42 protein-coding genes (1 of these 42 cut by a window edge) are annotated in these 53,640 nt (G+C 65.4%); 17 read left to right on the top strand and 25 right to left on the bottom strand.

Features of this window, described 5'->3' with window-relative positions; translation table 11 throughout:
• On the top strand, positions 1-1,810 hold a 1,810-nt coding region (locus WNB94_RS10680), incomplete at its 5' end, for a beta strand repeat-containing protein (protein WP_341390375.1).
• A gap of 50 nt (positions 1,811-1,860) precedes the next feature.
• Positions 1,861-3,600, top strand: coding sequence for a ShlB/FhaC/HecB family hemolysin secretion/activation protein (locus WNB94_RS10675; protein ID WP_341390374.1), 1,740 nt, complete (start codon positions 1,861-1,863; stop codon positions 3,598-3,600).
• A 73-nt stretch (positions 3,601-3,673) separates the two neighbouring features.
• Here the strand turns inward: WNB94_RS10675 and WNB94_RS10670 are convergent, their stop codons facing one another.
• Positions 3,674-4,357 carry a PEP-CTERM sorting domain-containing protein gene (locus WNB94_RS10670; protein ID WP_341390373.1) on the bottom strand — a complete coding sequence of 228 codons (684 nt, stop codon included), beginning with the start codon at positions 4,355-4,357 and terminating at the stop codon, positions 3,674-3,676.
• A gap of 186 nt (positions 4,358-4,543) precedes the next feature.
• On the opposite strand from WNB94_RS10670, the gene lpxC reads away from it, so the two are divergent.
• The 3 genes from lpxC to WNB94_RS10655 all read left to right on the top strand — a co-directional run bounded on the left by lpxC (position 4,544) and on the right by WNB94_RS10655 (position 7,718).
• Positions 4,544-5,479, top strand: a complete 936-nt coding sequence (lpxC, locus tag WNB94_RS10665; RefSeq protein WP_341390372.1) for a UDP-3-O-acyl-N-acetylglucosamine deacetylase — start codon at positions 4,544-4,546, stop codon at positions 5,477-5,479.
• A 9-nt stretch (positions 5,480-5,488) separates the two neighbouring features.
• A complete protein-coding gene (locus WNB94_RS10660) occupies positions 5,489-5,671 on the top strand; it encodes a hypothetical protein (RefSeq protein WP_341390371.1) in 183 nt (60 codons plus the stop codon).
• A 148-nt stretch (positions 5,672-5,819) separates the two neighbouring features.
• Complete coding sequence (locus WNB94_RS10655) at positions 5,820-7,718, top strand: propionate--CoA ligase (protein WP_341390370.1); 1,899 nt, start codon at positions 5,820-5,822, stop codon at positions 7,716-7,718.
• An 11-nt stretch (positions 7,719-7,729) separates the two neighbouring features.
• Here the strand turns inward: WNB94_RS10655 and WNB94_RS10650 are convergent, their stop codons facing one another.
• Entirely contained in the window at positions 7,730-8,980 is a 1,251-nt protein-coding gene (locus tag WNB94_RS10650; RefSeq protein WP_341390369.1) for a polyhydroxyalkanoate depolymerase, read from the bottom strand.
• Positions 8,981-9,231: 251 nt separating this feature from the next.
• Between WNB94_RS10650 and WNB94_RS10645 the strand changes: the two genes are divergently transcribed.
• From WNB94_RS10645 to WNB94_RS10630, 4 genes are all read left to right on the top strand, one after another.
• On the top strand, positions 9,232-9,894 hold the full coding sequence (locus WNB94_RS10645; RefSeq protein ID WP_341390570.1) for a glutathione S-transferase family protein: 663 nt from the start codon (positions 9,232-9,234) through the stop codon (positions 9,892-9,894).
• Positions 9,895-10,005: 111 nt separating this feature from the next.
• On the top strand, positions 10,006-10,725 hold the full coding sequence (locus WNB94_RS10640; RefSeq protein WP_341390368.1) for a UPF0149 family protein: 720 nt from the start codon (positions 10,006-10,008) through the stop codon (positions 10,723-10,725).
• A 22-nt stretch (positions 10,726-10,747) separates the two neighbouring features.
• Positions 10,748-11,614 carry a metallophosphoesterase gene (locus tag WNB94_RS10635; protein WP_341390367.1) on the top strand — a complete coding sequence of 289 codons (867 nt, stop codon included), beginning with the start codon at positions 10,748-10,750 and terminating at the stop codon, positions 11,612-11,614.
• 29 nt (positions 11,615-11,643) lie between these two features.
• Positions 11,644-12,066, top strand: a complete 423-nt coding sequence (locus WNB94_RS10630; protein ID WP_341390366.1) for a universal stress protein — start codon at positions 11,644-11,646, stop codon at positions 12,064-12,066.
• A gap of 15 nt (positions 12,067-12,081) precedes the next feature.
• Here WNB94_RS10630 and WNB94_RS10625 read toward each other — a convergent pair whose 3' ends face one another.
• Together WNB94_RS10625 and WNB94_RS10620 are read right to left on the bottom strand one after the other, a co-directional pair.
• Complete coding sequence (locus WNB94_RS10625) at positions 12,082-14,013, bottom strand: methyl-accepting chemotaxis protein (protein ID WP_341390365.1); 1,932 nt, start codon at positions 14,011-14,013, stop codon at positions 12,082-12,084.
• Between the two features lie 185 nt (positions 14,014-14,198).
• Entirely contained in the window at positions 14,199-14,660 is a 462-nt protein-coding gene (locus WNB94_RS10620) for a hypothetical protein (RefSeq protein WP_341390364.1), read from the bottom strand.
• Between the two features lie 182 nt (positions 14,661-14,842).
• On the opposite strand from WNB94_RS10620, the gene uvrA reads away from it, so the two are divergent.
• Both uvrA and WNB94_RS10610 read left to right on the top strand, forming a co-directional pair.
• The gene (uvrA, locus tag WNB94_RS10615; RefSeq protein WP_341390363.1) at positions 14,843-20,731 is read left to right on the top strand and encodes an excinuclease ABC subunit UvrA; all 5,889 of its coding nucleotides are present in this window, start codon (positions 14,843-14,845) and stop codon (positions 20,729-20,731) included.
• Between the two features lie 178 nt (positions 20,732-20,909).
• Positions 20,910-22,460, top strand: coding sequence for a methyl-accepting chemotaxis protein (locus WNB94_RS10610; protein WP_341390362.1), 1,551 nt, complete (start codon positions 20,910-20,912; stop codon positions 22,458-22,460).
• Here WNB94_RS10610 and WNB94_RS10605 read toward each other — a convergent pair.
• The 6 genes from WNB94_RS10605 to WNB94_RS10580 all read right to left on the bottom strand — a co-directional run bounded on the left by WNB94_RS10605 (position 22,447) and on the right by WNB94_RS10580 (position 30,502).
• Positions 22,447-23,403, bottom strand: coding sequence for an AEC family transporter (locus WNB94_RS10605; RefSeq protein ID WP_341390361.1), 957 nt, complete (start codon positions 23,401-23,403; stop codon positions 22,447-22,449). The two genes, WNB94_RS10610 and WNB94_RS10605, sit on opposite strands and share 14 nt — an antisense overlap.
• Positions 23,400-24,413: an AraC family transcriptional regulator gene (locus WNB94_RS10600; protein WP_341390360.1), complete on the bottom strand. Its 1,014-nt coding sequence runs from the start codon at positions 24,411-24,413 to the stop codon at positions 23,400-23,402. Before WNB94_RS10600 ends, WNB94_RS10605 begins: the two co-directional genes overlap by 4 nt.
• Positions 24,414-24,555: 142 nt before the next feature.
• A complete protein-coding gene (locus tag WNB94_RS10595) occupies positions 24,556-25,866 on the bottom strand; it encodes a pectin acetylesterase-family hydrolase (protein WP_341390359.1) in 1,311 nt (436 codons plus the stop codon).
• Between the two features lie 201 nt (positions 25,867-26,067).
• On the bottom strand, positions 26,068-26,691 hold the full coding sequence (gene msrQ / locus WNB94_RS10590) for a protein-methionine-sulfoxide reductase heme-binding subunit MsrQ (RefSeq protein WP_341390358.1): 624 nt from the start codon (positions 26,689-26,691) through the stop codon (positions 26,068-26,070).
• 13 nt (positions 26,692-26,704) lie between these two features.
• Positions 26,705-27,733, bottom strand: coding sequence for a protein-methionine-sulfoxide reductase catalytic subunit MsrP (msrP, locus tag WNB94_RS10585; protein WP_341390357.1), 1,029 nt, complete (start codon positions 27,731-27,733; stop codon positions 26,705-26,707).
• A gap of 123 nt (positions 27,734-27,856) precedes the next feature.
• Positions 27,857-30,502, bottom strand: coding sequence for a DNA topoisomerase III (locus tag WNB94_RS10580; protein WP_341390356.1), 2,646 nt, complete (start codon positions 30,500-30,502; stop codon positions 27,857-27,859).
• Positions 30,503-30,646: 144 nt separating this feature from the next.
• Between WNB94_RS10580 and WNB94_RS10575 the strand changes: the two genes are divergently transcribed.
• The 3 genes from WNB94_RS10575 to WNB94_RS10565 are packed head-to-tail and all read left to right on the top strand — an operon-like array spanning position 30,647 to position 32,847.
• Positions 30,647-31,168: an SET domain-containing protein gene (locus WNB94_RS10575; protein ID WP_341390355.1), complete on the top strand. Its 522-nt coding sequence runs from the start codon at positions 30,647-30,649 to the stop codon at positions 31,166-31,168.
• Between the two features lie 11 nt (positions 31,169-31,179).
• Positions 31,180-32,073, top strand: a complete 894-nt coding sequence (locus WNB94_RS10570; protein ID WP_341390354.1) for a biotin--[acetyl-CoA-carboxylase] ligase — start codon at positions 31,180-31,182, stop codon at positions 32,071-32,073.
• 18 nt (positions 32,074-32,091) lie between these two features.
• Positions 32,092-32,847 carry a hypothetical protein gene (locus tag WNB94_RS10565; RefSeq protein WP_341390353.1) on the top strand — a complete coding sequence of 252 codons (756 nt, stop codon included), beginning with the start codon at positions 32,092-32,094 and terminating at the stop codon, positions 32,845-32,847.
• On the opposite strand, the gene WNB94_RS10560 is transcribed toward WNB94_RS10565, so the two are convergent.
• The 15 genes from WNB94_RS10560 to recA form a co-directional block, all read right to left on the bottom strand.
• A complete protein-coding gene (locus WNB94_RS10560; RefSeq protein WP_341390352.1) occupies positions 32,820-34,580 on the bottom strand; it encodes a S8 family serine peptidase in 1,761 nt (586 codons plus the stop codon). The genes WNB94_RS10565 and WNB94_RS10560 overlap by 28 nt on opposite strands.
• A 291-nt stretch (positions 34,581-34,871) precedes the next feature.
• Complete coding sequence (gap, locus tag WNB94_RS10555) at positions 34,872-35,873, bottom strand: type I glyceraldehyde-3-phosphate dehydrogenase (RefSeq protein WP_341390351.1); 1,002 nt, start codon at positions 35,871-35,873, stop codon at positions 34,872-34,874.
• A gap of 90 nt (positions 35,874-35,963) precedes the next feature.
• Complete coding sequence (gene tkt, locus WNB94_RS10550; protein WP_341390350.1) at positions 35,964-38,009, bottom strand: transketolase; 2,046 nt, start codon at positions 38,007-38,009, stop codon at positions 35,964-35,966.
• A gap of 161 nt (positions 38,010-38,170) precedes the next feature.
• Positions 38,171-38,605, bottom strand: coding sequence for a pilin (locus tag WNB94_RS10545; RefSeq protein ID WP_341390349.1), 435 nt, complete (start codon positions 38,603-38,605; stop codon positions 38,171-38,173).
• Between the two features lie 37 nt (positions 38,606-38,642).
• On the bottom strand, positions 38,643-39,641 hold the full coding sequence (locus WNB94_RS10540) for an acyltransferase family protein (RefSeq protein ID WP_341390348.1): 999 nt from the start codon (positions 39,639-39,641) through the stop codon (positions 38,643-38,645).
• A gap of 9 nt (positions 39,642-39,650) precedes the next feature.
• A complete protein-coding gene (locus tag WNB94_RS10535; RefSeq protein WP_341390347.1) occupies positions 39,651-40,853 on the bottom strand; it encodes a serine hydrolase domain-containing protein in 1,203 nt (400 codons plus the stop codon).
• 134 nt (positions 40,854-40,987) lie between these two features.
• Positions 40,988-41,485: a pilin gene (locus WNB94_RS10530; protein ID WP_445819055.1), complete on the bottom strand. Its 498-nt coding sequence runs from the start codon at positions 41,483-41,485 to the stop codon at positions 40,988-40,990.
• A gap of 229 nt (positions 41,486-41,714) precedes the next feature.
• Positions 41,715-42,527, bottom strand: coding sequence for an MBL fold metallo-hydrolase (locus WNB94_RS10525; protein WP_341390345.1), 813 nt, complete (start codon positions 42,525-42,527; stop codon positions 41,715-41,717).
• Between the two features lie 19 nt (positions 42,528-42,546).
• Positions 42,547-43,260: an FHA domain-containing protein gene (locus WNB94_RS10520; protein ID WP_341390344.1), complete on the bottom strand. Its 714-nt coding sequence runs from the start codon at positions 43,258-43,260 to the stop codon at positions 42,547-42,549.
• Between the two features lie 44 nt (positions 43,261-43,304).
• Positions 43,305-44,102: a Stp1/IreP family PP2C-type Ser/Thr phosphatase gene (locus tag WNB94_RS10515; protein ID WP_341390343.1), complete on the bottom strand. Its 798-nt coding sequence runs from the start codon at positions 44,100-44,102 to the stop codon at positions 43,305-43,307.
• Positions 44,103-44,153: 51 nt separating this feature from the next.
• Positions 44,154-45,632, bottom strand: a complete 1,479-nt coding sequence (locus WNB94_RS10510) for a serine/threonine-protein kinase (protein WP_341390342.1) — start codon at positions 45,630-45,632, stop codon at positions 44,154-44,156.
• A gap of 123 nt (positions 45,633-45,755) precedes the next feature.
• Entirely contained in the window at positions 45,756-46,649 is an 894-nt protein-coding gene (sucD, locus tag WNB94_RS10505; RefSeq protein ID WP_341390341.1) for a succinate--CoA ligase subunit alpha, read from the bottom strand.
• A 17-nt stretch (positions 46,650-46,666) separates the two neighbouring features.
• Positions 46,667-47,827, bottom strand: coding sequence for an ADP-forming succinate--CoA ligase subunit beta (sucC, locus tag WNB94_RS10500; RefSeq protein ID WP_341390340.1), 1,161 nt, complete (start codon positions 47,825-47,827; stop codon positions 46,667-46,669).
• Positions 47,828-47,950: 123 nt separating this feature from the next.
• Positions 47,951-48,430 (bottom strand): recombination regulator RecX, encoded by a 480-nt coding sequence (recX, locus tag WNB94_RS10495; protein ID WP_445819054.1) that lies wholly within the window; start codon positions 48,428-48,430, stop codon positions 47,951-47,953.
• Positions 48,427-49,500 carry a recombinase RecA gene (recA, locus tag WNB94_RS10490; protein ID WP_341390338.1) on the bottom strand — a complete coding sequence of 358 codons (1,074 nt, stop codon included), beginning with the start codon at positions 49,498-49,500 and terminating at the stop codon, positions 48,427-48,429. The genes recX and recA overlap by 4 nt, the downstream gene beginning before the upstream one ends.
• A gap of 236 nt (positions 49,501-49,736) precedes the next feature.
• Here recA and WNB94_RS10485 point away from each other — a divergent pair, with 236 nt between their 5' ends.
• The 3 genes from WNB94_RS10485 to WNB94_RS10475 all read left to right on the top strand — a co-directional run.
• Positions 49,737-49,979, top strand: coding sequence for an HP1242/YdcH family protein (locus WNB94_RS10485; RefSeq protein WP_341390337.1), 243 nt, complete (start codon positions 49,737-49,739; stop codon positions 49,977-49,979).
• Between the two features lie 118 nt (positions 49,980-50,097).
• Positions 50,098-52,902, top strand: coding sequence for a methionine synthase (gene metH, locus WNB94_RS10480; RefSeq protein WP_341390335.1), 2,805 nt, complete (start codon positions 50,098-50,100; stop codon positions 52,900-52,902).
• A 181-nt stretch (positions 52,903-53,083) separates the two neighbouring features.
• A protein-coding gene (locus WNB94_RS10475) for a DUF1800 domain-containing protein (RefSeq protein WP_341390334.1) crosses the window boundary here: on the top strand, positions 53,084-53,640 show its 5' end (the start). 1,261 nt of this gene lie beyond the right edge of the window; 557 of the gene's 1,818 nt are visible here — the first part of the coding sequence; it begins with the start codon at positions 53,084-53,086; its stop codon lies off the right edge, out of view.

Raw genomic sequence — 53,640 nt, 5'->3', positions numbered from 1 at the left:
AGCCTTGACCACCACGGCCACAGGCGTGTTTGCGGACAAGAACGCAGGCACCGGTAAAACCGTGAACCTCACGGCCACCACCAGCGCAGGCGCCAACACCAGCTTGGCCAACTACACCGTGACGGAGCAAGCCACCACCACGGCTGACATTGCCAAGAAGGCCGTGACGGTGAGCGGCATCACCGCTGCGGGCAAGGCTTACGATGGCACCACCAGCGCCACCGTGAGCACCGCCAATGTGGTCTACGCAGGCTTGGTTGAAGGCGAAGCCTTGACCACCACGGCCACAGGCGTGTTTGCGGACAAGAACGCAGGCACCGGTAAAACCGTGAACCTCACGGCCACCACCAGCGCAGGCGCCAACACCAGCTTGGCCAACTACACCGTGGCGGAGCAAACCACCACCACGGCTGACATCACCCCCAAGGCCGTGACCATCAGCGGCATCACAGCCGCCAACAAGGTCTACGACGGCAACACCGCCGCTGTGGTGGACGGCAGCGGCATGATCGCCACTGGCCTGGTGGGCGACGAGCGCATCACCCTGGGCGAGTTCATGGGCACCTTTGCCGACAAGAACGTCGGCACCGGCAAAACGGTGACGTTCATCGGCGGCTACAGCGCCGGGCCCGACACCGACCTGAACAACTACGCCATCACCGGGCAAGCCAGCACCACGGCCAACATCACGCCCAAGGCCTTGACCATCAGCGGCAGCAGCGTGGCCAACAAAACCTACGACGGCAGCACCACGGCCAGTGTGACCGTGGGCACCCTGAGCGGTTTGGTGGAAGGTGAAACCCTGGGCGCCACCAGCGCCACCGGTGCCTTTGCCGACAAAAATGCCGGTGCCAACAAAGACGTGTCGGTGACCTACACACTCACCGATGGTGCGGCCAGTATCACGGCAGGTGCACCGATCTTTGACGGCAGCGGCAACATCATCGGCAGCGCGCCCTTGGTGCTGCCCGGCGCCAAGGCCAGCAACTACAGCCTGGCGGCCCAAACGCTCAAGGCCGACATTGCCCAGAAGGCATTGACCGTGAGCGGCTTTGCCGCCAGCGGCAAAACCTACGACGGCACCACAGCCGCCACCATCACCAACGCCGGCAGCTTGGTGGGTGTGGTGCAAGCCGATGCCACCAAGGTGACCTTGGACAACACCGGCGCGACCTTTGCTGACAAAAACGTCGGCACAGCCAAGACCGTGACCTTGAACGGCACCGGCCTGAGCGGTGCAGAAGCCGCCAACTACAGTCTGGCCGAAGCAGCCGTGACCACGACAGCGGACATCACCCCCGCCACCTTGACCTACGTGGCCACGCCGGTGTCGGTGATCCTGGGGCAGCCCTACACCCTGAGCGGTGAGGTCACGGGCTGGAAGGGCGATGACACCCAGGCCAGCGACACCAGCGGCACCGCACAATGGCTGGCCCAGGGCAACACCCAGGCACCCGGCACGCTGGCCGTGCAGGGCAGCGGTTTGACAGCACAAAACTATGTGTTCACCCAGGCGGCGGGCAATGCCCAGGCCTTGGTGCTCAAGCCTGGATCTCCGCCCGTGGTGGTGAGCAATGCTGCAGCGGGCATCGTGCAAGATGGCCCGCTGGCGGGCAGCACGCTGTCAAGCAACAACCGCCTGGGTCAGAGCACCTTCAACGCGGACGGTCGGGGCCAAAGCGGCAATGGCAGCACGGATGGCAGCGCCACACCCGGCGTGGCTGTCAACACCAGCACCCAGCCTTTCGGGCAAGGCACCTTGAGTGTGGTGAACGAGGGCGTGCGCTTGCCGCCCGCCTTGATCAATTGAGGCCCGCAGGCCACTCGCTCCACCACCCCCCCCAAGCACCATCTTCAGCCATGACCAACTCGCACCACTCTTTGCGCCCCCGCATTGCCAGCGCCACCCTGGTGGCTCAAGCCTGCCTGATCAGCCTGGCCCTGCAGGCCTGGGCCGTCCAGGCCGCCGAAGCGCCCACACCCAACGCCGGCAGCCTGCTCAATGAGGTCCGCCCCGTGCAACCGGCTGCACCAGCGGCCACGCCACGCATCCTCACGCCCGATGCGACCGCCGCTGACGGCGCCGACAGTGCCCAGCAGGGCGCCCGCTTCTTGCTCAAGCGCCTGGTGTTCACCGGCAATCAGGCCCTGAGCACAGCGCAGTTGCAAGCCCACCTCCAGGCCACGTTTGGCACACTGGAGGGCAGCACCGTGAGCATGGGCCAGGTGCGCCAGATGGCCGCCAGCCTGACGGCCCTGTACCGCAGCCAAGGCTACCCCTTCAGCCGTGTGGTGGTGCCCCAGCAGGACGTGACCGATGGCAGCCTGACCCTTCAGGCCGTCGAGGCCCGCCTGGGCAAGCTGCAAATCAACAACCAAGGCCGCATCGGCGACGCCACCCTGGCCCAGTTGGGCGGCGCCATGCAGCCCGGTGCGGACATCACCCAAGACAGCCTGGACCGCACCTTGCTGCTGATGTCTGACCTGCCCGGCGCGCAGGTGCAGGCCACCATCCAGCCTGGGACCGAGACGGGCACGTCCGATTTGGTGGTGACCCACACCACCCTGCCCTTGTTCAATGCCCGCGCCACACTGGACAACCACGGCAACCGCAACATCTCTCGCGCTCGCGCCGGGCTGGCCCTGACCTGGTTGAACTTCAGCCCGGTGGGCGATAAAGCCAGCCTGGACGTCATCACCTCGGGCGGTGGCCTGGCGTATGCACGCGGCGCCTACGAGCGCTGGTTGACGGGCTCGGGCTTGATCGGCGGCGTGCAAGCCTCCCACCTGAACTACCGGCTGGGCGAGGAGCTGAGCGCCTTGGAGGCCAATGGCAAGGCCGACACGGCAGGCCTGTGGCTGCGCTACCCTCTGCAGCGCACGCAGCGAGGCAGCGTCTTTGTGCAGGCCGGGGCGGAGCACCTGAGCCTGAAGGATCTGGTTGACAGCGCATCTGTGCGCAATGCGCGCACCATCACACGGGCCAATGTCAGCATCAACGCAGACCGCCGTGGTCTGCTGGGTGGGGCGGGCCAAACCAGCGGCTCGGTTCAGATCACCCACGGGCAGGTGTCGTTCAACGATGATTTGGCCCAGGCATCGGATGCTGCCACGGCGCAAACCAAGGGCAGCTTCTCCAAGCTGGAGTGGGCCGTGAGCCACCGACAGGCGTTCAGCCCCGTTGACGAGCTGCTGCTGTCCATCACCGGTCAGCAAGCCAGCAAGAACCTGGACAGCTCACAGAAGTGGGTGATCGGCGGCCCCGGCAGTGTGCGCGCCTTTGACAACAGCGTGGCCTCTGGCGACAGTGGCTACACGGCCACGGCCGAATGGCGCCGTCAGGTGGGGGCCTTTCACGGCCCCATCACGGCCAGCGTGTTCTATGACTTGGGCCATGTGCGCTTCAACCACAAGCGCTGGGCTGCGGTCACCGGTGGCCATGACGTGACCATCGCCGGCCTGGGCGTGGGCTTGAGTTGGACGGGGCGCAACAGCGCTGTCGCCCTCAGCCTGGCCACCCCCACCACCGGGCGCCGCGACCCGGCCATGCAGGGCGCTCGCACGGGTGTGCTGTGGGTCAGTGCGGTGTTTCAGTTCTGACCGCCCTCAATGCTTTGGCAATCTGCGTAAACGTGCCCGGGCCAGCACCGCTCACCCGGGCACCTGAACGATGTCAGGCCTGCACGCGACGGCGACGAGCCGCCCAGGCGGTCACGCCCAGGCCGGCCAACACCAAGGCATAGGCCGAGGGCTCTGGCACCGGCGTCACAGCCACAGGAGTACTCAGGGCACCCGCTGCAATCGAGCGGCCCGAATCCTCGAAGCCCCATGACTTGACCTGCAGAAACTCATTGCCCGCCCGGCCGACACGACCTCCGTCCAGGTTGACGGTGACCCAGCCGTAATAGGTGTAAGGCTCACCGGTCACCCGCGTACCGTCGTAGCCGGCAGAAAACGCCAAGGGATAGCTCTTTTGAAACTGCACCGCATAGGTCTGATCACCGGAGTAGTAGGTGTCATAGAACGACACGCTCGATACGCTCCATTTGGGCGGCGCAAAGGTGGCCGCGTCAATGATGGTGCCGGGGACCACCGTGCCCCAAGTCAGCAGCGTGGGGCTCGTTCTCTCCGGCGAGCGGGTCAGCGCAGAAAACCCAGCGTAACCACCGAACCACATGTCGTATGTCCAGGCGTTAGTGACCGTCAGCTCCATGATCGAGAGCCCGTCAATGTCGAGTGGGTTGTTGGCACTGGACACCACGGCGGCTTGGGCTTGAGGCGCCAGTGCGGCAGAGGTCATCACCACGGCGGCGGCCATGGCGCGCAGGTTGAAGGGCAAGGATGCGGATGCATGCATGTCGGGGTACTCCAAAAAAATCAAACAGACAATTGACTGCGCTGGAGTGTAGGAACGCCGACCCGAGAGGATTCATCGCAATTCTGTGAGCTGCCCCCCGCGTTCAAGCGCCCGATGTTGTGGGTGAGCTGCCTGGTATGCGGGCCTTGGCGTGCAGCTTGCGGGCATACCCGCGATAATCGCCAGATGCTGCAACAACGCACCCTCAAATCCCTGACCCGTGCCGTGGGCGTGGGCCTGCACAGCGGCCAGCGCGTCGAGCTGACGCTGCGCCCTGCGCCGCCCGACACCGGCATCGTCTTTCGGCGGGTGGACCTGGCCCAGCCGGCCGACATCCCCGTGCGGCCGGATTCGGTGTGCGACACGCGCATGGCCACCACGATTTCGCCCGGCGGCGACCCGGGGGCACCCAAGGTCAACACCATCGAGCACCTGATGTCGGCCTGCGCCGGCCTGGGCCTGGACAACCTGTACGTGGACATCACGGCCGAAGAGGTGCCCATCCTGGACGGCTCGTCGGCGGCGTTTGTGTACCTGCTGCAAAGCGCCGGCATCGAGTTGCAAAAGGCGCCCAAGAAGTTCTTGCGCGTGAAGAAGCCCGTGGAAGTGCGCGAGGGCGAGGGCCGCCACCTGAAGTGGGCCCGGCTGGAGCCCCACCATGGCTACAAGCTGGCCTTCGAGATCGACTTTGACCACCCGGCGGTGGACATGACCGGCCAGCGCGTCGAATTTGACTTTGCCAGCGGCCAGTACAAGCGCGACATCGCCCGGGCCCGCACCTTTGGCTTCACCAAGGACGTGGAGATGATGCGCTCGCGCGGCCTGGGCCTGGGGGCCAGCATGGACAACGCCATCGTGGTGGACGACCACCGCGTGCTGAACGCCGACGGCCTGCGCTATGACGACGAGTTCGTGAAGCACAAGATCCTGGACGCCATCGGCGACCTGTACGTGGCGGGCCACCCGCTGCTGGCCTCGTACACGGCCTACAAATCGGGCCACGCGCTCAACAACCAGTTGTTGCGCGCCCTGCTGGCCCAGCCCGACGCCTACGAGATCGCCACCTTTGCCGACGAGCGCCAGGCCCCACGCGGCCTGGCCGAGCTGGCCCCTGCCTGGTAAGACCCCACCATGCTGCTGTTGCGCACCATTGGCTTGCTGATCGTTCTGGGCTTTCTGGTGTGCATGGTGTTGCACAAGCTGACCGGCAACCCCGTGTGGCGTGAGCGCGCGATGGTGCCCGTCAAGTGGGGCGTGGTGGGGTTGATGGCCTTCGCGGCGGTGTGGGTGCTGCGGCGCGCCGCCCTGTTCTGATTCAGCGACACATTCGCTTCCATCCACGCGGCACACTGTCGGCCACCTGACATTCCCGGGGTTCCCCCCTGTCCAAGGGGGGACGCCCGCTTTTAATATGGGACCCATACAAAACCAGCCTGCACGCACCGGCTGATGGGAGTCTCACATGTCTTACCCCGAGGTGTACCGTCGATCCATCGACGAGCCTGAGGCGTTCTGGCGCGATCAGGCGCAGCGCATCCACTGGCACCGGCCCTTTGAACAGGTCTGCGATGCCAGCAACCCGCCGTTCGCGCACTGGTTTGTGGGCGGCGAAACCAACCTGTGTCACAACGCGGTAGACCGGCACGTGCCGCTGCGGCCCGACCAGCCGGCACTGATCCACGTCTCGACCGAAACCCACACCGAATCCAGCCTGAGCTACGGGCAACTGTACGTCGAGGTGCAGCGCATGGCCGCCGTGTTGCAGGGCCTGGGCGTGCGGGCCGGCCACCGCGTGCTGCTGTACATGCCGATGATCCCGGAGGCGGTGATTGCCATGCTGGCCACCGTGCGGCTGGGGGCCATTCACTCGGTGGTGTTCGGGGGGTTTGCCAGCCATGCCCTGGCCACGCGCATCGACGATGCCCGCCCCACCGTGATCGTCACGGCCGATGCCGGCTCGCGCGGGGGCAAGGTGATTGCCTACAAGCCGCTGCTGGACGACGCCCTGCGCCTGGCCCACCACGCCGTGCCGCACGTGCTGCTGGTGAACCGCAAGCTGGCCCCGGGCGACTTCATTCGCGGCCGCGATCATTGTTACCACGCGCTGCGCCGCGAGGTGCTGGACGCGCAGGTGCCGTGCACCTGGGTGCCCTCCGAGCACCCCAGCTACACGCTCTACACCAGCGGCACCACGGGCAAGCCCAAGGGGGTGCAGCGCGACACCGGCGGTCACGCCGTGGCCCTGGCCATGTCCATGGACCTCATCTTCAACGGTCAGCCCGGTGAAACCTTCTTGTGCACCAGCGACATCGGCTGGGTGGTGGGCCACAGCTACATCGTCTACGGCCCATTGCTGGCGGGCATGACCACCATCCTGTACGAGGGCCTGCCCACGCGGCCGGATGCCGCCGTCTGGTGGTCGCTGGTCGAGAAGCACCAGGCCTCGGTGATGTTCTCGTCGCCCACGGCCATCCGTGTGCTCAAGAAGCAAGACCCGGACTGCCTCAAGCGCCACGACCTGTCCAGCCTCAAGCACCTGTTTCTGGCCGGCGAGCCGCTGGACGAGCCCACCGCCCACTGGATCGGCGAGGCCATCGGCAAGCCCATCATCGACAACTACTGGCAAACCGAAACAGGCTGGCCCATCCTCAGCCTGGCGCGCGGGGTGGACACCACCACCGCGCCCAAGCTGGGCTCACCCGGCGTGCCCATGCCGGGCTACCGCGTGGTGCTGCGCGACGACACCACGGGCGAGCCACTGACCCGCCCGGGCCAAAAGGGCGTGCTGACACTGAGCCACCCGCTGCCGCCAGGCTGCCTGCAAACCGTCTGGGGTGACAACCAACGCTTCGTGAACACCTACTGGTCCAGCTTTCCTGGTGAGACGGCGTACAACACCTTCGACTGGGCCACGTGCGATGACGACGGCCACTACGTCATCCTGGGTCGCACGGACGACGTGATCAATGTGGCGGGCCACCGCCTGGGCACGCGCGAGATCGAAGAGGCCGTGAGCGCCCACAACGCGGTGGCCGAGGTGGCCGTGGTGGGGGTGAGCGACGACCTCAAGGGCCAGGTGGCACAGGCTTTTGTGGTGCTCAAGATCCCAGCCACCGCCGACGACGACGCGGCCCGCGAGGCCCTGCAGGCCGACATCCTGCGCACGGTGGAGCAGCACCTGGGTGCGGTGGCGCGCCCCGCGCGCGTGCACTTTGTCAGTGCCTTGCCCAAAACCCGCTCGGGCAAGTTGCTCAGGCGGGCCATACAGGCGGTGTGCGAGGGCCGCGCCACCGGCGACCTGAGCACCATGGAAGACCCGAGCGCACTGGAGCAATTGCAGGCCGCGATGGCGCCGCACTGAGGCTGGCGCGATCAGGTGCTGGTCTGGTGGATCAGGTCACGCACGCGGGGGTAGATCTCGTTTTGCCAGCGCCGGCCGCTGAACACGCCGTAATGGCCCACACCGGTCTGCACATGGTGCTGGCGCCAATACGGACGCACGGCCGTGCACAGGTCTTGCGCCGCCACCGTCTGCCCGATGGCGCAGATGTCGTCGCGCTCGCCCTCCACCGTGAACAAGGCCGTGCGCCGGATGGCAGACGGGTCCACGCGGGTGCCCCGCCACATCAGCTCGCCGCGCGCCAGGTCGTAGCGCTGAAACACCTTGTGCACGGTCTCCAGGTAGAACTCGCCCGGCAGATCGGCCACGGCAAAGTACTCTTCGTAAAAGGCCTTGGCATGGGCCACCTTGTCGGGCTCACCGGCCGCGATGGCCTGGTACATGTCCATGAAGGCCTGCTCATGCCGCTCGCGGTTCATGCTCATGAAGGCCGTGAGCTGCACAAAGCCTGGGTAGACCTTGCGGCCTGCGCCCTTCTGGGGCCAGGGCACGGTGTGGATCATGTTGCCCTCAAACCAGCTCAGGGGGCGCTCGGTGGCCAGCTCATTGACCCGTGTGGGGTTGACACGGCAGTCGATGGGGCCGGCCATCAGCGTCAGGGACCGGGGCTGCGCAGGGTGGCCATCCTGGGCCATCAGGGCCACGGCGGCCAGCGACGGCACACAGGGCTGACAGATGGCCATGAGGTGGGCGCCGGGCCCCATGCGGTCAAGGAAGCGGATCAGGTGCTCGATGTAGTCGTCCAGCCCGAACGGGCCATGCTTGAGGGGCACGTCACGGGCGTTGTGCCAGTCGGTGATGTAGACATCGTGGTCTTGCAGCAAGGTGCGCACGGTGTCGCGCAGCAGCGTGGCAAAGTGGCCTGACATGGGCGCCACCAGCAGCACGCGGGGCTGCTCGGGCGCGCCTTCTTTCTTGAAACGCAGCAGGGTGCCAAAGGGGGTGCGCATCACCGCCTCTTCATGAACGGGGTAGGTCTGCCCCAGGCTCACGACCTCGTCGATGCCGTACTCGGGACGGTGATGGGTGGTGCGCAGACGGGCAAACACCTCGTTGGCCGCCGCCCACGAACGTGCCAGTGCGCCGCCTGCCAGCAGTTCATTCAGGCTGGACTGGGCTGGCCCCTCGGGCAGCAGCCGGTGCAAGCCATCGGCCACCCCCTGGGCCAGATCACGCCAGGGATCCAGCAAGGTTTGTTGTGCCTGGAAGCTCGAGTACAGCATGCGCGGTCCTTGTGATGAGCACGGAAGTGCCTGATCTGGATCAGAGCAAGTTGCGAGCCACCCCGACATGGCATGGCGCTTGCTGCACCCTGCAGTGCACCACACCGCCACAAGCCACCGAGGAGACACCCATGGCTGTCACTGCCAAGGCACCGGGCAAGGCGCCCACCACAGCGCCCGCCAAGGCCGCCAAAAAGGCGCCCACCAAGATGCCTGCCAAGGCCTCCACCAAGGCGCCCACCCAGGCGCCCATGCTGGCCAGCACCGCCACGCTGACGATCACCAGCAAGAATTACTCCTCGTGGTCTTTGCGGGGGTGGTTGCTGGCGCGTTTTGCGGGCCTGCCCTTCGAAGAAGACGTGCTGCCGCCCGATGACCCGTCCACACGCGCGGAAATCCTGCTGTTGTCCTCGTCCATCCTGGTGCCCTGTCTGGTGCACAACGGCATCCGCGTGTGGGACACGCTGGCCATTGGCGAATACCTGCACGAAGCCTTCCCGCAGGCCGGCTTGCTGCCCGCCGACATGAAGGCACGCGCCCACTGCCGCGCCATCTGCGGCGAGATGCACTCGGGGTTTTCTGCGCTGCGCTCGGCCCTGCCCATGAACCTGCGCTCGCACTTTCCGAAATTCAAGGTGTGGTCGCGTGCGCAGGCCGACATCGACCGCATCACGGCGATCTGGCGCGAGTGCCTCGACACCTATGGTGGCCCCTACCTGTTCGGCGCCCAGCGCACCATGGCCGATGCCATGTACGCCCCGGTGTGCACGCGCTTTGCCACCTACGACGTGAAGCTGGACCCGGTCTGCCGGGCCTACAGCGACCTGATGCTGGGACAGCCCGAAATGAAGGAGTGGATCAAGGCCGCCAAGGCCGAGCCCAACGACATTGACGAGCTGGATGTGGAGTTCTGAGGCCGGGCGCCATGCACCAGGGGTGTGCGCCTGTGCAGGCGGCGGTGCACCAGCACTGATTTCACCGGCATTCACCGGCACAATGGGGCTTTTGATGCCCGCCCCACTGCCATGAACGCCAAGACCGCCCTCAGCGACGAAGACATTCACGAGATCGACATGCTGCTGGCCGCCGTGCCGGCCCCGTTTGAAACCGTGGACGCGGTCATTCTGGATGGTTACCTGGCCGGCATCATCGTGCAGCCCGTGGACATCCCGCCCGAAGACTGGATTGGCCCGATCTTCGGCACCGAAGGTGCCCCCGAACCCGACATCCCTGGCTGGACGCAGGCCCAGCACGACCGCCTGCTGGAGTTGATCTTCCGGCGCAAGGCCGAAATGCAGCGCGACATCCTGGAGGATGGCTGGTTCGACCCCATCATCCCCATGATCGAAGACGATGATGGCCAGGCCGTCGAGGGCGAAGAGGCCCTGCAGGGCCTGGGCTACTGGGCCGCGGGTTTCGAGTGGGCGATGGCCAACTTCCCGCACCTGGAAGAAGCCGGACTGGCGGGCGTGCCCGACCTGCTGGATTCGATCTGGCGCCACCTGCCCGAGCAGGACGAGACGCAACAGGCCATCACCAAGGCGCTGAACGAAGACCATCCGCTCAAGGGCCTGGACGAGGCCATCGAGGCCCTGGTGTTCGACGTGGTGGACCTGACCGAGATCGGCATGGCCGAGCGCCTGAAGGTGGAGACCGTGGTGCGTGACCAGCCCAAGGTGGGCCGCAACGACCCCTGCCCCTGCGGCAGTGGGCGCAAGTACAAGCAGTGCCACGGGGCCAACTGAGCCCCCACGTCAACGTGGTGCCATGAAGCTGCAACTGGTCTCTGATCTGCACCTGGAGCGTTACCCGGACTACACGCCCGAGCCCGCCCCGGAGGCCGACGTGCTCATCCTGGCGGGCGACATCGGCTCGTACCAGCGCGGCTCGTTGCTGGCGCAGCGGGGGGATCAGGATTTTGGCCTGGGGCGGTTTTCACCCCTGAGGGCCGACGCCCCCTGGAAGCGCGTGATCTTCGTGCCCGGCAACCACGAGTACGACGGCCTGGAATACGACGAGGCGGGGCCGCGATTGCGTGAGGTGTGCGAGCGCCTGGGCCTGATCTGGCTGGACCGCGAGGTGGTGCTGATCGACGATGTGCGCTTTGTGGGCACCACGCTGTGGAGCGACTTCGAATCGCTGGCGCACCGCGAAGCCAGCCCGGTGCGTCAGCAGGAGATGCTGAAGAAATCGCTGCGCGCGGCCAACTTCTACCTCAGCAAGAACAGCACGCTGCGCGGCGGGCAGCACCTGCTGGCCGAAGACATCCAGCCCATGGGCCGTGACTGCCAGCGCTGGTTGCGCGAGGCGCTGATCAAGCCGCACGACGGCCCCACCGTGGTGGTCACCCACTTCGCGCCCACCTTGCACAGCAACGACCCGCGTTACGGCCTGAACCCGGGCACGGCCGGCTTTTGCAACCACCTGGACGACCTGCTCTTCCACGTGGACCTGTGGGTGCACGGCCACCTGCACTGCCCCAACGACCACACGGTGCGTGGCATCGAGAGCGCCATTCCCTGGGAGTGCCGCATCGTTTCGAACCCGCGTGGCTACGCCGTCAAGGGCGAGCAAGACAGCTTTTGCGAGCGCATGGTGGTGGATGTGCCCCGCCGCCCTGAACGCTACTACTGACCCGCGTCATCACCCCTGGAGGACACCCCATGAAGATCCTGTTGCCTGTAGACGGAAGCACGTACACCAAGCGCATGCTGGCCTGGCTGGCCACCCACGACGAGTGGACGGCAGGCGATCACCACTTCACCGTGTTGACCGTGGTGCCCCTGATCCCGCCGCACGCGGCCGCCATGTTCCCGGCCGATCAGCTCAAGAGCTATTACGAGGACACGGCCGAGGCGGTGTTCAAGCCCATTCGCAAGTTCACCGCCAAGCACGACATGGCCACCAGCTATGTGGGCAAGACCGGCACCCCCGCCGAGGTGATCGCCAAGATGGCCGACAAGGGCAAGTTCGACCTGGTGATCATGGGCTCGCACGGGCACGGCAACTTCATGAACCTGGTGATGGGCTCGGTGGCCAACCAGGTGCTGGCGCGCTGCAAGGCGCCCGTGATGCTGGTGCGCTGAGGCACCCCCACCCCGTCAGGCCAGCCTGAAACCAGCCACCGACTGCTGCAGGCGGATCGCCTGGTCGTTGAGGCTGGTGGCGGCCGCGCTGGACTGTTCCACCAGGGCAGCGTTTTGCTGCGTGGTTTCGTCCAGGGTCGAGACCGCCTGGTTGACCTGCTGGATGCCCAGGTTCTGCTGCTCGCTGGCCGACGCGATCTCGCTCATCAGCACGTTGACCTGCTGCACCTGCTGGATGAGGCGATCGACCGACTCGCCGCTGCGACTGGCCAGCTCGTAGCCCTGCTCCACGCTGTCCACGCTGCTGCTGATCAGCGACTTGATCTCGCGTGCGGCCTGGGCGCTGCGCTGCGCCAGGGTGCGCACCTCGCCCGCGACCACGGCGAACCCGCGCCCTTGCTCACCAGCGCGGGCGGCTTCCACAGCCGCATTCAGGGCCAGGATGTTGGTCTGGAAGGCGATGCCATCGATCACGCTGTTGATCTCGGCGATGCGGGCGCTGGTCTGGCGGATTTCGCCCATCTTGCCCACCACCTGTGCAAACACCTGCCCGCTGTGCTGCGCCTCTTGCGAGGCACTGTGGGCCAGCTGGCTGGCCTGGGTGGCCGTGGCGGCGTTGTGCTGCACCGTGCCGGACATCTCTTCCATGGACGAGGCGGTCTCCTCCAGCGACGAGGCCTGGTGCTCGGTGCGGGCACTGAGATCCTGGTTGCCCTGGGCGATCTGGCTGGCGGCCGTGGCCACCGATTCACTGGCGGCGCGCACGCCATGCAAGGTGTGGCGCAACGTGGCCGTGGCTTCGCCCAGCGCCTTGACCATCTGGCCGATTTCATCGTGGGCCACGTGTTGCAACTGCACGGTCAGGTCGCCACGGGCCAGGGCCTGCGCCAGCTGCATGCCTTGGGCCACGGCGGCGGTGGTGGTGCGCATCACGGCCCACGCCACATACCCCCCCATGGCCACGGCCAGCAACACCACAGCGACCATGCCGGCCAATTGCATCTGCAGGTGGCGCTCGCGCTGGGCCAGCAAGGCCTCCAGCCGTTGCATGGCCACCTCACCCAGCTTGAACTGGGCCAGGATGACATCGGTGGTGGCCGCAAAGTAGCCGGTGGCCGTGAGCTCGGCCACGTCGTGCTGTTTGACCAGGCGATCGATCAGGGCCACGCCACGGGTCATGGCCTCGGTGGCCTGCACCAGGGCCTGATTCAGCGCCTCCGCCTGCTCATGGCGGGGGCGTGCGTGTTCGGCACGCTGCAGGTTGCGCCGGGCATCGCCAGCATGGGTCTGGGCCAGGCGAGACAGGCCGGTCAGGGCCTGGCGCGAGGTGTCGGTCGTGTCACCCTTGACCAGCATCGCGGCGCCACGCGCGCGGGCCAGTCCGAGCTGCTCGGTCAAACGGGGTTGATCGCGCAACAAGGCCTGGATCAGGAAATAGCTTTCGGCGTGCGGGTCCAGCGCCAGGCCGCTGACGGCGGCCACCTCTTCCAGGGCATGCATGGCCTGCAGCACCAGGGCCGTGTGGCGTTGCACGCTGTCGGCCGCCGCCACGGCCTGCTGGTGCACTGGCGGGTACAGCGCGGCCCAGGCTGTGCGGATGTCTTTCACCATGTCCGAGGTGGCGGCATCGCCGAGTTCGTCCACGGTGGTCTGGGCCTGGCCCAGCGCCGCATCCAGCAGGCCCTGCCGCTCTTTCATCACGGGCAGGCGGGTGGCATCGCCGCTCAAGAAGGCGTTGGACAGCCCCCGGTGCTCCTGCATCAGGCGCACCACCTCCAGCAGGGCGCGCGATGGTGGCATGCCAGTCCGCTCGGACTGAATGGCCCGCAACTCTTGCACGCTGCTGCGCAACACCATGGTGGCGGGCGCGGCCATCATCATCAAACCAAAAAGGCACAGCAGCAGCAGCTTGCGGCGCAAGGGCAGGTTGGCAATCCAGGCAGACATGAGACACACTCGAAGAGGGGGCGAAGCTCTGCGTCAGGCCGCTCCGCGTGGCCTGAAACGCCCTCCCTTCAGCACCGGGCGCCAGATGCGCGTCAGGCTGTGGTGTCAGTGCTGCCGCCTGTGTGCTATCGGCACCAAGGTGCCGAACTTGAGTGCCAACCCGAGGTGGGGCGATGCCCCGTGCGTCAGGGCGCGCTGGCCGCCGGTGCGGTGGTGGTCGGCGCCGTGGGGGCGGGCAAGGCGTCGGGCTGCTGAGGGCGCACCACCACCCCCGGCGACAGCGAAATGTCGTCGGCCAGGGTCACGCGGGTGATGTAGTAGCGGGTGTCGCCAAAACAGGTGCTGGGCAGGCCCACCTTCTGCTCGTAATGCAGGGCCACCCGGCGCCCGATGACGCGGTTGATGGATTCGGCCACCTGCTCGTCCACCACGGTGAAGGTGAATTTCTCCAGCGGCGCCCCCGGCATGGACACCAGGGCCAGCTCGCCCTCCCAGGTCTTGCAGAACCAGCCCTTCTTGGACAACTTTTGCACCCAGCCCGCCCGCTCGCCACTGGAATAGCTCCAGTTCCAGGCCAGGGTGAGGTAGCCGGCCAAGAGCGCCACCAGCACGAGGGGGACCAGAAGGAAGGTGATCAGTCGTTTCATGGTGGAAAACAGGGCCTTGGTTGCTGAACACCGTGAATCCTGACATGAATTGGCCTTGTCACACGTGCGCCCCTGCAAGAACAGGCGCCGACACCACAAGGTCATGCGGGCGTCCCTAGAATGTTCGGGCTCCGGGGTCACCACCCCCACACCTGCTCCACATCTGTCCCACAAGGCTGACCATGTCCGACATCCGCATCCGCGGCGCCCGCCAGCACAACCTCAAGAACCTCGATCTGGACATCCGCACCGGCGAGCTGACCGTGGTGACGGGGCCCAGCGGCTCGGGCAAATCCTCGCTGGTGTTCGACACCCTGTATGCCGAGGGCCAGCGGCGGTATGTGGAGACCTTCAGCGCCTACGCCCGCCAGTTTCTGGACCGCATGGACCGCCCCGCCGTGGACCGCGTGGAAGGCGTGCCCCCGGCGATCGCCATCGACCAGACCAACCCGGTGCGCACCAGCCGATCGACCGTGGGCACGATGACGGAGCTGAACGACCACCTGAAGCTGCTGTTTGCGCGCGCGGCCCAGTTGTTCGACCAAGGCACGGGCCTGCCGGTGCGCGAAGACACGCCGCAATCGGTGTTCGAGGAGCTGCTGCGCCGCAGCGCGCTGACGGAGGGCGGCCGCCGCGTGGTCGTCACCTTCGCGGCCGAGCTGCCCGCCAACACCAGCACCGAGCAGATGGAAGAGTGGCTGTCGGCCAGCGGCTTTTCGCGCATCCAGGCGCAGCGGGTGGTGAAGGTGGCGCATGACGCGGGCACCGCGCCTGCAGCCAAGAAGGTGGCGAAAAAAACGGCTGCCAAGAAAACCACCAAGAAAGCATCCACCACGGCTGACGCAGGCCTGGCCGATGATGAACGCCTGGTGCTGGACGTGGTGGTGGATCGCTTTCGCCTCGGCGCCGATGCCACGGGCGCCGACCTGGACCGCCCCCGCGTGATGGAGGCGCTGGAGGTGGCCTTCAAGCGCGGCAATGGCCACATCACCGTGTACGCCCTGACGGACGACGAGCCCGAGCTGTGGCGCTTCTCCAGCGGCCTGCACTGCCCTGAAAGCCACCGCCGCTACAGCACGCCCACGGCGGGCATGTTCTCGTTCAACTCGGCGGCGGGCGCCTGCCCCACCTGCCGGGGCTTCGGTCGCGTCATCGGCGTGGACTGGGGCCTGGTGATTCCCGACGCCAAGAAAACGCTGCGCGGCGGCGCCATCAAGCCGCTGCAAACACCCGCCTGGGCCGAATGCCAGGCCGACCTGATCAAGTACGCCGGCGACGCGGCCATCCCGCGCGACACGCCCTGGGTGCAGCTCACGCCCGATCAAAAGCGCTGGGTGCTGGAAGGCGACCCCGACTGGAAGGGCAACTGGAACAAGCAGTGGTACGGCATCCGCCGCTTCTTCGAGTACCTTGAGAGCAAGGCCTACAAGATGCACATCCGCGTGCTCTTGTCCAAGTACCGCAGCTACACGCCCTGCCCTGATTGCGAAGGCGCGCGCCTGCAAACCGAATCGCTGCTGTGGCGCCTGGGCTCCAAGGCCGATGCCGACGCGGTGCTGCCGCCCGAGCGGCGTTTCAAGCCCAAGGGCGTGGCGCTGGACGCTGCCGTTTATGCGGCCCTGCCCGGCCTGACGCTGCACGACCTGATGCTGCTGCCCATCTCGCAGTTGCAGCGCTTCTTCAGCTTTGTGACGCTGCCGAACCAGGGCGATCAAGAGGCCCTGCAGCTGTTGCTGGACGAGATCCGCACGCGCCTGAAGTACCTGGTGGATGTGGGCCTGGGCTACCTGACGCTCGACCGTCAGAGCCGCACGCTCTCGGGTGGCGAGGTGCAGCGCATCAACCTGACCACGGCCCTGGGCACGTCCCTTGTCAACACGCTGTTCGTGCTCGACGAGCCGTCCATCGGCCTGCACCCGCGCGACATGGACCGCATCAACCTGGCCATGCAGCGCCTGGTCGATGCGGGCAACACGCTGGTGGTGGTCGAGCACGACCCGGCCGTGATGCTGGCCGCCGACCGCGTCATCGACATGGGCCCCGGCCCGGGCTCGCAAGGCGGTCGCATCGTCTTCGACGGCACACCGGATGACCTCAAGCAGGCCGAGACGCTGACGGGCGCCTACCTGGGCGCGCGCCGCCGCATCGGCATCGGGCAGCGCCGTCCTGTGCAAGACAACACGCCCAAGTTGATCTTGCAAGGCGCGCGACAGCACAACCTGAAGAACCTGAGCGTCGACTTTCCATTGCAGCGGTTGGTGGGCGTGACGGGTGTCAGTGGGTCGGGTAAATCCACCCTGATCCAGGACATCCTGCACCCCGCCCTGCTGCGCCACTTTGGCGAAGCCACCGAGAGCCCGGGCGAGCACGACGACCTGCTGGGTGCCGACTGGCTCAGCGCGGTCAGCTTTGTGGACCAGTCGCCCATCGGCAAGACGGCGCGCTCCAACCCCGCCAGCTATGTGGGCGCCTTCGACGCGGTGCGCACGTTGTTCGCGGTGACGCCGCTGTCGCGCGAGCGTGGCTACACGGCCGGCACCTTCAGCTTCAATGCGGGCAACGGGCGCTGCCCGACCTGCGGCGGCTCGGGCTTCGAGCACGTCGAGATGCAGTTCTTGAGTGACGTGTACCTGCGCTGCCCCGATTGCGATGGCACGCGCTTCCGCGCCGAGGTGCGCGAGGTGCAGATCGAGCGGCTGAACAAGAAGCTGAGCATCTCGGACGTGCTGGAACTCACCGTGGCCGAAGCGGTGAAGCTGTTTGCGCAAGACGTGGACGTGGTGCGCTCGCTGCAACCGCTGTCCGACGTGGGCCTGGACTACGTGAAGCTGGGCCAGCCGGTGCCGACGCTGTCAGGGGGCGAAGCGCAGCGTCTGAAACTGGCGGGGCACCTGGTGGAAGCTGCCACGCAATTGGCCAAGAGTGGCCAGCGCACGGCGCGCAAGGGCACGCTGTTCATGTTCGACGAGCCCACCACCGGGCTGCACTTCGACGACATCGCCAAGCTGATGCGGGCGTTTGGCAAGTTGCTGGACGCGGGCAACAGCATCATCCTGATCGAGCACAACCTGGACGTGATCCGCGCCTGCGACTGGCTGATCGAGCTCGGCCCCGAAGGCGGCGACGCCGGTGGCCAGATCGTGGCGCAAGGCGCGCCCGAAGACCTCAAGCACGGTGCCACGCACACGGCCGTGGCCCTGCGTGAGTACGAAGCCGCGCTCGGCCTGCAAGACGACGGCAGCCAAGCCACCGTGGTCAAAGCAGAAGAAAGCAGCACCTCGCTGCAGGCCGTCATCAAGGCCCGCCGCGAGCAGCGCCGCGCCGCCGCCGCCAAGGCCCCGGGCCACGACGCCATCGAGGTCGTCAACGCGCACGAGAACAACCTGCGCGGCATGAGCGTGAACATCCCGCGTGGCAAGTTCAACGTCATCACGGGCGTGTCGGGCTCGGGCAAGTCCACGCTGGCCTTTGACATCCTCTTCAACGAAGGCCAGCGCCGCTACCTGGAGTCGCTCAACGCCTATGCGCGCTCGCTGGTGCAGCCGGCTGGCCGCCCCGAGGTGGACGCGGTGTATGGCATCCCGCCCACCGTGGCCATCGAGCAGCGGCTCTCGCGCGGTGGGCGCAAGTCCACCGTGGGCACCACCACCGAGGTGCACCACTTTCTGCGCCTGCTCTACGTCAAGCTGGGCACGCAGCACTGCACCACGTGTGTGGATGCCGATGGCAACCCCATCCCCGTGCTGCCACAAACGCCCGAGGCCATCGCCGCGCAGTGGCTGCGCGAGTACCGTGGCCAGCACATCGGCCTGATGGCGCCGCTGGTGGTCAACCGCAAGGGCGTCTACACCGAGCTGGCCAAGTGGGCCTCGGCACGCGGCTTTGATTACCTGCGCGTGGACGGTGAGTTTTTGCCCGTGACCGGCTGGGGCACGGCCAAGGGCCCCAAGATCGACCGCTACCGCGAGCACACCATCGAGCTGCCCGTGGGCGACGTGGTGGTGGCACCCGAGAACGAGGCCCGCCTGCGCGAACTGCTGGCCTCGGCGCTGGAACACGGCAAGGGCGTGGTGCACCTCATCACCGGGCTCGAAGGCCTGGCCGATGCGCTGGCCACCGGCAAATCCACCCTGCACATGGGCCGTGTGAAGGTGTTCAGCACCGAGCGTGCCTGCCCGAGCTGCGGCACCAGCTACCCCGAGCTGGACCCGCGCCTGTTCAGCTACAACAGCAAGCACGGCTGGTGCCCTGACTGCGTGGGCACGGGCCTGGCGCTCACGCGCGAGCAGCGCAAGGTGCTTGACGACTCTCAGCAAGACGACAACAAGGGGCGCGAACAAACCTTCGCCGAACCCGATGTGGAAGACGTGGAAGACGCCGAATGCGGCACCTGCCACGGCGCGCGCCTGAACCCGGTGGCGCGGGCCGTGACGATGCGGGGGCAGTCGATTGCCGAGGTGTCCGCGCTGTCGGTCAAGGACTCGCGCAAGTGGAGCGAGAAGCTCAAGCTCGACGGGCGCGAGGCCACCATCGCGCGCGACATTGTCAGCGAGATCAAGTCGCGCCTGAGCTTCATGGAACAGGTCGGCCTGGGCTACCTCAGCCTCGACCGCGCCGCGCCCACCTTGTCGGGCGGCGAAGCGCAGCGCATCCGCCTGGCGGCGCAACTGGGCAGCAATTTGCAGGGCGTGTGCTACGTGCTGGATGAGCCCACCATCGGCCTGCACCCGCGCGACAACCAGCTGCTGCTCGATGCCCTGCACACGCTGGGCCAGTCGGGCAACACGCTGGTGGTGGTCGAACACGACGAAGACACCATCCGCCGAGCCGAACACGTCATCGACATCGGCCCTGGCGCCGGTGTGCGCGGTGGCACCGTGGTGGCCGAAGGCACGGTGGCCGACATCATGGCCAGCGAGGCCTCGGTGACGGGCCGCTGCCTGCGCTCGCCCATGCAGCACCCGCTGCGCGTAAACGACGATGGCCAGCCGATCGGCCGCCGCAAGGTCGACAAGCAAACGCCGCAGCTGCAGCTGCGAGGCGCCAAGCTGCACAACCTGCAGGGCGTCAACGTCAAGGTGCCGCTGCAGCGCCTGGTCGGCGTCACCGGTGTGTCCGGCTCGGGCAAGTCCACGCTGGCGCGCGACGTGCTGCTGGCCAATGTGCAGGCCGCCGTGGCCATTCCCTTCAAAGAACGCGCCACCACCAAGCCCGCCTGGCACGGCTGCGACAGCCTTGAAGGCTGGGGCGCGGTGGACCGCGTGCTGGAAGTAGACCAAACCCCCATCGGCAAAACGCCCCGCTCGTGCCCGGCCACCTACATCGGCTTTTGGGACACGATCCGCAAGCTCTTCGCCGACACCTTGGAGGCCCGCGCGCGCGGCTGGGGCCCCGGCCGCTTCAGCTTCAATACCGGCGAAGGCCGCTGCCCCGAGTGCGAGGGCCAGGGCATCCGCACCATCGAGATGGCCTTCCTGCCCGACGTGAAGGTGCACTGCGACGCCTGCAACGGCATGCGCTTCAACCGCGAAACGCTGGCCGCCACCTGGCGCGGCAAGCACATCGGTGATGTGCTGAAGATGGAGGTGGACGAGGCGGTGGCGTTCTTCGGCTCCATGCCCTCCATCGCGCACCCGCTGCAGCTGCTGCAGGACGTGGGCCTGGGCTACCTGACGCTGGGCCAGCCCTCGCCCACGCTCTCGGGCGGTGAAGCGCAGCGCATCAAGCTGGTGACCGAGCTCAGCAAGGTGCGCGACGACATCACGCGCCGCGGCCAGAAGGCGCCGCACACGCTGTACGTGCTGGACGAACCCACCGTGGGCCTGCACCTGGCGGATGTGGAAAAGCTCATCCGCGTGCTGCACCGCCTGGTCGACGGCGGGCACAGCGTCGTCGTCATCGAGCACGACCTGGACCTCATCGCCGAGGCCGACTGGGTCATCGACATGGGGCCGGAAGGCGGCTCGGGTGGCGGCAAGGTGGTGGCCGAAGGGCCGCCCGAAAAGCTGGTGAGCAAAGGCACGCACACGGGGGTGGCACTCAAGACGGTGCTGGCACGCCAGAGCGCCTGAAAAACCGCCGACTTGATCAAACCCTGGACAAATCAAAGCAAGCCCCTGATGCCCTTCGGGGCTTGCGTGACGATGTCTCAACAGCGTCGGCAAAGTGAAAAAAACGCCTTCAGTCTGCCGTGAGCCGTCCGTATAGCCGACTGTCTTACTTGGTCGTTCTCAAACACACGAGGCAGTCATGCGCACCAACTTGCCGGTCACCCAGCGGGAGTTTGATTACCCCGCCGACGCCACCCTGATGTCCAGCACGGACACCCACAGCCGCATCCTCTACGCGAACGAAGCGTTCATCCAGGTGAGTGGCTTCACCCGCGAAGAACTCATGGGCCAGCCGCACAACATGGTGCGACACCCCGACATGCCGCGCGAGGCCTTTGCGGACATGTGGGCCACGCTGAAACAGGGCGAGTCGTGGACGGCCCTGGTCAAAAACCGCTGCAAAAACGGCGATCACTATTGGGTGCGCGCCAACGCCACCCCGGTGGTGCGGGGTGGGCAGGTGCAGGGCTACATGTCGGTGCGCACCCGGCCCTCGCGCGAGGAGGTGCAAAGCGCCGAGCAGCTGTACCAGCGCTTCAGAGAAGGGCGCGCGGGCAGCCTGGCCTTTCACAAAGGCCTGGTGGTGCACCAGGGCCTGGGCCGCTGGCGCTCGGTGTTTCAGCTGATGAGCCTGCGCTGGCGCCTGGCCATGGGGCCGCTGCTGATCACAGCCTTCAGCATCGCCTGCGGCTTGCTGGCCGGCCTGAACCACGCCCAACTGGCGTGGCTGGTGGCCGCCGACGTCGTGGCGGCGGGGCTGGGCATGTGGTGGCTGAATGCGCAGATCGCGCGGCCGCTGGAGCAGATCCACAAACAGGCCGCGTCGGTGGCCTCGGGTCAGCCGGGCGAGAACCTGAACCTCAACCGGGTGGACACCATCGGCATGATCCTTCGAGCGGTCAACCAGTCGGGGCTGAACCTGCGCTCGCTGGTGGACGACGTGAGCAGCCAGGTGCACGGCCTGCGCGATGCCGCCCAGGACATCGCCCAAGGCAACCAGGATCTGCACGGGCGCACCGACGCCACCGCCGCCCAACTTCAGCAAACCGCCGCCTCGATGACGCAGATGACGTCCACCGTGCGGGCCAACACCCAGACGGCGCTGGACGCCAACAACTTTGCAGGCGAGGCGTCCGGCGCCGCACGCCACGGTGGCGAGGTGGTGGGCAAGGTGGTGCACACCATGCGAGACATCACCGACAGCTCGCGCAAGATCGCCGACATCATCAGCGTGATCGATGGCATCGCCTTTCAGACCAACATCCTGGCGCTGAACGCCGCAGTGGAAGCCGCCCGGGCGGGTGAGCAAGGTCGCGGCTTTGCGGTGGTGGCCGGCGAGGTGCGCTCGCTGGCCCAGCGCTCGGCCGAGGCCGCCAAAGAGATCAAGGGCCTGATCCAGGCCAGCGTGGAGCGGGTGGAGGCGGGCAGCGAACTGGTGAACAACGCCGGTCAGGCCATGGAGGCCATCGTGGCCAAGGTGAGCGAAGTGAGCCACCTGATCGAGCAGATCAGCCACGCCTCGAAAGAGCAGGCAGCGGGCATCGATCAGGTCAACGCCGCCGTGGGGCATCTGGACGACGTGACGCAGCAGAATGCCGCCCTGGTGCAGCAGTCGACCGAAGCGGCGGGCAGCCTGCAGCAGCGCACCGGCCGGCTGGCCGACGCCATCGGGGTGTTCAAGGCGTCGTGAGCGCCTGCGCCCACCAGCCCAGCGTGGGCAGCGCCAGCACGGTGGTCCACCAGATGATGCGCGCCACCACCGCGCTGCCCCCGCCCAGCCGCTCGGCCAGCATCGACACATTGCTGGCCGCCGGCAGGGCCGCGGCCAAGGTCAGGGCCACGAGCCCCTCGGAGGTGACGGGCACCCCCAGGGCCCAGGCGCCCTGCCCTGCCAGCCACACCAAGGCCGGGTGCAACAGCAGCTTCAGCAGCGTGGGCACCCACAGCGGCGCACGCCCTGAAGCAGCCTCTGGCGCACTGGCGGCGTTCATCTGCGCGCGCGCCAGGATGGCGCCCAGGGTGAACAGGGCCGTGGGCGTGGCCGATTGGGCGAGCAGGCCCAAGGTCTGATCGACCGGCGAGGGCCACGAACACCCCAGCGCCCAGCACACCAGACCGGCCGCCATGGACCACAACAAGGGATTTCGGGCCGCGCTGCGCAAGGGCCCCGCCCCCACACCGGCCCACGCCAGGCACAGTGAGCTGAACAAGAGCACATCGACCACGATGGTGACCGCGACCGGCCCCGCCGCCTGCGGCCCCAGCAGCCCGGTCAGCAGCGGTAGCCCCAAAAATCCTGTGTTGGGGAAGGTGGTGGCCAGCGCGGCCAGCCCGCCATCCAGGCGTGACAGACCGCCCCGCCAGGCCCAGGCCATGGCGCCCGCCGTGATGGTCAGCCCCACCACGCCGTACACCAGCGCCAGCCCGCCCAGCCCGGGCTGCCACAGCGCACCACTGGCCCCCAGGCGAAACAACAGGGCCGGCAGCCCGAAGTACAGCACAAAGACGTTCAGCGCCGGAATGCCCGCCAGCGGCAGCCAACCCCGACGCGTGGCACCCCAGCCCAGGGCCACCAGCACAAAAAACGGCAAAAACTGAAGCAGCAGGCCCCCCATGCGGGCATTCTCGGTCACGTGCGACGCGCGTCCTGCCAGGCCGTCGGGGTCTGGCCTGTCCAGCGCCTGAACGCCCGATGGAAGGTGCTGACCGACGAAAAGCCCAGTTGATCGGCCACCTGCTTGATGGACAGGTGGCGCTCGGCCAGCAGACGCTCGGCCATGAGGCGCTGTGTTTGCTGCACCAGGTCCACGTACGAGGTGCCCAGGGCGGCCAACTGACGCCGGAGGGTGCGCTCCGACAGCCCCAGGTGCTGGGCGGCGTCGCCAATGGACGGCGCCACCGCGGCTTGCCCCAGCAACCATTGGTGCACGCGCTCGGCCACATCCGAGCGCCGCTGCAGCGCCTGCAGGGCCGATTCGGCACGGGTGCGTGCTGCCGTGTAGGCCACAGGGTCGTGTGAGGGCAAAGGCCGGTCCAGCAGGCTGGGCTGGAAGCTGACACCACAACCGGGCTGCGAAAAGTGCAGGCAGTTGCCAAAGGCCGCTTCATACCGGGCCCGGAGCCCGGGCGGCTCGGCATAAGGAAAATCGATGCGCCAGACGTCTTGCGGGCCGGCCGAGGCAAAGCGCAACATCTGCAGGGCGCTGGTGACGGCGAACTCGGTGCGAAACCGCCCCCCTTCGCCTTGCGTCACCAAAGGGTCGATGCGGACGCGGGCCCCGCCAGGAGGCTGTTCGTCGAGCAGCAATTCGCAGGTCGTCTGCACCAGCGCCGCGTAGCGCTCCAGGTCGGCCATGACCGCGCGCAGGTGGGGCGCCGACAGCACCAGGGGCACCATGTGCCCGTAGCGCATGAGCGCCAGGCTCTTGCCCGCCACAAGGGCAAAGGCCGGATCACCCGTGTGCGCCATCGCGGCCATCATCATGTGATCCAGGCGACTGGCGGGCAGCCAATCCCCGTCCTCGTCGATGTCATCGATCGAGGCGTAGCCACAACGTTGCAGAACCGGTTGCGCACCATGGCCTTCCACCTCCAGGGTGTAAGCCAGGATCTTCAGGTGCACCGGCGAGATTCTTTGGCCCATGGAACAGCTTGGATGTAACGCAGCGCAAGCATAGCGGCTTGGCGGGGGCTGGCAGGCGCTGAGTTTCCCCCACACAAAAAAGCGCGCCATGCCCGAAGGCATGGCGCTCAAGCGAGGAGAAAGCGAAAGGCTTGGCGCCGGCTCAGAGCCCGATGGCCTTGTAGATGGGCTGCAGCAAGGCGTCCAGCGTGCCGGGCACCTTGGTGTTTTGCAGATTGCGCTGGGTCTCAAACGCGCGGATCGGCGTGCCCTTGCCATCGATCAGGTCATCCACCACCACATTGAGGCCGTCGATGTTGGCCTCCTTGATGGCCGTGCCCGAGAAGGTCAGCGTCGTCAGCGTGTGCGACTTCAGGAAGTCGCGGTAGTACGGCACGTAGTAGCCCACATTGGGATAGGGCTTCATGGCGTCGACCCACTTGCGCACCTCGGGCGCCCACTTCTGATTGATCAGGGTGTCGCGTGGCACGCCAGACTCGGCCGCGGCAATCTCAGGATAGAACGGCGTGTACGAGAAGGCCGAATAGATGGCATCTTGCTGGAACACGCTGAAGTTCAGGCGATCTTGCGGGAAGATCCTGGCCAGACCGGTGGTCAGCGAGCCCAGGTTCTCGGCGGTGCCGGCGTCGGGGTACATGGTCAACAGCTTGGTGACCAGGCCATTGGCGCCATCCAGGCCCCACACGTCACGGATCTTGTTGTGCAGCTTGACCGAGGGCGACACCTCGGGGCTGTCGGTGCGGTTGACCTGGAACAACGGGCCCGAGTCGGCCAGCAGGGCCGATTTTTTCGGGTTCATGGCCAGACGCAACCAGCCGTAGTTGGCGGTTGAGCCCGCACCACCGGCCGAGAAGCCCGTCACCAGCAGCTGATCTGGACGCTTGAAATTGGCGGCCAGCCAGTTGGCCATGGCCAGGCCATTGGCGCTGCCACGGTGGTACTGCACACGCGGGTTGGCCGCATCGGCGTCGGTGTAGGTGGTGACCTTGTTGCCGGTGTGCACGTCGCCCGTGCAGTACGGCGCGTAGACGATGTTCCAGCTCTGGGTCTGCACCCGCTGCAGCGGATGCATGCGCATCGAGAACGGCGTGATCAGACCACCCAAGGCCAGGCCCGACATGCCACCGTTCAACACGTTGAACACGTTGGTCATGTAATCGGCCGGGATGCCGTTGGGGTTGGACGCCGACAGGATGGAGATGCCCAGGGCGCCATCGCCCTTGCCTGCGCACGAGTTCTGATCCCAGCAGGCGCCGCCGCCTTCAAAAATCACCACGGTCTTGCTGCTGAAGGGGGTGCGGTTGACGAAAAACCGGTAGGGCGATCCGTCGCCACACGCGGCGCCGGTGTTGGCCGCCAGTTCGACCGCCTCCCATTGGTAGTAACCGGCATGCGACGCCAGGGGCACCAGGGCGGCCAGGGCCACCGCGCTCAAGAGAGGTTTGAAGGACATGGAGGACTCCAGACAGGTTGCGTGATGCATTCGATGGACTCGATGCTAGTCACCTGCCCCGGGCCACACAGCCCCCCGGCGTTGACCGAGTCGGCCAAGCATTGGCCACATCAACCCAAGCCCGGGTAAGTCCGCCCCCCGCGATGTGGGATGCGAACCCGGGATAACACCAGGCATTCAGGGAATCGCCCCTGGGGCTGGTCAGCGGGGGCGCCACATCGCCAGGATGCCGCCACGGCGCATCACGCGCCAGCCCAGCAGCACCGCCAGCAGCACGGCATACACCATGACCTCGGCCACGTCGTTCTTGGCCGACATCTTCCAGTAGAAGTGCAGCAAGCCCAGCAACGCGACCACGTAGGTCAGCTTGTGCAGCATTTGCCAACGGCGTCCGCCCAGGGCCCTGATGGCGGCGTTGAACGAGGTCAGCGCCAGGGGCAGCATCAACAACAAGGCCACCATGCCCACCAGGATGAAGTTGCGCTTGAACACATCGGCCACGATGTCGGCCACCAGCAGCGACTTGTCCAGCCAGGCATAGGCCAGAAAGTGCAGCGCCGCGTACACGAAGGCCGTCACGCCCAGCGCCCGCCTGAATCGCAGCAGGCCCGGCCACCCCGCCACATCACGCAGGGGCGAGATCAGCAGCGTCAGCCACAAAAACCGCAGCGCCCATTCACCGGTCTCACGGATCAGTCGCTCGGCCGGATTGGCGCCCAGCGCATCGGCCAATCCTGCACCCAGCAAGGCCAGCGCAGGCACCGCACACAAGGCCCAACACACCGGCTTGGCCCAGGGGGCCAGCAACACGCGATTCACATCCATCCGTCATCCATCGTCAGTAGTATTTGCGCAGGTCCATGCCGGCGTACAACTGGCCCACCTGGGCCTCATAGCCATTGAACATCAAGGTGGGGCGGCGGGGCGTGAACAGCCCGCCCTCACCAATGCGCCGCTCGGTGGCCTGGCTCCAGCGCGGGTGGTCCACCTTCGGGTTGACGTTGGAGTAAAACCCATATTCGCGCGGAATGGCAGCCGTCCAGGACGACACGGGCTCGCGCTCGACCAGCCTGATCCTGACAATGCTCTTCGCGCTCTTGAAGCCGTACTTCCAGGGCACCACCAGCCGCATGGGGGCGCCGTTTTGCTTGGGCATCACCTCGCCATACAGGCCAAAGGCCATCAGCGTCAGGGGGTGCATGGCCTCGTCCATGCGCAGGCCCTCCACATAGGGCCAGTCCAGCACGCTGCTGCGCAGGCCGGGCATCTGCTTGGCGTCGGCCAGGGTGTAGAACTCCACGTACTTCGCCTTCGAGGTGGGCTGCACCTGCTTCAACAGGCTGGCCAGCGAATAACCCACCCACGGAATCACCATGGACCAGCCTTCCACACAACGCAGGCGGTAGATGCGTTCTTCCATGGGCGCCAGCTTGAGCAACTGGTCGATGTCCAGCGTGAGGGGTTTGAGCACCTCGCCCTCGATGCGCACCATCCAGGGGCGGGTCTTCAGCGTGTGGGCGTTGCGCGCCGGATCGGACTTGTCGGTGCCGAACTCATAGAAGTTGTTGTAGGTGGTGACGTCGTCGTAGGGCGTGAGCTTGTCCATCACGACGCCACCCGCCACGGCCGTGCGCTGGGCGGCCAGGGCCGGCAGCTTGCCCGGCCCCTTGACCACGGCGGCCTGTCCCTGGGCCCATGCCGGGGCGCCGATCAGGCCGCCCGCACCGGCCAGCGCCCCTGCGCCCGCCAGGCCTTGCAACAGCTGGCGACGCCGAAGGTACACCGCCTGCGGGGTGACCTCGTGCTCAGGCAGGGTGCAGCCACTGTCGGGGTGCAGCAGGTGATGCGAGGTGCGAACAAAGCTCATGGAAACTCCTTGAAGGCCAGCGGGACGAGGGGCCGTGGGGCCCTTATGGGGCCCTGTGCCCCCTCGTCGTGTCTGAGCGGCCAATCCTGACAAGGTTCCACCACGGGCCCCTCAGCACCAGCGTCAAGCCGAGTTCTTGGCCGCCACCTTGCGCGCCGCCTTCTTGGCCGCCGGGGCCTTGGGCGCGCGGGGCTCGAACTCGAAGCCCACCTTGCCCGCCTTGGCATCCCAGCTCAGGAAGGCCTTGAACTTGCGCCGTGTCTTGTTGGACACGAAGTTCTCCAGCAGGTCGGTCTTGCCCGTTTCCAGCAGCTTGCCCATCTGCTCAGGCGCGATCGGCTGCTGCAGGATGACCTTGCCGCTCTTGAAGTCGCACTTGGCCTTGCCCGAGCCCAGCGTGTGCTCGCACACGTAGTTGGTGCCGTGCTCGTACACGCTGCCGCCGCACTTGGGGCAGGCACCCAGCGTGGTGGCGTTGCTGAAGTCCACCGGCTCGCCAGACTCCTCTTCCTTCTTGGCGTCTTCGCCAAAGTCGAACTCCATCTTCCAGTTGTTCGTCTCCTCGTCCTTCACCAGCTTGAGCTCGGCCGTGAAGGGCCAGCCCGCCTTCGAGCGGAAGCCCTCCAACGGGCCCAGCTTGTGCTCGGTCATCAGCTGCTCCACCTCGTGCAGCTCGAAGCTGCGGCCCGCCGGGATCTTGCCCATGCTGAAGCCACAGCCCTCGCCCTGGCCATCGGCCCCGGTGCAGGTGTAGCGGCGGTAGTTCTCTTTGACCACGCCACCGCAGTTGGGGCACGGCGCCTTCAGTGTGGCGTAGTCGCCCGGGATGGTGTCGCGGTCGTACTCCTTGGCTTTTTGCACCACGCGTTGCGTCATCGCGGCGATTTCGGCCATGAAGGCCTCGCGGCTCAAACGCCCCTTCTCCATCTCGGAGAGCTGGTGCTCCCAGTTGCCGGTCAGCTCAGGCTTGGTGAGCTCGACCACACCCAGGCCGCGCAGCAGCGTCATCAACTGGAAGGCCTTGGCCGTGGGGATCAGCTCGCGGCCTTCGCGCAGCATGTACTTCTCGGTCAGCAGGCCTTCGATGATGGCCGCGCGCGTGGCGGGCGTGCCCAGCCCCTTTTCCTGCATCGCGGCCTTGAGCTCTTCGTCGTCGATGAGCTTGCCCGCGCCTTCCATGGCGCTCAGCAGCGTGGCTTCGGTGTAGCGGGCGGGCGGCTTGGTCTTGTGCGCCGAGACCACGATGTCTTCGTTGGCCACGGCCTCACCGGCCTGCACCGGCACCAGGTGGGCGTCATCGCCCTCCTCGGCCGCTTCCTTGCCGTACACCGCCAGCCAGCCCGGCTTGACGAGCACCTTGCCGTTGGTCTGGAAGTGGTGCGTCTTGCCGGCGGCGGCCACCTTGGTGATGCGCGTGGTGACCTGGAACTCGGCCGAGGGGTAGAACACCGCGATGAAGCGCTTGACCACCATGTCGTAGAGCTTGGCCTCGGCCTCGGTCAGGGCCTTGGGCGCCTGCAGCGTGGGGATGATGGCGAAGTGATCCGACACCTTGGCGTTGTCGAACACGCGCTTGGTGGGCTTGACGTAGCCGTCGTTGACCGCCTTGCGGGCGTGCATGGCCAGGTCCTTCAGCGGGCCAGGCATGTCCTCGTCGGCGATCATGCCCATCGTTTGCTTGACCACGGGGATGTAGTCCTCGGGCAGCGCGCGCGAATCGGTACGCGGATAGGTCAGCACCTTGTGCTTTTCGTACAGGGCCTGCGCCAGGCCCAGCGTGGTCTTGGCAGAAAAGCCAAAGCGCGAGTTGGCCTCGCGCTGCAAGGTGGTCAGGTCGTACAACAGCGGGCTGGCCTGCGTGCTGGGCTTCGATTCTTCGGTGACGGTGCCTTGCTGGCCACGCACCGCATCGGCGATGGCCTGCGCCTCGGCCGCACTCCAGACGCGGTCGGCCTTGAACTCGGCCTCGGCCGAGCCTTCAGTGGCGCTCTTGTCCTTCTTGAAGTCCGGGTCGAACCACTTGCCGTCGTAGCTGCCGGCCTGCGCGCCAAAGGTGCCACGCACCTCCCAGTAGTCACGGAAGACGTGCTTGCGGATCTTTTCTTCGCGCTCCACCACGATGGACAGCGTGGGCGTCTGCACCCGGCCCACGGTGGTCAAAAAGAACCCGCCATCGCGCGAGTTGAACGCCGTCATGGCGCGCGTGCCGTTGATGCCCACCAGCCAGTCGGCCTCGGAGCGGCAACGCGCGGCACTGGCCAGCGGCATCATCTGCTCATCGGTGCGCAGGGCCTCGAAGCCATCGCGGATGGCCGCCGGCGTCATGCTCTGCAACCACAGGCGCTTCACATCCTTGCCCAGGCCCTTGGCGCGCGTCGTGGCCGTGCTGTCGGCGGCGTACTGCACGATCAGGCGGAAGATCAGCTCACCCTCGCGTCCCGCGTCACACGCGTTGATCAGGGTGGTGACGTCCTTGCGCTTGATGAGCTTGACCAGCGCGTTCAGGCGCCCCTTGCTCTTGTCGATCGGGTTGAGGTCGAAGTGCGGCGGGATGACCGGCAGGTTGGCGAAGCTCCACTTGCCGCGCTTCACGTCAAATTCATCCGGGGCCTTGATCTCGACCAGGTGACCCACCGCCGAGCTCACCACATAGTGCTCGGACTCGAAATACTCGTCGTGCTTCTCGAACTTGCCGTCGACCGGCGTCAGGGCGCGGACGATGTCTTGGGCCACAGAGGGCTTTTCGGCGATGACCAGGGCTTTGCTCATGAGCTGATTTTTTTCTGGTTGAGGACACGTCTCCGCGAGAGACGCATGAAATCCGTTCATACAATCGGGCTTCTCGCGCGCGCACGCACGCACGGGTGTGCACACGCGCGCGCGCCCACACTTTCAATTTACCGAATCCGGCCGATGACGCAAGCCACGAAAAAAAACCACCCGGCGGCCCGCACGGCCAGCGCGCGCGTGCCGGCCGCGTCGGCCGGCCGCCGCACGCAGGTGCGCCGATCCGGGGTGCACGGCAAGGGCGTGTTCGCCATCCAGCCCATTGCCGTCGGCGAGGTGGTGCTGGAATACAAGGGCGAGATCATCACCTGGGAGGAGGCCCTTGATCGCCACCCCCACGACCCCGAGCAGCCCAACCACACGTTTTACTTTCACCTGGACGACGGTCATGTCATCGACGGCAAGTACCAGGGCAACTCGGCCAAGTGGATCAATCACTGCTGCGAACCCAACCTCGAAGCCGAGCAGGAAGGCTTCAGGGTGTATTTGCGCGCACTGAGGGACATCGCCCCCGGCGAAGAGCTGTTCTTCGACTACGGCCTGGTGATCGACGAGCGCATCACGCCCACGCTCAAGAAGGAATACGCCTGCTGGTGCGGCACGCCCAGCTGCCGCGGCACCATGCTGGCCACGCGGCGACGCCGCTGAGGTGGGCCGGCATGCCCAGTGACACCGCTGCCGCCCCCTCTGCGCCCACCACGGCACCGGCCTTGCCGCCATCGTTGTTGTCGGCCGTGAACGCCGCCGCCGAAGACATCTGGATGGCGTGCCAGGCCGACTGGCCCGGTCTGAGCCTGGAAGTGCACCCCGAACTGGACTCGACCAACACGCGGCTGATGGCCCAGGGGCGCCAGGGCCAGTGCCAGCCCACCGTGCTGCTGGCCCTGTCTCAAACCGCTGGCCGCGGCCGGCGGGGCCGATCCTGGCACGCCCAGGCGGGCGACACCCTCACGTTCTCGGTGGGCGTGCCCCTGGCCCTTGACCACGTGCCCGGTGGAGGCCACACCCTGTCGCTGGCCGTGGGCCTGGCCCTGGCCGAGGCCCTGGACGGCCTGGGCGCCCTGCGCGCGCCAGTGGGGCTCAAATGGCCCAACGATCTGTGGGTGGGCCCGCGCAAGCTGGGCGGCATCCTCATCGAGGTGACCCCGGCCCCCGGACTGCCCGAGCCCATGCGCTGGGTGGTGGTGGGGGTGGGGCTGAATGTGCGAGGCCAGCCGCCCAGCGCCGACGCCATCAGCCTGTGGCCCGCCGCCGACGCCCCCGACCTGGCCGTGGCGCAGGTGTTTGCGCAGGTGGTGCCCGCCTTGCTGCAAGGCATGGCGCGCTTTGCCTTGAGTGGCTTCGCGCCCCTGCAGCCCCGGTTTGCCCAGCGCGATGTGCTGATGGGCCGCGCGGTACAACTGTGGGGCCACGAGGCCCAGCCCGGCCGCGACGCTGCCGACGATGAAGGACAATGCCTGGGTGTGGACGCCGATGGCGCCCTGCTCGTGCACACCGCCCACGGCCTGCAGCGCTGGACCAGCGGCGACGTGAGCGTGCGCCCCTCCCCGTGATGCCATGATGACCGCCTGATGTTGCGCTTTCTGTTTCTGATCCTGCTGCTGGCCAATGCGGCCGTGTTTGCCTGGAGCCAGGGCTGGCTGCCTGCCGATCTGTGGTCGTCGGCCGCCCGTGCCACCACCGAAACCCGCCCCGAAATCCAGGCACAGCGGGTGGGCGTGCTGGAGCGGCACCCCTTGTCGCTGGTGGCCCCGCCCGAGACACCTGGTGACGCCGCCATGGCGCCCGGCACGACGGACACGCCAGGGGCTTCCCTGCGGCCCGCCACGGCCTCAGGCGCCGGCCTGGCCAGCGTCAACCGCCAGGGCAACAGCCTGTGCATTGAAGCCGGCCCCTTCAATGACCCCGAGTTCGAGCAGGTGAGCAGCGCCGTGCGCCGTGTGCTGCCCCAATTGACCTGGGACACCATCAAACGCGCCAGCCCCGAGCAATGGTCGATTTACATGGGTCCGTTCGACACCGAGGCCGCCCTGGAGCGCAAGCAAACCGAGCTCGACCGCATCCCTGGTCTGCGCTATGAAGTGCTGCGGGTGCCTGCCAGCCTGGCGCCCGGCATCAGCCTGGGACGCCACGACACCCAGGAAGCGGCTCAACAGGCGCTGGCATCGCTCAAGGACACAGGGGTGCGTACTGCCCGCGTCATTCGCCTGCGCCGCGCCATCGAGCGGCAGGTGCTGCGCGTCAACGAAGCCGACAGCGACACGCAGATCGCCTTGTCGGGCCTCGTCCTGCCCCGAGGTCAGACTTTCACGGCCTGCAGGTTCTGAGCGCGGCGTCGCTGCGACCACCAGCCGCTCAGCAAGAGAGCGTAAAGCGCAAGGCCCCAGGGCCAGCCGATGTGGCCACCGCCACCGCCGCCGCCAGATTCATTGGTCACAGGGTCAGGATCGTTACTGAGCTCTTGGCGGAACAGGGAAGACTCGTCCAGCACCGCTCCGACCGCTGCAGCGGCATCAAGTACCCCCGAGCCACAAGTGCTGTCGGTGCATCGGCACGCGCCACGCTGACTGGTTGAGCACAGCGGCAAGAACAACGACGACAACTCGGCGTTGACTTGAGCCCACGGTCTGGCCGAGTTCACCAAAATGGACATCACCTGGTTCAGGCTCAGAGAACTGTCCAGCGACCAGAGCATGGCCGCCACGCCGGCCACCTGTGGCGTGGCAAAACTGGTGCCTGCAATGGGTGACATGGCGAACGTACCGCTGGGCTCCCGGCTGCCCGTGTCAACCAAGGTTTGCACACCGTCGTCGGTGGCAAAACTACTGGTGTTGACATCCCCACCAGCGACCCCGATGCCCCACAGGCCGTCACCTGTGCGAACCAGGTTGGCATATGTGGCCTTGGAGCCGCGCTGATTCAACGCCGTCACCGCCATGACGCCCTGACAATTGGCAGGCACTGTGGGCGTGCTCAGACCACGCCCGGAGTCGTCACCATTGCCTGCAGAGGCGACCAGCAAAACGCCAGCGTTGCGCAACTGCTCGATCACCCTTGGGTAGCCCGTGTTCACAGAGCAAGTGTCGCCGCCGCCAAAGCTCAAGGAAATCACCTTGGCTGGATTCTGGTTCACGGGGGGACTGCCAGAAAAAGGAATCCCGGCGGCCCAGAGCATGGCATCCAGAATGTCGGCACGATCGGCGCCGCAAACACCACCAACGCGAACCGGAAGTACTTTCACGTCAGGAAAGGCGGCCAACATGCCTGTGCCGTACTGGCCGTTATTGACACTCGCCACCAGCATGGCAGCGATCGCCGTGCCGTGCCACGAACTGTCTTCGTTCTCGCAGTTGTCGGCATAAAGCAAGGGGTTGCTCTGACGAGTGGCATCGTCCATCCAGTCGCCTTCGTCCGACGGATCAGCATCGCGACCGTTGCCATCCCGGGCATAAACCGACTCCGAGATGAAATCGTAGCCTTGAAGGATTCGACCATCCAGTTCATCAGGCTCGCTCAGGATACCGGTGTCCAGAACGGCCACCGCCACCTGCGAGGTCGCCCGGGGCACAGCCACAGCCTGCCACGCAGCAGGAAAATTGCCAACACCTGCCAGGCCGCTCACACGAGGGGCCAACCAGGTCTGGCTTCCGTAAGCTGGATCAGTGACCGGCAATACATTGGCGGTGGCCGCCCGTCGCTCAACGGCGTTGACCACCACCCACTCCACATCAGGATCGCCGCGCAGCCGGTCGGCCTCGGCTTCAGCCTGGGCCAGTGTCATGGTCGAAGCCGCCCTGATGACCTGCGCTCCGAACGCAGAAGGCCGATGCGCCACGATGCTCACCCGCTGCCGCTGCGCCGCCTGCCACAGGCGATTGCGCTGGCTGGTGGGGCCGTCAGAGGGCACGGCCGCGGCGGCCAGGCGCACCACAGGCTGAGGCTGGGCATCTTTGAGCTTGACGATCCAGCCTCGGGCCATGGGCTGATCACCTGCTGCCTGGGCCAGGCCACTGCACAACATTCCCACCATGGCCACTGACCACAGGCTACGACTCAGCATCCTCAAGCACCTTGTCATGTTTTTTCACGGTCGCATTATGGTGGGTGTATCGGTTGACGGGCGAATGACCCGCCCTTGAGTTCACCCGCCAGGCGACATCTTGTTGCCAATGTCACACCCATGCGGCCAAGACACACCGCGTCATCAGGTGGCGCGGCGCACCCGATTCCACCATGAAAAAAGCCCCCGGAAGGGGGCTCTGTGGTGCGACCAGGGTAAGCCCTGATCGGCCAGGGGCTGGCTGAATTCAGCCGCCGATCGATGATTGATCACCTGGCCATCACCTGGCCATCACTTGGCAATGACGCGGGCCATTTCCAGGCACTTGTTGGAGTAACCCCACTCGTTGTCGTACCAGGACACGACCTTCACGAAGGTCTTGTCCAGGGCGATGCCGGCTTCGGCATCGAACACCGAGGTGCAGGACTCGCCGCGGAAGTCGGTGGCCACCACCTTGTCTTCGGTGTAGCCCAGCACGCCCTTCATGGCGCCTTCCGAGGCGGCCTTCATGGCGGCGCAGATCTCTTCGTACGACGCTTCCTTGTTCAGCTCGACGGTCAGGTCCACCACCGACACGTCCGAGGTGGGCACGCGGAAGGCCATGCCGGTCAGCTTCTTGTTCAGCTCGGGGATCACCACGCCCACGGCCTTGGCAGCGCCGGTGCTGGAGGGGATGATGTTCTCCAAGATGCCACGGCCACCGCGCCAGTCCTTGTTCGACGGGCCGTCCACGGTCTTTTGCGTGGCGGTGGCGGCGTGCACAGTCGTCATCAGGCCGCGCTTGATGCCGAAGGTGTCGTTCAGCACCTTGGCCACGGGGGCCAGACAGTTGGTGGTGCACGAGGCGTTGGAGATGATGGCCTGGCCGGCGTAGGTCTTGTCGTTGACGCCGTAGACGAACATCGGGGTGTCGTCCTTCGAGGGGGCCGACATGATCACCTTCTTGGCGCCGGCCTTGATGTGGGCTTCAGCGGTTTCCTTGGTCAGGAACAGACCGGTCGATTCGATCACGACGTCGGCGCCCACTTCGTCCCACTTCAGCTCGGCGGGGTTCTTCACGGCGGTCAGGCGGATCTTCTTGCCATTGACGATCAGGTCGTTGCCATCCACGGCCACGTCGCCCTTGAAGCGACCGTGCACGCTGTCGTACTTCAGCATGTAGGCCAGGTAGTCGGGCTCCAGCAGGTCGTTGATGCCGACGATTTCGATGTCGTTGGCAAAGTTCTGGACAGCGGCACGGAACACCATGCGGCCGATGCGGCCGAAGCCGTTGATACCGATCTTGATCGCCATGATGGAAAAACCTCTTGTGGAAATCTGTTTGAAAACGAACGCCCTGATGGTGGCCAGGGCGCCTCGCGGAAAACCCGCTAGCTTAAATGATCAGCCGCGGTTCTTGAGCACCTTCAGCACCGTGGCCACCACGTTCTCGGGGGTGAAGCCAAAGTGCTTGAACAGCACGCCAGCCGGGGCCGACTCGCCGTAGGTGTCGATGCCGACCACGGCATCCACGCCGTACTTCCACCAGAAGTCGGTCACACCAGCCTCCACGGCCACGCGGGGCAGCTTGGGCGGCAGCACGGCCTTCTTGTAGGCCACGTCCTGGCGGTCGAACACGGTGGTCGAGGGCATGGAGACCACGCGCACGGGCACACCACGCTTGGCCAACTCGGCTTGCGCATGCAGGGCCAATTGCACTTCAGAGCCGGTGGCGATGATCACGGCCACGGCCTTCTTCTTCAGGCCCACCTCGGCGGGCTCGGCCAGCACGTAGGCGCCTTGCGTCATCACATCGGCGTCGGTCTTGGGCGCGTAAGGCAGGTTCTGACGCGACAGCAGCAGTGCCGAGGGGCGGTGCTTGTTGGCCAGGGCCATGGTCCAGGCCACGGCGGTTTCGGCCGTGTCGGCCGGGCGCCAGACATCCAGACCCGGGATCAGACGCAGGCTGGCGGCGTGTTCGACCGACTGGTGCGTGGGGCCGTCTTCGCCCAAGCCGATGGAGTCGTGGGTGAACACATGGATCACGCGTTGCTTCATCAGCGCGGCCATGCGGATGGCGTTGCGGCTGTAGTCGCTGAACGTGAGGAAGGTGCCGGCGTAAGGGATGTAGCCACCGTGCAGGGCCACGCCGTTCATGATGGCGGCCATGCCGAACTCGCGCACACCGTAGTTGATGTGGCGGCCAGGCTTGCCGTCGGTGGTCACGACCTTGCCATCGTCGCCCACGCGGAAAGCGGGGGTGCTCTTGGTGTTGGTCAGGTTCGAGCCGGTCAGGTCGGCCGAGCCGCCCAGCATTTCAGGGATGGCGGCGGTGAAGAACTCCAGCGCGATCTGGCTGGCCTTGCGGCTGGCCACGGTCTCGGCCTTTTCGTGCGCAGTGGCCACGGCCTGCACGGCGATCTCGGCGAAGTTGGCGGGCAGGTCGCCCTTCATGCGGCGCTCGAACTCGGCGGCTTCAGCGGGGAACAAGGCCTTGTAGGCCTCGAAGCGCTGGTTCCAGTCGGCCACCAGTTGCTCGCCATCGGCCTTGGCGTTCCAGTCGCCATAGACCTCTTCGGGGATCACGAAGGGCTCATGCGCCCAGCCAATGGCCTCGCGCGTGAGCTTGATCTCGTCGCCACCCAGCGGCTCGCCGTGGGCCTTGGCCGTGTTGGCGCGGTTGGGCGAGCCCTTTCCGATGGCGGTCTTGCAGATGATCAGCGTGGGCTTGTCAGAAGACAGCTTGGCCTTGACGATGGCGCCGTCCACGGCGTCCACATCATGGCCATCCACCGGGCCGATCACGTTCCAGCCACAGGCCTCGAAACGCTGCGCCGTGTTGTCGATGAACCAGGGGGTGACCTGACCATCGATCGAGATGCCGTTGTCGTCGTACAGCGCGATGAGCTTGTTCAGCTTCCAGGCACCGGCCAGGGCCACGGCCTCGTGGCTGATGCCTTCCATCAGGCAGCCATCGCCCATGAACACGTACGTGTGGTGGTTGACGATGTCGTGGCCAGGGCGATTGAACTCGGTGGCCAGCATCTTCTCGGCCAGCGCAAAGCCCACCGCGTTGGTGATGCCCTGCCCCAGCGGGCCCGTGGTCGTCTCCACACCGGGGGTGATGCCCACCTCAGGGTGGCCCGGCGTCTTGCTGTGCATCTGGCGGAAGGCCTTCAGGTCGTCGATGGACAGCTCATAGCCCGTCAGGTGCAGCAGCGCGTAGATCAGCATCGAGGCGTGACCGTTGGACAGCACGAAGCGGTCGCGGTCGAACCATTGCGGCTGCGCGGGGTGGTGGCGCAGATGACGGCTCCACAGGGCCACTGCCATGTCGGCCATGCCCATCGGCGCCCCGGGGTGACCGGAATTGGCTTGCTGGACGGCGTCCATGGCCAGCGCACGGATGGCGTTGGCCATGGCAGTGATGTTCTTGGTGGGGTGGGACATGGTGCGGGCAGGCGGCTGAGGGAAACCGCTGATTTTAGCGTGGGCACGGGCTCCGCCATCAAAGCCCGGTTTAGTGCGCCTCAAATGCCCGGAAAAAGGCAACTCAGCTGAACGACGATGCCTCGGACGTCAATGCCACACTTGAAAACACAGCGACGCACTTAGCCTTCGCTGCATCCTTTGGGCAGGTAGCTAGACGACCAACTGGCAGGACGGTTGCTGACCGTGCATGACCAGCCGCCCACGGCCGACCGGTTCAAATTGACCTGAGCGCCGCGCACCGGCCCACTTCCGTTGAGCGTGCACCTCAACGCCACCATCGGATCATCGTCAGACGGCGCATTCACCGTGATGGCCGAGCAATGAGCAGAACTGGCGACGACCCCCATGTTCGCATTGGTGTAGTACGCCGTCTCGCGGCCTTCGCTGACAGCACTTTCATAGAGGGTTCGTCCTGCACTCACATCAGAGAACGCAGCGGCGACCTGGGCCCGGGCGATGTACCCCTGGTAGGCCGGAATGGCTGCTGCCGCAAGGATGCCGATGATCGCCACAACAATCATCAACTCAATCAAGGTAAAGCCACGTTGAGACATTTGATGCTCCTTACTGCCTGAAAAACATCGCTTGATATCACCCCATCACAGGGGCGGCTCTTTCAAATGCCGAGCGATGAAACCTGCGCTCGATCAAGTGATGGCTGATGGTCGCCGCGACCAGACCACCCGCCAAACCAATGAGCAGGGTGATTCGCCAATCGGCATCCTGCTTGTCGCGAAGATTCACCATGATGAGGTAGTGCCACAAATACAAGCCATAAGACATACGTCCCACCCAAGCCAGCCACGGCACCCCAAGCCAAGGGGGTCGGGCCATCAACAGCATGGCCGCCCCAAGCTCAGCGACAGTGAAACCGTATTGCACTGTTGGCAACCACGCTGAGCTGAAGAACGTCATGGCAAGCCCCAGAATCACCAAACCAGGCCATGCCCACGCTTGTGGCAGTCGTCGATTCCAAACACCCAACATGCAACCCAACAGCAAGCCACTGCAATGCATGTCGGTTCTGACGTAAACATCCCACAAACGCGGCAGATGCTCGGCCCCCCACCACCGCCACGCCGTGGATGCGACGTACAACACCAGCAGCGATGGCAGCAGCGTACGTCTGGGCAGCTTCATCAATAGAACGAAAAGCAGGGGCCAGACCGCATAAAACTGCATCTCCACCGCCAGGCTCCAGACATGTCCCAGCACAGAAACGCCACCACCCCATGAGGGAGACCAGTTCACGACATACACCGCAGTGAGCCCCGCATCCTGCATGTGCTTGGCCAACGGAATCGAAGGCCACAACCAAGGGGCCACGGCCAAATAGACCAAAAGAAAAACAACCAATGCCGGCCACAGACGTGCCCATCGACGACGCATGAACGATCGCCAATCCACGGTATGGGTGGCTTGATGCTCCAGCCACAACAGCCGCGTGATCAGGTAACCGGAGAGCACAAAAAACACATCGACGCCAAAGAAGCCTGCGGTCAGGCCAGGCGCACGCGCATGTATCGCCGCCACCGTGATGGCGGCCAGCGCGCGAATCCCATCCAGAGCAGGGTTGTAGGGCATGGACATGTCAGGGCCTCATGAGCTTTTCGGCGGCTTTCGATGCCATCGATACAACTCGTGAACACTCGAAAGAAACTCATGACTGGCCTGATTCCAATCAGACGGCATGCCATTTCCAAGCATCACCAATACACCGCCATCGTTGTCCATCAGGGCCTGGGCCGACGCCCCATACAAGGTACCGCCGTGGCTGTGGATGACCCAAGGGCTGCCTGACCAGCGCGACACCATCGCGCCAAGTGACCGGCAGGACAATATCTCGTGGGCGTTGCACTGTGCGTCATCCTTCGACAAGATGTTCAGTGGCTGCCGATGGATCAGATCAGCCAGAAGCCCCGCCATGGCCACCGCAGATCCAGACAGCCCTGCCGATGAAGACAAGGCCTGAAAATCAAAATACCGGTGGTAGTTCTCTGCGTAAAAAGAACTGTTGCGAAAGTCGTACCGCACTTCGTCTGCCAAGTACGGCCCATCGATGAAACGCATGCCACGGGCCTGCAGGCCGTGATCTCTTTCCATCAGCGCTCGGTAAGACACCCCCTCGACGCGCTGCAGCCATACACCGAGCATGCAGTAACCCAGATTCGCGTACGCACTGCGACTACCTGGGTCAAAATCCAGGCGAAGATCGCCCGCGCGAGACAAATCACCAGGGCACCAAGGCTTTGTCTTGTGAATGGTCATCGGATCGAGGCTCCGCATGCGATCAAAGCCCGCGCGATGACGCAACAGTTGCTCAATCGTGATGTCGGCCACACGGGCATCAATGGTTGAACGCCATTCGGGCACAAGCTCAACCAAACGATCACTCAGGTGGTGACTCCCGGACTGCACTCGACGCAGCACAGAATCTGCGGTGAGCAACTTGGTCAGGCTCGCATAGCGAAACCGGGTCTCTGCCGACACGGCGGGAGACCGAAACAGGCCTCCGGCCCATCCATGTTCACAGTGATGAATTTGGCCATCCGGCGAACGATAGGCCACCTGCCCTGCCAACGCGCCAAATACATTCATCGCCAGGGGCGGAATATCCCTCAGCCAGCCCGGTGCATGTGCCGAACAACGAACCTGTGTTTTGAGCAGCGCTGCTTCCAGCGGATAGATGAATCGAAGTACCGCATGTTGGTCCTTGACCCAGACATCCACCAAGGCCGCCAGCGCCAACACCGGCAAGACAATCAACGAAACGACGACGAATCGTTTGATGCCGATGGCCATGACTTGCCTCCACAACAGGCGGTGCATCTCAACAAAAACGCCCCTGGAGAGGGGCGTTTTTTTCCGCGCCCCCGATGATCTGCGTCACACGATCATCGGGAGTGCAGGGTCGTTAGAACGTTGGCGATCTAAAGTTACTGGACAGCACCACAGCCAGCCGGACGGAACTGGGCTTCTACGGTGGTTGTACAACCCCAGGCGCCTTCAGCAGTGCGCGCCCATGTCAGGGACTGCTCACGCAGCGGTGAGGCGGCATTACCACCGAAGGAGGCTTCAATGCTGGCTGTGCCTGCGTCCAGGTCATAGGTAACCACAAGGCCGGCCACGCCAGTGTCCACGCCACCGCCACCACCGCCACCACCGGCGTCACCACCGGCGTCACCGCCACCACCTTCACCCAGCAAGTTGCTGACCGTGGCGCCCAGTTGGCAATCTGCCTCGGCAAGGCCATCCAGCATGCAGGTTTCAACCGCTGTTTTCAGCGAACCGGTTTCGCCCATCACGCGGGACACCTGCGACTTCGCCACGTAGTTCTGATACTGCGGAATCGCCACAGCCGCCAAAATGCCGATGATCGCCACGACGATCATCAGTTCGATCAGGGTAAAGCCCTTTTGCACTTGCTTCATCATCAACTCCTCTGGGCGCCAGGCCCGTCTACTGGAACAGGGAGGCGGTGATGCGTCACCGCCGTGCGATGAACATGGTGCAGGCGCCGTGCCAGGCTGAAGGCCAGAAAAAAGCGTGATCTGGCACACGTTTTCCTGTGGTCGAGGGCGCCAAGTCGACGCCCCACGTCAGGTTTGTGTCTGGTTGTGAGCCCATTTTTGTCAACCCACCCACCCCAGCTGACAATTCTTGTCAGCCTTCGGCCGGCACATGAAACCGCTGCCCCTCGCGCAGCGGCTCGATGCGGTGGCGGCTGTCCAGCGCGCGGATCTGCGAGAGCACGGCAGGCACCTCGCCGGGCTTGGGGTGGGTGATGTAGACGCTGACTTCGCCGTCCAGTTGGGCCAGCTCGCGGGCCAGGGTCTGCGGGGCCAGGTGGCCGCTGATCATGGCCAGGTGGGCTTCTTCGTCGCCAAAGGCGGTTTCAATCACCAACTGGGCAATGCGTTGGCCATTCAGGGCCTGCCACAAGGCCGGGTTGGGGCCAGTGTCGCCGGTGAACACCCACCAGCCCTGGGGCGTGTCCACCGCGTAGCCCACGGCGGGCACGGTGTGGGCGGCGGGCAGCACGTGCACCGCACGCTCGTCCAGCCCTCCACGGGCTGGAAAGCGCAGGGTCTGCCCCAGCGCCAGTTCATGCAGCACCAACACTGGGTGGCTGGCACTGGGCAGGCGGGTGAAGTCTGGCCAGATCACCCCGTTGAACAGGTGGTCGCGCAGGGCCTGCAGGGTTTCCGGCAAGGCGTGCACGTGGATGGGCCGCAGGGTCTGGGGCCCACCGCCGCCCATGCGCAGCTTGATCACACTGTCGGCCAGCAGCGGGATGGACAGCACGTGATCCAGGTGGCTGTGCGTGATCAGGATGTGGTCGATGCGTGCCAGCTCGTCCAGCCGCAGTTCGCCCACACCGCTGCCGGCGTCGATCAGGATGTCGTCGTCCAGCAGAAATGCCGTGGTGTGACAGCGGGCCGCGATGGAACCGGAGCAACCCAGGACGCGTATCACGGAGGCTCCGGCAAATGGCTCAAGCCTGCACGAACTGCATCTGGGTGCCAGCCAACTCGATGACGTCGCCGCTCTTGAGTTGCACCGGGTCACCTTCCACCGACTGGCCGTTCACGGTGGGGCGCGATGTGCCTTCCACGTGGGCAAACACATAGCCTCCAGGCCGTTTGGTGATGGAGGCCACCTGCACACCAGGCTTGCCCACGGTGGTGACCACCTTGGTCAACATGACTTCGCGGCCCGCAGCAGCCCCATTGAGCACCTTGATGGACGCCGAGGTCTGGGAGGGCAGGCCACCAAAGCCCGTGCCCAAGCCGCCCGTGAGCGTGCTGCCAAAGCCCGTGGCCGGTGCCCCCGCTGGACGGCTGCCAGCCGAGGCCGGCGCCGACACGGGCGGCGGCATGCTGCCCGGCCGCATGATCATGGTCTTTTCATAGTCGGGCACCTCGTCAAGCAGGTACTTGATCTTGTACTTGCCGATTTCGATCGTGTCGTTGTGCGCCAGCAGTTGTTTTTTGACGGCCTTGCCGTTGATGTACGTGCCGTTGGTGCTGTTGAGGTCTTCGATGAACACATCGCTGCCCACCATCTGCAGCACCGCATGCTCACCGCTGACCGCCAGGTTGTCGATCACGATGTCGTTGTAGGGCCGTCGGCCCAGCGAGGTGCGGTCTTTGGTGACCTGCACCTCCTTGATGACGACCCCATCGAGTGAAACGACCAGTTTTCCCATGCGGAACCTCTTTTTTGGCTCGGTGATGCTTGTGATGTTCTTGTTCAGCCGCCCAGGCGCTTGAAGGGCCACCATGACCGGGGTGCGGGGTCGGCGTCTCCCTGAGCTCGCACCAGCACAACAGCTATGTTATCCCGACCGCCGGCCTCATTGGCGGCCGACACCAGCGCCTCGCCCATCTCGGGCAGGCTGTGGGGGTAGGCGGCCAGGACACCAGCGATCTCGGGGTCGGTCAGCATGTCGGACAGGCCATCAGAACACATGAGGATGACGTCGCCATGCACGAGGTCGTGCTGATGGCTTTCCAGCAGCACGACATCTTCCACGCCCAGGGCGCGCGTGACCAGGTTCTTGTTGGCCGAGTATTGGGCTTGCTCGGGCGTGAGGATGCCAGCATCGATCTGCTCTTGCAGTAACGAATGGTCTTTGGTGATCTGCTGCAACACGCCGTCGCGCCAGCGGTAGGCGCGAGAGTCACCGATGTGCCCCATCAGCAGACGGCCCGAGCGAAACACACCCAGCACCAGGGTGGTGCCCATGCCGGCGTAGGTGGGGTTGGAGCTGGCCGCGCCAAAAATGGCCCGGTTGGCGTTGTCCACGCAGATGTCCATGGCACGGCGCACATCGCCATCGGTGGCGGCCACCGAGGCCTCACCCAGCCAACGCCCCAGCTCCGCACGGATGAAATCGCAGGCCATGCCGCTGGCCACCTCACCGGCGGCGTAGCCCCCCATGCCGTCAGCCAGCACCGCCACACCGTGGGCCTCGTCCAGGGCCACGGAGTCCTCGTTGTTGCTGCGCACGCGACCGGTATCGGTCTGACTGTAGAACTCGAAGTCCATGGGGCAGATTGTCTATTGGATTGGACGCTTCGAACGCGGAGTGGACAGGCCTCACGCCAAGGGAATGTCTGGGGTTGGCAGATCCTGGGCCACACGGCGCAGATCTTCAGCCATCTCCCGGCCATCCTGATAGCGGGTTCCTGGGTGCTTTTGCAAAGCCAGTGCCACGATGTCGCCCAACGCCGCTGGCAGCTCGGGCCGCAAGGTGCACACATTGGGCGGCGTGTCCTGTCCGATGGCGCGCATCAGGGCGGCCATGTTGTCGCTGGCATAAGGCAGTTGCCCCGTCAGCAGCAAAAAGAGTGTGACGCCCAGTGAGTAGAGGTCGCTGCGCCCGTCGATGGGCTGCCCTGACAGTTGTTCGGGCGACATGAACGTGGGCGTGCCCAGCACCACCCCGGTGCGGGTGCGGGCGGCGTCTGCCACACGCGCCACACCAAAGTCCATGACCTTGACGGTGTCGTGCGCCAGATCGACCATGACGTTGGCGGGCTTGATGTCGCGGTGGGTGACCCCCCGGGTGTGGGCATACGCCAGCGCCTCGGCCACGCGGGCCACGACGGGCAGCAACTGGGCCAAGGGCAGCAAACTGCCGGGGCGGGCATGTGCAGACAGGTCGGTGCCTTCGACCATTTCCATGGCGATGTAGGCCAGGCCGTCCACCTCGCCTGCGTCCAGGATGCTGACGATGTCGGGATGCTGCAGACGCCCGGCCATCTCCGCCTCGCGCAAAAAACGGGCGCGGGCATCGGCCAGGTCATCGCCCGAAAACTCTTGCGCCAGGGCCATGGTCTTGAGGGCCACTTCACGGTCGATGGCCGGATCGTGCCCCAGGTACACCGCGCCCATGGCACCCCGCCCGATCTGTCGCACCAGCACATACTTGCCCAACTGCCCCATGGTGACCTTGGGCATGGGCCGAGGGGGCACGGTGCCCCAGGTGTTGACCGTGGCGGCCTGGGCCAGACCCCGCGCCCGCATCAGACGCAGCTTGACCTGGCGCCACTGAGGGTCGATGTCGGCCATGTGCTCATACACATCCCGGGCGCGGTCATAGCGCTGTTCGCGCTCGTACGCCAAAGCGATGCGCTCCATGGTGTCCATGGCCACTTCGCGCTGGGCAGGCTCAGGCAAAAATCCTTGGAGTGCCGCCCAGGCCTGGTCCAGCGGGCCATCGCTGAGGGTGCCCAGCGCGCTGCGGATGCGCTGCCAGCCGGGGTCATCACCCGACAGCGGCGGCGGGTCCTCCGCAGGCGGTGTGGCCGGGGCCGACGAGGGGCGTTGATTGTCGGGCACGTCCATGTAGGAGAGCACTGTCGCAGGCCCCTGGTCGTCCTCGTCGTCCTCCCAGCCGTGCCAGGCGCCATCGGCCCCGCGGGTCATGGGGATGGTGTCTTGCTCGCTGTTGTAGGACGCCGCAAAACCCGTGCTGGCGCGCGCACCCGTCTGCACAGGCCGGCGCAGCAGCCAGAACAAAAGGCCGCCGGCCATCAGCGCGACGATGAGCAGCAGGACCAGAAAAGCAGGCATGTCCGAATTCAAATGAATCAGCCCCTGAGTGTAGGGGCTGAAGAACCCGGCGCCTGTTGGAAATGCGCCGATAAAGGACCACTTCCTGCCTGATGGTGAAATCCATCAGGCAGGAGGCCGGTGTCAGAGCATGGCCTTGAGCAGCTTGCCCATCTCCGACGGGTTGCGCGTCACCTTGAAACCGCACTCTTCCATGATGGCGAGCTTGGCATCGGCCGTGTCAGCACCACCGCTGATGAGGGCGCCGGCATGCCCCATGCGCTTGCCCGGAGGCGCCGTGACGCCCGCGATGAAGCCCACGATGGGCTTCTTCATGTTGGCCTTGCACCATTGCGCCGCCTCGGCTTCGTCGGGACCACCGATTTCACCGATCATGATGACCGCATCGGTGTCCGGATCATCATTGAAGGCCTTCATGACGTCGATGTGCTTCAGGCCGTTGATCGGGTCACCACCGATGCCCACGGCGCTGGATTGACCCAGGCCCAGTTCGGTCAACTGCGCCACGGCTTCGTACGTGAGGGTACCGGAGCGGCTGACCACCCCAATGCGGCCCTTCTTGTGGATGTGGCCCGGCATGATGCCGATCTTGATTTCTTCAGGGGTGATGAGGCCCGGGCAGTTGGGGCCCAGCAGCAGGGTCTTCTTGCCGCCAGCGGCTTCCTTGGCCTTCATCTTGTTGCGCACCATCAGCATGTCGCGCACGGGGATGCCCTCGGTGATGGCGATCACCAGGTCCAGATCGGCCTCGACGGCCTCCCAGATGGCGTCAGCGGCGCCGGCAGGCGGCACATAGATCACCGACACGGTGGCACCGGTTTGCTGCGAGGCCTCTTTGACCGAAGCGTAGATGGGGATGTCGGAGAACTTTTCGCCCGCCTTCTTGGGGTTCACGCCGGCCACGAAGCAGTTCTTGCCGTTGGCGTAAGCCTGGCAGCCCAGGGTGTGAAACTGACCGGTCTTGCCCGTGATGCCTTGGGTGATGACCTTGGTGTCTTTGTTGATGTAAATGCTCATGACGAATCCTCTGGGCGTTAGGCGACGGCGGCCACGACCTTGGTCGCGGCTTCGGCCATGGTGTCGGCGGAGATGATGGGCAGGCCGGATTCGGCCAGCATCTTCTTGCCCAGGTCTTCGTTGGTGCCCTTCATGCGCACCACCAGTGGCACTTGCAGGTTCACGGCCTTGCAAGCGGTGATCACGCCATCGGCGATGGTGTCGCACTTCATGATGCCGCCGAAGATGTTGACCAGGATGGCTTTGACATCCGGGTTCTTCAGCATGATCTTGAACGCTTCGGTGACTTTTTCGGCCGTGGCGCCGCCGCCGACGTCCAGGAAGTTGGCGGGCTCGCCGCCGAACAGCTTGATGGTGTCCATGGTGGCCATGGCCAGACCGGCGCCATTCACCAGGCAACCGATGTTGCCATCCAACTGAATGTAGGCCAGGTCAAACTTGCTGGCCTCGACTTCGGCAGGATCTTCCTCATCCAGGTCGCGCAGGGCCACGATCTCGGGGTGGCGGAACAGGGCGTTGCTGTCGAAGTTGAACTTGGCGTCCAGGGCCATCACATTGCCCTTGGAGTCGCGGTTCAGCGGGTTGATCTCGACCAGGGAGGCGTCCGTCTCCATGTAGCACTGGTAGAGCTTCTTGAAGATGTCTTTGGCCTGCGCCTGCGAATCGGCCGGCATGCCGATGCCATCGGCGATCTGCTGGGCCTGCTCGTCCGTCAACCCGGCCAGCGGATCGATGAACACGGTGATGATCTTCTCAGGGGTGCTGTGGGCCACCTCTTCAATGTCCATGCCACCTTCGCTGGAGGCGATGAAGGCCACCTTCTGGGTGCCACGGTCGGTGACCACGGACACGTAATACTCTTTCTGGATGTCGGCACCGTCCTCGATGTAGAGGCGGTTGACCTTCTGGCCCTCGGGGCCGGTCTGGTGCGTCTTGAGCTGCATGCCCAGGATCTGGCCGGCCAGCGTGCGCACGTCGTCGAGGCTCTTGGCCACTTTCACGCCGCCGCCCTTGCCACGGCCACCGGCGTGGATCTGGGCTTTGACAACCCATACCGGGCCGCCGAGCTTTTCAGCCGCTGCCACAGCGTCGTCTACAGAAAATGCCGGGATTCCTCTTGGGACCGGCACACCGAATCGGCTCAGGATCTCTTTGCCTTGGTACTCGTGGATCTTCATTGGGGTCTCGCAGTGTGAGTGTTCTCATCGAACATGACAAAGCTCAGCGTCACCGATCAGGCAACGCCGGGCGCGTCGGAAGCAAGGGTCACTTGCTGCGACGCGTCATGCAGCATAGCACCGCTACGCCCCCGTGTCGCCTGGGATGTCTCCCCGAATCACCCGCCGGATGGTGTCTGAACTGAAGCCGCGCCCAGCCAGGAACCGCACCTGCCTGGCCCGTTCCTCAGGGGTGGCGGGAGGCTCACCAAAGCGCCGCTGCCAGACCGCGTGTGCCCGGGCCAACTCGGTGGACTGCAGCCCCAGCAGCGCCGCACGGGTGATGTCGTCGGGCAAATCATGCTGCGCCAACTCGGCCTTGACGCGCCCCACCCCATACCGTACCGAGCGGCGGTGAACCACGGACTCGGCAAAGCGTTGAGCGGACAAAAAGCCGCGCGACTCCAGTTCGTCCAGCACAGCATCGACCTGCTCGGCGGACTCTGCATGGGGCCCCAGCTTTCGGCGCAGCTCGAGCCGGGAGTGTTCGCGGGCGGCCAGGTACTTCAAGGCCCGGCCCTTGAGCGACAACACGGTGCGCCCCCGACCCGCCTCAGGCCTCACTCAGCCTGATCGTCGCCGGCAGGGCTGGCGCTTGACGCGGCCGCACCCGGCATCTGGGTGATGCCCAGCGATTCGCGGATGCGGTTTTCGATTTCCCGGGCCAGGTCGGCGTTCTCACGCAGAAACTCACGGGCGTTGTCTTTGCCTTGGCCGATCTTTTCGCCGTTGTAGGCGTACCAGGCACCCGCCTTGTCAACGATCTTGGCAGTCACCCCCAGGTCGATGATCTCGCCCTCGCGGCTGATGCCCTCGCCGTACAGGATGTCGAATTCAGCGGTCTTGAACGGGGGAGACACCTTGTTCTTGACCACCTTGACCTTGGTTTCGTTGCCGATGACTTCGTCACCCTTCTTGATGGAACCGGTGCGACGGATGTCCAGGCGAACCGAGGCGTAGAACTTCAGGGCGTTACCGCCGGTGGTGGTTTCGGGCGAGCCGAACATCACACCGATCTTCATGCGGATCTGGTTGATGAAGATGACGGTGCAGTTGGTTTTCTTGATGGTGGCGGTGAGCTTGCGCAGGGCCTGGCTCATCAAACGGGCCTGCAAGCCCGGCAGGGAGTCGCCCATTTCGCCTTCGAGCTCGGCCTTGGGCGTGAGCGCCGCCACCGAGTCCACCACGATGAGATCGACGGAACCCGAACGAACCAGGGCATCGACGATTTCCAGGGCCTGCTCACCCGTGTCGGGCTGCGAGATCAGGAGGTCGTGCAGGTTGACGCCCAGCTTCTGGGCGTATTGCACATCCAGCGCGTGCTCGGCATCGATGAACGCACACACGCCGGCCAGCTTCTGCATTTCGGCCACCACCTGCAGCGTGAGCGTGGTTTTGCCCGACGACTCAGGGCCGTAGATCTCGATCACCCGGCCACGCGGCAGGCCACCCACCCCCAGGGCCACGTCCAGGCCCAAAGAGCCTGTGGACACCACCTGGATGTCCTCGGCCACCTCGCCTTCACCCAGTCGCATGATGGAGCCCTTGCCAAACTGCTTTTCAATCTGGGCCAGCGCGGCCTGCAGGGCTTTGGCTTTCTCGGTGCTGAGGGCTGATTTGGCTTGGGTGTCCATGAGGGTCTCCGGTGGTCGTCTGGGCGAACCCCTGTGGCTCGCATTGGTCGCCATTATGACAAAAGCTGGATGTTTGTACAGTACTTTCATGTCCCACTGTTGGGGGCACCCGTCAGGGGGCATGGCGAGCAAGACGTACCGCCGTTCTGCCAGCGGGCTTGATCTGTCGCAAGGACACCGCCTGGCGTTCGACCCAAGATGAGGGTGTCGATTCACAGAGACCCCATGAGGAGCCCATGCAAGCACATCACCCGCTGGTCAAAGATTTTCCTGAGTTCCGTGATCAGATCCATGAACTGAAGGTGACGAGTTCCCACTTCGTCAAACTGGAGCGCGAGTACGAGGACATCGACAAAGAAGTCGTGCGACTGGAAAGCGGTATCGAGCACGCCTCATCGGCCGATCTGGAACAGAAAAAACTGCGTCGCGTGGCCCTGAAGGACGAGTTGTACGCCATGCTGAAGGCCTCAGCCGCCTGACGCACACCGAGCAAGGCATTGCAGCGCACGCCCTGATCAGGGCACAGCGTCTGCGCCTCGGGGCCCCGCGCCACAAGCGCCGGGCCCTTCCTCATTGGGGGGCACTTAAAATGGCGGGATGACGTCCCCTGCCCCCACTTCGCCCGTCGACACGACCACCGCCCCCCACGTTCCGCCCATGCGCCTGTCCGGCCTGGAGCCGGTGTTGATCGGTCAGGGCACGCTGTTCGTCAACGTGGGCGAGCGCACCAACGTGACCGGCTCGAAGGCGTTCGCGCGCATGATCCTCGAAGGACGCTTCGAGGATGCCCTGTCGGTGGCCCGACAGCAGGTCGAAAACGGCGCCCAGGTCATCGACATCAACATGGACGAGGCCATGCTCGACAGCAAGGCCGCCATGGTGCGTTTCCTGAACCTGATCGCCGGGGAGCCGGAGATCGCCCGCGTGCCCATCATGATCGACTCCTCCAAGTGGGAGGTGATCGAGGCCGGGCTGAAGTGCATCCAGGGCAAGGGCATCGTCAACTCGATCTCGCTGAAAGAAGGCGTGGACGAGTTCAAGCGCCAGGCCACGCTGATCAAGCGCTATGGCGCCGCGACCGTGGTGATGGCGTTTGACGAGGTGGGCCAGGCCGACACCTACCAGCGCAAGATCGAGATCTGCGAGCGGGCCTACCGCATGCTGGTGGATGAGGTGGGCTTCCCACCCGAAGACATCATCTTCGACCCGAACATCTTTGCCATTGCCACGGGCATCGAAGAGCACGACAACTACGCCGTCGATTTCATCAACGCCACCCGCTGGATCAAGCAGAACCTGCCGGGCGCCAAGGTGTCGGGCGGCGTGTCGAACGTGTCGTTCAGCTTCCGCGGCAACGAGCCGGTGCGCGAGGCGATCCACACGGTGTTCCTTTACCACGCCATCCAGGCGGGCATGGACATGGGCATCGTCAACGCCGGCATGGTGGGGGTGTACGACGACCTTGAGCCCCAGTTGCGCGAGCTGGTGGAAGACATTGTGCTCAACCGCCAGCCGGTGTTCAAGGACGGTGAAGACACCTCGCTGACACCCACCGAGCGGCTGCTGGCGATCGCCGAGCAGGTCAAGGGCGCCGCCAAGGACGATACGGCCAAGCTGGCCTGGCGCGGCACCGCTGAGGCCCCCGCGCCAGTGGAACAACGCTTGAGCCACGCGCTGGTGCATGGCATCACCGAGTTCATCACGGTGGACACCGAAGAGTGTTACCAACAGATCAAGGCCAAGGGCGGACGCCCCCTGCACGTGATCGAAGGCCCGCTGATGGCCGGCATGAACACGGTGGGCGACCTGTTTGGCGCGGGCAAGATGTTCCTGCCGCAGGTGGTCAAAAGCGCCCGCGTGATGAAGCAGGCCGTGGCCCACCTGGTGCCCTACATCGAAGAAGAAAAGCGTCAGTTGGAACTGGCCGGCGGCGATGTGAAGGCCAAGGGCAAGATCGTGATCGCCACCGTGAAGGGCGATGTGCACGACATCGGCAAGAACATCGTGACCGTGGTCTTGCAGTGCAACAACTTCGAGGTGGTCAACATGGGCGTGATGGTGCCCTGCAAGGACATCCTCGACAAGGCCAAGGAGGTGGGCGCCGACATCATTGGCCTCTCAGGCCTGATCACGCCTTCACTGGAAGAGATGCAGTATGTGGCCGCCGAGATGGAGCGTGACCCGTACTTCCGTGAGCGCAAGACGCCGCTGCTGATCGGCGGCGCCACCTGCTCGCGCGTGCACACGGCCGTGAAGATCGCGCCCAACTACAGCGGCCCGGTGGTCTATGTGCCCGATGCCTCGCGCGCCGTGGGCGTGTGCTCGGACCTGCTCAGCGATGAGCGCCAGGCAGACTACATCGCCGAGCTCAACGCCGATTACGAGAAGGTGCGCCTGCTGCACGCCAACAAGAAGGCCACGCCCATGGTGTCGTTGGCCGAGGCACGCGCCAACAAGGCCATCGTCGACTTTGAAACCCATGCGCCCGATGCGCCCAAGTTCATCGGCCGGCGCGTGTTCAAGAACTACGACCTGGGCGAGCTGGCGGCCTACATCGACTGGGCGCCCTTCTTCCAGACCTGGGACCTGCACGGCGCCTTCCCTGCGATCCTGGACGACGCGGTCGTGGGCGACGAGGCCAGGAAGGTCTACGCTGACGCGCAGGCCATGCTCAAGAAGATCGTCGAAGGCCGCTGGTTGGTGGCCAACGGCGTGATCGGCCTGTACCCCGCCAATACGGTGGACGACGACGCCATCGCGCTGTATGCCGATGAGTCGCGCACCACCGAGCTGATGCGCTGGCACCCCCTGCGCATGCAGACGGAGCGCCCGGTGGTGGACGGCGTGAAACGCCCCAACCGCTCGCTGGCTGACTTTGTGGCCCCCAAAGACTCCAAGGCCGATTACGTGGGCATGTTTGCCGTGACGGCCGGCCTGAACATCGAGAAGAAGGAAGCCGAGTTCATGGCCCACCATGACGACTACTCGGCCATCATGCTCAAGGCCCTGGCCGACCGACTGGCCGAGGCCTTCGCCGAGCGCATGCACGAGCGCGTGCGCAAGGAGTTCTGGGGCTACGCCGAGGCCGAGTCACTGGACAACGCCCAGCTCATCAAGGAGCAGTACCGCGGCATCCGCCCGGCCCCGGGCTACCCGGCCTGCCCCGACCACACCGTCAAGCGCGACATGTTCAAAGTGCTGGACGCCCACGAGATCCACATGCACCTGACCGAGAGCCTGGCGATGATGCCGGCGGCCAGCGTGAGTGGCTTCTACCTGGCGCACCCCCAGGCGGCCTACTTCAATGTGGGCAAGATCGGGGGTGATCAGGTCGAAGACTGGGCCCGTCGCACCGGCCTGAGCGTGGACGAAGCCGAGCGTGCGCTGGCGCCCTTGCTGTGAGCACGGAGCGCAAGAGATCACTGCGGCCCCAGGGAAGCCCTGAGTGCCTGCGTGATGAAATGACGCTTTGCGGCAGCGATTCGCCCCTTTGTTTCGTTTGATTACAACTGTGGTGGACTGGCATCACATGGCTGCAGAGCAGGCGTGGCAACCTTCAGCCGCCAGAGAGAAAAGTGTCGCCATGAGCCTTCCATCCACCCGTCAAGATGCCATGCGTCGCCGGCCCCATCGCCGGGCGGCCGCCGCCGTGCTGTGCGCGGCGCTGATGTTGTTGTCTGCATGCGGTGGCGGAGACGAAGCGCCGCCCACCGGGGGCGACAGCCTGCTCGATCGCTCCTCGGCACTGGTCGTGCCCCAAGACCGCACACAGGCGCATCGGTTTCTGGTTCAGGCGACGTTCGGCCCCACCGCACCCGACATCGAACGACTGACCCGCCTGGGCTACGACGACTGGATCGACGAACAACTGGCCATGCAGCCCAGCAGCACTTACTACGCGCTGGTCAAACGAGAGTTGGCTCGTCGGAACACCCAAGACCCCTATTGGCTGGACTTCCAGCATGGCTGGTGGACCCTGGCCGTGCGCGACGGCGCCCAACTGCGTCATCGTGTGGCGTTCGCGCTGTCCGAGATCTTCGTCGTGTCTGGTCTGTCGGTTGACGCGCGCCTGCTCGCCACGTACATGGACATGCTGACGGCCAAAGGCACCGGCAGCTACCGGGAACTGCTGGAGTCGGT

It is taken from the genome of Aquabacterium sp. A3 (assembly GCF_038069945.1).
Taxonomy (GTDB): Bacteria; Pseudomonadota; Gammaproteobacteria; order Burkholderiales; family Burkholderiaceae_C; genus Aquabacterium.
Note: the sequence above shows the minus strand (reverse complement) of the source record. Positions and strands in the feature narration are given on the sequence as shown.

Coding starts and splice junctions, on each gene's coding strand:
- WNB94_RS10675 (WP_341390374.1), top strand. CDS start 1,861: ATGACCAACTCGCACCACTCTTTGCGCCCCCGCATTGCCAGCGCCACC.
- WNB94_RS10670 (WP_341390373.1), bottom strand. CDS start 4,357: ATGCATGCATCCGCATCCTTGCCCTTCAACCTGCGCGCCATGGCCGCC.
- lpxC (WP_341390372.1), top strand. CDS start 4,544: ATGCTGCAACAACGCACCCTCAAATCCCTGACCCGTGCCGTGGGCGTG.
- WNB94_RS10660 (WP_341390371.1), top strand. CDS start 5,489: ATGCTGCTGTTGCGCACCATTGGCTTGCTGATCGTTCTGGGCTTTCTG.
- WNB94_RS10655 (WP_341390370.1), top strand. CDS start 5,820: ATGTCTTACCCCGAGGTGTACCGTCGATCCATCGACGAGCCTGAGGCG.
- WNB94_RS10650 (WP_341390369.1), bottom strand. CDS start 8,980: ATGCTGTACTCGAGCTTCCAGGCACAACAAACCTTGCTGGATCCCTGG.
- WNB94_RS10645 (WP_341390570.1), top strand. CDS start 9,232: ATGCTGGCCAGCACCGCCACGCTGACGATCACCAGCAAGAATTACTCC.
- WNB94_RS10640 (WP_341390368.1), top strand. CDS start 10,006: ATGAACGCCAAGACCGCCCTCAGCGACGAAGACATTCACGAGATCGAC.
- WNB94_RS10635 (WP_341390367.1), top strand. CDS start 10,748: ATGAAGCTGCAACTGGTCTCTGATCTGCACCTGGAGCGTTACCCGGAC.
- WNB94_RS10630 (WP_341390366.1), top strand. CDS start 11,644: ATGAAGATCCTGTTGCCTGTAGACGGAAGCACGTACACCAAGCGCATG.
- WNB94_RS10625 (WP_341390365.1), bottom strand. CDS start 14,013: ATGTCTGCCTGGATTGCCAACCTGCCCTTGCGCCGCAAGCTGCTGCTG.
- WNB94_RS10620 (WP_341390364.1), bottom strand. CDS start 14,660: ATGAAACGACTGATCACCTTCCTTCTGGTCCCCCTCGTGCTGGTGGCG.
- uvrA (WP_341390363.1), top strand. CDS start 14,843: ATGTCCGACATCCGCATCCGCGGCGCCCGCCAGCACAACCTCAAGAAC.
- WNB94_RS10610 (WP_341390362.1), top strand. CDS start 20,910: ATGCGCACCAACTTGCCGGTCACCCAGCGGGAGTTTGATTACCCCGCC.
- WNB94_RS10600 (WP_341390360.1), bottom strand. CDS start 24,413: ATGGGCCAAAGAATCTCGCCGGTGCACCTGAAGATCCTGGCTTACACC.
- WNB94_RS10595 (WP_341390359.1), bottom strand. CDS start 25,866: ATGTCCTTCAAACCTCTCTTGAGCGCGGTGGCCCTGGCCGCCCTGGTG.
- msrQ (WP_341390358.1), bottom strand. CDS start 26,691: ATGGATGTGAATCGCGTGTTGCTGGCCCCCTGGGCCAAGCCGGTGTGT.
- msrP (WP_341390357.1), bottom strand. CDS start 27,733: ATGAGCTTTGTTCGCACCTCGCATCACCTGCTGCACCCCGACAGTGGC.
- WNB94_RS10580 (WP_341390356.1), bottom strand. CDS start 30,502: ATGAGCAAAGCCCTGGTCATCGCCGAAAAGCCCTCTGTGGCCCAAGAC.
- WNB94_RS10575 (WP_341390355.1), top strand. CDS start 30,647: ATGACGCAAGCCACGAAAAAAAACCACCCGGCGGCCCGCACGGCCAGC.
- WNB94_RS10570 (WP_341390354.1), top strand. CDS start 31,180: ATGCCCAGTGACACCGCTGCCGCCCCCTCTGCGCCCACCACGGCACCG.
- WNB94_RS10565 (WP_341390353.1), top strand. CDS start 32,092: ATGTTGCGCTTTCTGTTTCTGATCCTGCTGCTGGCCAATGCGGCCGTG.
- WNB94_RS10560 (WP_341390352.1), bottom strand. CDS start 34,580: ATGCTGAGTCGTAGCCTGTGGTCAGTGGCCATGGTGGGAATGTTGTGC.
- gap (WP_341390351.1), bottom strand. CDS start 35,873: ATGGCGATCAAGATCGGTATCAACGGCTTCGGCCGCATCGGCCGCATG.
- tkt (WP_341390350.1), bottom strand. CDS start 38,009: ATGTCCCACCCCACCAAGAACATCACTGCCATGGCCAACGCCATCCGT.
- WNB94_RS10545 (WP_341390349.1), bottom strand. CDS start 38,605: ATGTCTCAACGTGGCTTTACCTTGATTGAGTTGATGATTGTTGTGGCG.
- WNB94_RS10540 (WP_341390348.1), bottom strand. CDS start 39,641: ATGTCCATGCCCTACAACCCTGCTCTGGATGGGATTCGCGCGCTGGCC.
- WNB94_RS10535 (WP_341390347.1), bottom strand. CDS start 40,853: ATGGCCATCGGCATCAAACGATTCGTCGTCGTTTCGTTGATTGTCTTG.
- WNB94_RS10530 (WP_445819055.1), bottom strand. CDS start 41,485: ATGATGAAGCAAGTGCAAAAGGGCTTTACCCTGATCGAACTGATGATC.
- WNB94_RS10520 (WP_341390344.1), bottom strand. CDS start 43,260: ATGGGAAAACTGGTCGTTTCACTCGATGGGGTCGTCATCAAGGAGGTG.
- WNB94_RS10515 (WP_341390343.1), bottom strand. CDS start 44,102: ATGGACTTCGAGTTCTACAGTCAGACCGATACCGGTCGCGTGCGCAGC.
- WNB94_RS10510 (WP_341390342.1), bottom strand. CDS start 45,632: ATGCCTGCTTTTCTGGTCCTGCTGCTCATCGTCGCGCTGATGGCCGGC.
- sucD (WP_341390341.1), bottom strand. CDS start 46,649: ATGAGCATTTACATCAACAAAGACACCAAGGTCATCACCCAAGGCATC.
- sucC (WP_341390340.1), bottom strand. CDS start 47,827: ATGAAGATCCACGAGTACCAAGGCAAAGAGATCCTGAGCCGATTCGGT.
- recA (WP_341390338.1), bottom strand. CDS start 49,500: ATGGACACCCAAGCCAAATCAGCCCTCAGCACCGAGAAAGCCAAAGCC.
- WNB94_RS10485 (WP_341390337.1), top strand. CDS start 49,737: ATGCAAGCACATCACCCGCTGGTCAAAGATTTTCCTGAGTTCCGTGAT.
- metH (WP_341390335.1), top strand. CDS start 50,098: ATGACGTCCCCTGCCCCCACTTCGCCCGTCGACACGACCACCGCCCCC.